Consider the following 57,671-nt stretch of genomic DNA (forward strand, 5'->3'; position numbering starts at 1 on the left):
CGTAAGCACCGTCGGTGCCGATGGTGATCGAGCCAACGCCCGCGATGACGGCGGTTTGACCGGCAACATAACTCGCGCCGTTGACGGTGAAGCTGGCAACGGTCAGGACATTGTCCACATCGCTGTCATTGGTCAGCACGTTGCCGGTAGCAACCGTGTCTTCCTTGGCACTACCAGTGTCAGCCTGCAAGACGCTGGCATCGTCGACAGGGTCGATCTTCACGTCGAGGGTGCTGCTGGAGCCGGTGTTGGTGGTGTAGCCGATTTGCGGCACATCACCATTGAAGTCTTTAACCGGCGTGAAGACGTAAGCACCGTCGGTGCCGATGGTGATCGAGCCAACGCCCGCGATGACGGCGGTTTGACCGGCAACATAACTCGCGCCGTTGACGGTGAAGCTGGCAACGGTCAGGACATTGTCCACATCGCTGTCATTGGTCAGCACGTTGCCGGTAGCAACCGTGTCTTCCTTGGCACTACCAGTGTCAGCCTGCAAGACGCTGGCATCGTCGACAGGGTCGATCTTCACGTCAAGGGTGCTGCTGGAGCCGGTGTTGGTGGTGTAGCCGATTTGCGGCACATCACCATTGAAGTCTTTAACCGGCGTGAAAGCGTAAGCGCCGTCGGTGCCGATGGTGATCGAGCCAACGCCCGAGATGACGGCGGTTTGGCCCGCTTGGTAGTTAGTGCCGTTGACGGTGAAGCTGGCGACGGTCAGGACGTTATCGACGTCGCTGTCGTTGGTCAGCACATTGCCGATGGCGACGGTGTCTTCCTTGGCGCTGCCGGTGTCGGCTTGCAAAACGCTGGCGTCGTCGACCGGGTCGATCTTCACGTCCAAGGTACTGCTGGAACCGGTGTTAGTGGTGTAGCCGATTTGCGGTACATCACCGTTGAAGTCTTTAACCGGGGTGAAGGCGTAAGCGCCGTCGGTGCCGATGGTGATCGAGCCCACGCCTGCAATGACGGCGGTTTGGCCGGCAACATAACTCGCGCCGTTGACGGTGAAGCTGGCGACGGTCAGGACGTTGTCCACGTCGCTGTCGTTGGTCAGCACGTTGCCGGTAGCAACCGTGTCTTCCTTGGCACTACCAGTGTCAGCCTGCAAGACGCTGGCATCGTCGACAGGGTCGATCTTCACGTCCAGGGTGCTGCTGGAGCCGGTGTTGGTGGTGTAGCCGATTTGTGGGACGTCGCCGTTGAAGTCTTTAACCGGGGTGAAGGCGTAAGCACCGTCGGTACCGATGGTGATAGAACCCACGCCTGCAATGATGGCCGTCTGGCCAGCGGCGTAAGTAGTCCCACCCACATTAAAGCTGGCAACGGTCAGGACGTTATCGACGTCGCTGTCGTTGGTTAGCACATTGCCGGTGGCGAGGGTGTCTTCCTTGGCGCTGCCGGTATCGGCCTGCAGGACACTGGCGTCGTCAACCGGGTCGATCTTCACGTCCAGGGTGCTGCTGGAACCGGTGTTGGTGGTGTAGCCGATTTGTGGGACGTCGCCGTTGAAGTCTTTGTCTGGGGTGAAGGCGTAAGCGCCGTCGGTGCCGATGGTGATCGAACCCACGCCAGCAATAACAGCGGTCTGGCCCGCTTGATAGTTAGTGCCGTTGACGGTGAAGCTGGCAACGGTCAGGACGTTGTCCACGTCGCTGTCATTGGTCAGCACGTTGCCGGTAGCAACCGTGTCTTCCTTGGCGCTGCCGGTATCGGCTTGCAAGACGCTGGCGTCGTCGACCGGGTCGATCTTCACGTCCAAGGTACTGCTGGAACCAGTGTTGGTGGTGTAGCCGATTTGCGGCACATCACCATTGAAGTCTTTAACCGGCGTAAAGGCGTAAGCACCGTCGGTGCCGATGGTGATTGTGCCCACACCAGCAATAACAGCGGTTTGGCCTGCTTGGTAGTTAGTGCCGTTGACGGTGAAGCTGGCGACGGTCAGGACGTTATCCACGTCGCTGTCGTTGGTCAGCACATTGCCGGTGGCGAGGGTGTCTTCCTTGGCGCTGCCGGTATCGGCCTGCAGGACACTGGCGTCGTCAACCGGGTCGATCTTCACGTCCAGGGTGCTGCTGGAGCCGGTGTTGGTGGTGTAGCCGATTTGTGGGACGTCGCCGTTGAAGTCTTTGACTGGGGTGAAGGCGTAAGCGCCGTCGGTGCCGATGGTGATCGAACCCACGCCAGCAATAACAGCGGTCTGGCCCGCTTGGTAGTTAGTGCCGTTGACGGTGAAGCTGGCGACGGTCAGGACGTTATCCACGTCGCTGTCATTGGTCAGCACATTGCCGGTGGCGACGGTGTCTTCTTTCGCGCTGCCGGTGTCGGCTTGCAAGACGCTGGCGTCGTCGACAGGGTCGATCTTCACGTCCAAGGTGCTGCTGGAGCCGGTGTTGGTGGTGTAGCCGATTTGCGGCACATCGCCGTTGAAGTCTTTAACCGGCGTGAAAGCGTAAGCACCGTCGGTAGCGATGGTGATAGAACCCACGCCTGCAATCATGGCCGTCTGGCCAGCGGCGTAAGTAGTCCCACCCACATTGAAGCTGGCAACGGTCAGGACGTTATCGACGTCGCTGTCGTTGGTCAGCACGTTGCCGGTGGCAACGGTGTCTTCTTTCGCGCTGCCGGTGTCGGTTTGCAAGACGCTGGCATCGTCGACCGGGTCGATCTTCACGTCGAGGGTGCTGCTGGAACCGGTGTTGGTGGTGTAGCCGATTTGCGGCACATCACCGTTGAAATCTTTGACAGGGGTGAAGGCGTAAGCGCCGTCGGCACCGATGGTGATCGAACCCACACCAGCAATGACGGCGGTTTGGCCGGCGGTGTAGGTGGTCCCACCCACATTGAAGGAGGCAACGGTCAGGACGTTATCGACGTCGCTGTCATTGGTCAGCACGTTGCCGGTAGCAACCGTGTCTTCCTTGGCGCTGCCGGTGTCAGCCTGCAAAACGCTGGCGTCGTCGACCGGGTCGATCTTCACGTCCAGGGTGCTGCTGGAACCGGTGTTGGTGGTGTAGCCGATTTGCGGCACATCACCATTGAAGTCTTTGACTGGGGTGAAGGCGTAAGCGCCGTCGGCACCGATGGTGATCGAACCCACACCCGTGATGATGGCGGTTTGGCCGGCGGTGTAAGTGGTCCCACCCACATTGAAGGAGGCAACGGTCAGCACGTTATCCACGTCGCTGTCGTTGGTCAGCACATTGCCAGTGGCAACGGTGTCTTCTTTCGCGCTGCCGGTGTCGGCCTGAAGGACGCTGGCGTCGTCGACCGGGTCGATCTTTACGTCCAAGGTACTGCTGGAACCAGTGTTGGTGGTGTAGCCAATCTGCGGCACATCACCGTTGAAGTCTTTAACCGGCGTAAAGGCGTAAGCGCCATCAGCACCAATGGTGATCGAGCCAACGCCCGCGATAACGGCCGTCTGGCCCGCAGTGTAAGTGGTGCCGTTGACATTAAACGTGGCAACGCTCAGCACGTTGTCCACATCGACGTCATTGGCAAGTACATTGCCGGTAGCAACGCCGTCTTCCCGTGCACTGCCGTTGTCCGCTTGCAGGACACTCGGATCGTCCACTGCGTCGACCTTGACCACCAGCGTGCTGCTCGAGCCAGTATTGGTGGTGTAGCCAATCTGCGGCACGTCGCCGTTGAAGTCCTTGACCGGCGTGAACGTGTAAGCGCCATCAGCCGCGATGGTGATGGAGCCGACGCCAGCAATGACAGCCGTTTGACCGGCGATGAACGTCGCACCGCCGACGTTGAACGTAGCGACCGACAAAACATTGTCGATATCGCTGTCGTTTGTCAGCACGTTGCCGGTGGCAACGCCATCTTCGGCAATGGTGCTGCTATCCGCCTGCAAAACACTTGGGTCATCCACCGCGTTAACGGTGGTGGTGGCTGCCTGCGGGTTGATTGCCAGGTTTTCGTAATTGCCGCCCGTCGCACTGGTGATGGTCGCGCTGACACTAAGGTCTTTGCCATCAGCCAGATTGGCTGGGGTATCGACGCTCACGGTGCCGGTGGTCTTGCCGGCTTCGATGGTGATGGTGGTGTTGTTGGACAGCGTGATGGTGACGTCGGTCTGCGCGGCGTTGTTCACGGTGGCGGTGTAGACGATTTTGCCACCTTCATCCACCGAAGCCGTCGCGGTGAGCGTAACGGTGGTGGTGTCGATGGTGTCATTGACCTGAGTGACGGCCGGCGTCGGGTCGGTGGTGATGATCAGGTTGCCGCCGCCGGAGGTGCCGGCGATGGTGGCCGAGATCGACGAGGCATCCAGGTAAGGCGTGTCATTGCCGGCGAAGGTGACGTTCAGGGCGCCCGAGGTCTGGCCGGCCGCGACTACCACAGCGAGGCCATTGGACAGCGTGACGGTCAGGTCACTGGTGGGGGCCTGAGTGACGAACACGGTGTAAACCACTACGCCACCGGCTTCGGTGATGGTCGGCGTGGCGGTCAGGGTAATGGTGACGTTGCGCGGGTCGACGCCGTTGTTATCAGCACCGGTCAGGGTGTTAGCCGCCGCATCTGCAGCATTTAAACCGTTGGTCGGATAACCGATGGTTGGGTCGACCACACCGGCCGTCGCTTCCAGCACGACAAAGCTATGGCCGCCGCCGACGGCGCCGTCTGCACCGGCTGCGGTCGGGCCTGCCGCGGTGGCTTCAAGATCCTGGGTCGGGTCAGCGCCGGCGGCGATGGCTTGCTGCAGTTCGGCGACGGACGGTGCTGCTTGAGCGGTGGCGGCGCTGAGGTCGGTGGTCGAGTCAGGTGCATTGGCGCTCCACTGGGTGTCGCGGCCCAGGTCAATGACGCGGCCATCGGTCAGTTCCAGCGAAACGGCGCCCGCCGGGCCAGTGTCGACCAGCTCGCCGGCGAACAGACGATCACCTTCTACCAGCAGGCGGCGGATCCCTTCTGGGGATACTGCGAACACTTGACCGACAATGCTTTTGACGACCGCAACGCTGCTCATAAAAGACTCTCCGTGTATTGCCATTCAGGGGGTATCCACCCAGGAGACCGGCCCTGTCGCTGGTGCCGATTCAATAAGCTGGAGTACTTAATTTCTTCGAAAACTTACTGGCGTCAATTTTTTGATGGCGCGCCAGAAAAATTACTTTTCCGTCAAGGTATTGACCTATTGGGCGTCATCCTAAACAATCCGCCCGGTAATGTCACATTGATATTTAAGCGGCTTCGCGACTTTCTGTTTGCGCCCTCCGGCGCCCAATAAAAACGGGCATTTCGAGTTGCCACTCCCATGCAATATTTCAAGTTTGTTGCGGCTTTCAGGCAACCAATCCCCGGGGAAAAATCAGAATGCGTTTGCACTTATTCACAGCTGTGCCGTTTGTTCTCGCGGCAAGTTTCGTACAGGCTCAAACACTGCAAGAAGCCATGCAGAAGGCTGTGGATGTTCACCCGGAGATTCAGGCCGCCGTCAACGCACGTATCGCTGCCGACTATCAGGTCCGGGCAGCCCAGGGCGGTTACCTGCCTAAAATCGATTTGCTGGGCGGTTATGGCCGTGAAAGCTCCGACAACACGTCGACCCGCGCCGCCAGCAACAGCCATGACTGGAAAACCCTGAATCGCGGCGAGTCGAGCATTCGCCTCCAGCAAAACCTGTTCCAGGGTTTCGGGACGCAGAATGAAGTCGGGCGCCAGCAGGCCACCGCCAACTCTCGCGGTTATGCCCTGCTCAATACCACCGAGCGCACCGCGCTGACCGTTGCCCAGGTTTATCTGGATGTCCTGACTCGTCGCGAGATGGTGCAGTTGGCAGAAGACAACCTGAAGAGCCACGAGCGCATCTTCGACCAGATCAAATTGCGCACCAGCCGCGGGGTCGGCCGGATGGCCGATATGGACCAGGCCGAAGCCCGTCTGGCCCAGGCGCGCAATAACCTGCTGACCGAGCAGACCAACCTTGAAGACGCCAAAGCCAACTATGTAAGCGCCGTGGGCCAAGAGCCCGATGAACTGGAACGGCCGCAGGGCTTCGTCGCCCTGATGCCTGCCAGCCTCGATGAGGCACGCCGGCAGATGGTGGAAAGCAGCCCGGTGCTGCGCTCGGCCGAATCGGACATCGCTGCCGCTGAAAAGCAGTACGAATCCGCCAAGTCGACGTTCTATCCACGCTTCGACGCAGAGCTGCAGCGTTCGGCCAACAACAATGTCGGCGGCGAAGAAGGCCACGACAACGGTTACTCCGCGATGCTGCGCATGCAGTTCAACCTGTACTCGGGCGGCAGCAACAAGGCCGACCTGCAGTCCAAGGCCTCCCAGGCGTCCCAGGCGCTGGATATCCGCAACAATGCCCTGCGTGAGTTGAACCAGGAGTTGAGCCTGGCGTGGAACGCCTACAACAACGCCACCTCGCAATTGCCGATCGCCCAGGAATACGTGGACCGCAGCACCCGCGTGCGCACGTCATACCAGCAGCAGTTCAGCCTGGGTGAGCGTACACTGCTCGACTTGCTCGACAGCGAGAACGAACTGTTCACCGCATCGCAGCGCCTGGCGCAGATCAAAAACCTGCAGTTGTACACGCAATACCGTATCAAAGCGGATATGGGCCAACTGCTGCGAAGCCAGGGCGTCGTTGCGCCGCTGGCATCGGTTGTGCAAAACGAAGTCAAAACGAAGGTGAACCTGCCAGGGATGAACTGATTCTTGACGGAGTTGAACCGTTCAACTGCATTAAGAGAGAGTCAGCTTGGATTCTGAAATAGGTGTGGCGCAACTCAACCATGACCCGCGCAGTCAGCATGACGACCCCTTGCTGGACGGGTTGCTGACGCTCTGTTCCCTGCATTACAAGCCCGCCAGCCGGGCGATGCTGACCACCGGCCTGCCACTGGCCGGACAGCGCCTGGGCCCGGATCTGCTGCCTCGCGCAGCGGCCCGGGCGGGTTTGCAGGGGCGTTTGCTGCAGCGCAAGCTTGAGCAGATCCCAACCATTGCACTGCCGGCGTTGCTGTTGTTGAAGGAAGGCCGCAGTGCAGTGCTGTTGGGCTGGGAAGGTGACACCGCGCGCTTGTTGCTCAGCGAAAGCGAAGGCGGCGAAGTCCAGGTCAGCCGTGAGGCACTGAGTCAAGATTACAGCGGTCGGGTTTTCTTCGCCCAGCCGCAACATAAATTTGACGTTACCAGCGGCACGCTGATCCCCCGCGCGCGCTCCTGGTTCAAAGACACGCTCAAACGCTCGCGTTGGTTATATGCCGACGCTATCGCCGCCAGCCTGGTGATCAACCTGATCGCCCTGGCCGCGCCATTATTCGTGATGAACGTGTACGACCGCGTGGTGCCGAACCAGGCCACCGCCACCCTATGGGTGCTGGCCATCGGTATCTGTGGCGCTTACCTGTTCGACCTGCTGCTTAAAAGCATGCGCAGCCTGTGCCTGGACCTTGCGGGCAAGAAAACCGACCTGATCATTTCTGCGACGCTGTTCGAGCGCATCGTGGGCATGGCGATGAAAATGCGCCCGGCGCGGGTCGGCAGCTATGCGCAGAACATCCATGAATTCCAGGGAATGCGCGATTTCCTGACTTCGCTGACCCTCACCAGCCTCATTGACCTGCCCTTCACGCTGATCATCCTTGGGGTGATCGCGCTGCTGGGCGGCCATCTGGTGTGGATCCCCATTGTCGCTTTCCCGCTGGCGCTGGGTATCGGCCACTTTCTGCAAAAACCACTCACCGCGACCCTGGAACGCACCATGGCGCTGAGTGCAGAACGCCAGTCGAGCCTGATCGAAACCCTCGCCGGGCTGGATGCGGTGAAGGTCAACAACGCTGAAAGCGAACGCCAATACCAGTGGGAACAGACCATCGGCACCCTCAGCCGCCTGGAGCTGCGGGTCAAAGTGCTGTCCGGCCTGGCGATGAATATCACACTGCTGATCCAGCAAGTGGCCGGCGTGGCGATGATCATTTTCGGCGTGTATCAGATCATCGATGGCACCCTCAGCATGGGCGGCCTGGTGGCGTGCTACATGCTCAGCGGCCGTGCCCTCGGCCCGTTGGCGCAGCTCTCGGGCCTGCTGACGCGCTACCAGCAAGCCAAGGTGACGATGGTGTCGGTGGACCAGATGATGGAGCTGCCGCAGGAACGCAACTTCGAAGAGCGCCCCCTCAGCCGTAAAACGCTGCAAGGCGCGATGACGTTCCGTGAGGTCGACTTCACTTACCCGAACCAGCAGACGCTGGCGCTGCGCGGTATCAACCTGAGCGTAAAACCCGGTGAAAAAATCGGCATCATCGGCCGCAGCGGCTCGGGCAAAAGCTCCCTGGCCAAACTGCTGGTGGGTTTGTATCAACCTGACTCCGGCTCGCTGCTGGTGGATGGCGTGGATATTCGCCAGATCGATGTCAGCGAGTTGCGCCACAACATCGGCTACGTGGCCCAGGACATCCAATTGCTGGCCGGCACCTTGCGCGACAACCTGGTCTGCGGTGCACGCTATGTGGATGACGAGATGGTGCTGCAAGCGGCAGAGTTGGCCGGCGTGCATGAATTCGCCAGGCTTCACCCGCAAGGCTACGAGCTGCAGGTGGGCGAGCGCGGGCAAAACCTTTCAGGCGGTCAGCGCCAGAACGTCGCCCTGGCCCGTGCGTTGCTGTTGAACCCACCGATCCTGTTGCTGGACGAACCGACCAGCGCCATGGACAACACCGGTGAAGAGCGCCTGAAACAGCGCCTGCAGTCGGTGATCGAAAACAAGACGGTGATTCTGGTGACCCACCGTGCTTCGCTGCTGAGCCTGGTGGACCGCCTGCTGGTGATCGACCGTGGCCAGATACTCGCAGACGGCCCAAAAGCGGCCGTGATGGAAGCACTGAAGAAGGGGCAGATCAGTGTCGCTTAACTCCGGTTCGGGCCGCTTTAAACGCGGCATCTTCAATTACTTCAAAGGCACCGACTCCCTCGACGACCAGCCATTGCCCGAAGTGGAAAAGGCGCTGGTGGACGATGCACCGCGAATCGTACGCCTGACCATCTGGGGCGTGATCGGCTTCTTCGTGTTCCTGGTGTTGTGGGCGCACTTCGCGATTATCGACGAGGTAACCAAGGGCGAAGGCAAAGCGATCCCCTCCTCGCGCATTCAGAAAATTCAGAACCTGGAAGGCGGCATCGTCGCGCAGATCTATGTGCACGAAGGCCAGATTGTCGAAGCCGGCGCGCCGCTGGTGCGCCTGGACGACACGCGATTTGCCTCCAACGTCGGCGAAACCGAAGCCGACCGCGTGGCCATGGAACTGCGCGTCGAACGCCTGAGCGCGGAAGTCGACAACCGCCCGCTGAATATCTCCGATAACGCGCGCAAGACCGCGCCGAACCAGGCCTCGAACGAAGAGTCGCTGTACCTGAGCCGACGCCAGCAACTGGCGGACGAGATTGGCGGGTTGCAACAACAGTTGCTGCAACGTCAGCAGGAGTTGCGTGAATTCAGCTCCAAGCAGGAGCAGTACCGTAACAGCCTGGGCCTGCTGCGCCAGGAGATCGGCATGTCCGAACCGCTGGTCCAGCAAGGCGCGATATCGCCGGTAGAAGTACTGCGCCTCAAGCGCTCCGAGGTGGAAACCCGAGGCATGCTCGACGGCACCACCCTGGCGATCCCGCGCGCCCAGGCGGCGATCAACGAAGTGCAGCGCAAAATCGACGAAACCCGCGGCAAATTCCGCAGCGAAGCCCTGGCCCAATTGAACGAAGCCCGCACCAACCTGAGCAAGGCCCAGGCCACCTCAAAGGGCCTGGAAGACCGCGTCAGCCGCACCATGGTCACCTCCCCGGTGCGCGGTATCGTCAAGCAGATGCTGGTCAACACCGTCGGCGGCGTGATCCAGCCCGGCAGCGACATCGCCGAAGTGGTGCCGCTGGACGACACGCTGCTGGTGGAAGCGCGAATCCGTCCGCAAGACATCGCCTTCCTGCATCCTGGCCAGGAAGCCGTGATCAAATTCACCGCCTATGACTACACCATCTACGGCGGGCTCAAAGGCAAACTCGAAACCATCGGCGCCGACACCGTGATGGACGAAGAAAAGAAGAACACCTTCTACGTCATCAAACTGCGCACCGACCGCAGCCACTTGGGCACCGATGAGAAGCCGCTGCTGATCATCCCGGGCATGGTAGCGTCGGTAGACATCATCACCGGCAAGAAAAGCATCCTGAGCTACCTGCTCAAGCCGATCATCAAATCGCGGGCAGAGGCATTGCACGAGCGCTGATATTTTCACGAGCAGTGAAGGGAAATGCAGGGAGATGTGCGAAAACTTGGGTTTTCGCAAAAATAGTCAGATTTCAGGGGTTTACAGAACCTCGGCAGTCGCTATAATCGTCGCCCTAACACGCCGGTATAGCTCAGTTGGTAGAGCAACTGACTTGTAATCAGTAGGTCCCGGGTTCGACTCCTGGTGCCGGCACCATACAAAACAAGGGCTTGCAGCGATGCAGGCCCTTGTTGTTTCTGCAATACGTACAATCACACGTACATTAGGCAACGGGCCGCATTCAACCCGCTATGCTTTCGACCATTTATCCACAGCCATTTCCCGACATGCGGTCAGGGACAGGAAAGTGACGACGATGCTCTCCGGAAAGATCAAAGTGACGTTTGAAGTTCCTGACGAGAGTGAAGCAGAAGACGGCGTTCGTCCTTTCATTTCGCTTGATACAATGGACCTTGTGGACGCGGCCATCGAGTCGGGTCTTCCAGACCACTCCCCTCTGGTCGGCCTCATACATGAAGCAGTGGAAGACCTGGACTTTCAGGAGTTGCTAGAAGCACACCTGTTGTCATGGGTGCCAGAGGACCGCCCAGCTGCGGCAGATGCCATCGCGGATTGGTTGGAATATCTGGCCAGGTTGATCCGTAAACAGAATGATCATTTGTCGCTGGACTTGAAGCCAAGACCGTCTCAGGGCCCTCGCTACTGAGCGACCACTGTCGCTCCTTCTCCTCCCACCTCACCCCGCCTTCCACACCGAACTAGCGTTCGGTGATCCCTCGTGCCTGTTCGTCAGCGCAACTCAAGGTTTACCGCACCCTCCATCTTTGTATAGCTAACTGCTTCACATGTAGACAATTGCTATACAAGCGGCTATTATCCGCTTCACGGGTCGGACACACGCCCGTGCGCTGCGCTTAACACCCGCGGCACCACTATCCCATTAGAGGAATGCACCATGAATCTTCAGACCAGCCGATTCACCACTCAATAAACGCGGGAGGTACACCCACGACTTCACAGGTTAAACAGGACTAAATCATGACTACACATAGCATGCCGTCTCTATCAGCTACCCCAGATAAAACCAAACCCGTCCCTATCAACATGAGGGTCGATTTTAAAAAACGAGACTTGATCGATGTGGCCGCAGCCATGTCGGGAAGCGATCGGACCAGCTTTATCCTGGACGCTGCTTGTAAAAAAGCAGAGGAAGTAATCCTGGATCAACGTCTGTTCATCCTTGCCGACAATGATTTCGACGCCTTTGAGCAAGCCTTACAGAACAATCCCGTAAGGAGTAACACATGGCTACAGAAATTGTTGAACAGGCCGACCCGCTGGAGCTAAGCCAGCCGGAGAAGCTTAATGAGCACCACAATGTCGACCAGTTCGACTGTGGCGAAGACTCGATAAATGAGTTTTTGAAGAAAAAGGCAATCAAGGCCCAGCTGGCCAAGACCGCTACCGTTCTTGTCACCTGCCTGAAAGGCTCCAACGTGGTCGTGGGTTATTACACGCTCTCGAACGGGACCATAATGCGGGCAGACGTTGTTCCCAGGAAGGCACAGCGCAACTCCCCAGACCAGCACCCCATTACCATTCTGGGCCGCATGGGAGTTTGTAAGACGCTCCAAGGCCAAGGCTTGTCGCTGGATCTCATTCAAGATGCCGTGTTGCGATCTCTCGCCGCATCTGAAGCGGTCGCGTCAACCGCACTCGTTGTGCACCCGCTGAATGAGCAGCTCGTGGGGCTCTACGAAAAGGCTGGGTTCCTTCGTAGTCCCCAGCTATCACCGATAGCGATGATGCTCCCTCTCGTCTGACTCTTCATTTTCAGACAGCACCCTGGCCGCAGGCATCTGCGGCCAGATACGCCACTGCGTTGATAGCGACCGCTACCAGTTCATGATCGCCAGCTCGCCTGTTTTTTCGGACACACCCTTCCGTGGGTTGGCCGTGCTATATCGGATATCCATCACCTCCATGCGGAACCCTTCAAAAACCAGGCGGATATCCGGGTGATCATTGATGCTTACCATCACCTTGCCTTCGCAGGCGCGCATGAACTCCGCCATAAGTTCGTACTGATCAAAGTCAAACTCGACGCCGTAACCCTCTGTTTTCCAGTAGGGAGGGTCCATATAGTGAAAGGTGTGGGGCCGATCGTACTTTTGGGCGCACTTCAGCCACGGAAGGTTCTCGACGTACGTGCCTGACAGGCGCTGCCAGGCTTGCGACAGGTTTTCCTCGATCCGCAACAGATTGATAGGCCGGCCGGTGGTGGCAGTGCCGAATGTTTGCCCCGTGGCCTTGGCCCCAAACGCGTGGTGCTGGAGATAGAAGAACCTGGCTGCCTTCTGGATGTCCGTGAGTGTTTCCGGTACTGCCAATTTCTGCCACTCGAATATCTGCCGCGAGCTGAGCGCCCACTTGAACTGGCGCACGAACTCTTCCAGGTGGTGCTGCACGACTCGATAGAGATTCACCAAGTCGCCATTGAGGTCGTTAAGAACCTCAACTTTTGCCGGCTCCTCCCGCTTGAAATACTGCGCCGCTCCGCCGGCGAACACTTCGACGTAGCACTCGTGATCAGGGAACAGCGCCAACAGGCGTTTTGATAGCCGGCGCTTGCCGCCCATCCATGGAACGATTGGGTTTGTCATTTGCAATCCTTTGCAATGGGTTTTCGTGGTGGGTATTTATTTGCAGCTGATCGTCCACAGCTGATCAAGCCGCGTTGTATAGCATAACTTCAGTAAAAGCTTGATCGTGGGGCTCGTTTGGTTTCGAGTGATGGCCAATCGAAATCAATACCGTCCGTCCAATACTTATGCATTTGTGCATATTTTGGCTTGGTGCGATAGCTGTGTTTATGTACAGTGGTTTCGCGAACATTCTGTTTGCACATCAAGTGTTTGCTTGCCCACGCTATCGATAGCCACTGGAAGGCATTCTTAAGGGAACTAAACATCAAGGAGAAACACATGTCACCACCAGATATTACTCTGCCTCCCATTATCGTGACCCCTGATCCACCATTGCCCAATCCACCAGGGCCTCTGCCAGGGGGTGGGGTCATTGCTAAACCACTGCCATGGGACGGCAAGTTCGCTTCTGGCCCTGAAGTTTATGCATTTTTCAATCAGGAACGAATTACGAGCGATCGGTACACAATGTCTGTGATTGTAACCGTCGCTAGCGCTCAACGAAGTATGGAGCAATCCTATACGGCCTACTTGCCCCAATTGCCGGCTGATGTTGAAGCAGAGATCGCGGCAGGTGTAGGACCTAACCCTCTCTCCGAACTTGAGAAGGCCAACAAGGAGAAATCCGTTGTAGACGGCCTGATTGCGCAGAACACCGCAGAATTGGCTACCGCTAACGCAGCTGCTACCGCTTTTTTTGGTAGAAATGTGCTCGCGGTTGAGATGAAAAAAAGTGCGGTTTATTTTGCAAATATCTTTCAATCACCTAAAAACCCAAACAGGCCCCTTGATACTTATAAAAACTGGGAGGCGTCAGCTACGGCGGCGTATTCAGCAAAAATACTTGAGGAAAAAATACGAATTCTTACAGAAAAGTCCGCATTACTGACCCAGAATGTTGCTACGGCCCAGGCAGCAGAAGACGTACGTCTCGCGGCGGAGGCCGAAGCCAAGCGCATTGCCGATGAAGCGGCAGCCGCTGAAGCCGCCAGAATCGCCGCTGAGGTCGAAGCCAAGCGTGTTGCCGATGAAGCGGCTGCAGTTGAGGCAGCCAGGGTCGCTGCTGAGGCCGAGGCCAAGCGCATTGCCGATGAAGCGGCAGCCGCTGAAGCCGCCAGAATCGCCGCTGAGATTGAAGCAAAACGCGTGGCTGATGAGGCTGCCGCTGCTGAAGCGGCGAGAGTCGCGGCAGAGGCTGAAGCTAAGCGGATCGCGGATGAAGCGGCAGCAGCGGAGGCAGCCAGGATCGCCGCCGAAGCAGCTGAGCAAGCCCGCTTAGCTGCAGAGGCTATTCGCGTTGCCAATACGTTTCGTGCTCCAGGCCCAGCGTCAGCGGCTGCACCGTTTGTTATAACCTCGGCGGGAACCATAGCTGTCATTGAAGCGGCGGCAGTGACCTTGCAAACAGCTATCCGCTCTGCAATTGCCGCCTTGACCAGTTTGGCAGCTGGCACCGCCTCAGGTCTTCTGGTTGGGGTTTCTGCTTTAATCTATTCGCCCAAACTGGCTAATGGGGAGTTGCCTGAACGTTATACGTTTAGTACCCCTGTGTCGGATCTTACCCCTGAGCTAAGCCAAGATTTGCCAGCCATTGCCGCCGCCGGCGGTACCGTTGATTTGCCTGTTCGGCTTAGCTCGAAAACAGCTGCAGATGGGCAGTCAGAAGTCATTGTGGTAAAGACTGATGGTGTGACGATTCCTTCGAAAGTCAGGGTGGTGGCTGCTACTTATAACGCCGAACAGAACCTGTACAGTGTGACGACAGGAGACGCCCCACCAAGGACTTTGACTTGGACACCGATTGTCGACCCTGGTAACAGCTCGACCACCCTACCTGCCGAACAACCTGCTCCACCGGTCTACACTGGAGCTAGTGTAACGCCGGTTGAAGGAAGGATTGACACTTTCCCAGGGGTTGCAGACGCTGGTTTTGATGACTTCGTCACCGTGTTCCCGGCAGACTCGGGTCTGCCTCCAATCTATGTGATGTTCAGGGACCGGCGAGAGGATCCAGGCGTGGCGACAGGTGTTGGCCAACCTGTGTCGGGGACTTGGTTAGGCGCTGCATCACAAGGTGAGGGTGCACCCATCCCGTCGCAGATTGCCGATCAACTTAGAGGGAAGGAATTTAAGAACTTCAGAGAGTTTCGAGAAACCTTCTGGAAAGCCGTAGCTAGTGACCCAGAACTTGCGAAACAATTTATTTTGACAAACAGAGACCGCATGATCACTGGTAAAGCTGCAAAGTCCAGAAAAGCTGATGCTGTGGGTAAACGATCATCTTTTGAACTTCATCATATTGACGAAGTTGCGAAAGGCGGAGATATTTACAATATCGAAAACATTCGTGTTTTGACACCTAAGCGTCACATAGATATCCATAAGGAAGTAAAATAATGGAACTTAAAAGCAGTATTTCAGAATATACAGAAGCTGAGTTTTTGGAGTTCATGAAGGAGATATTTAAAGAAAATACCGCCAAGACCGATGATCAGCTAGATATACTTTTGGAGCATTTCGAAAGAATCACCGAACATCCTGAAAGCACAGACCTTATTTATTATGCAGCGACGGACGCAGAAAGCACGCCCGAGGCAATAACTAATAAGGTTAAAGAATGGCGGGCCGCCAATGGCAAGCCAGGCTTCAAAACAGCTTAATCAAAGCTAACCAAGCCTAGTCGCCAAAAAAAGGCGACTGGGCTTTTCGCTATTTGCAAACCTTTGACATTTTATTTGCCGCACCGTCAGCCACGAGTGTATAAGCGCAAAACCGTTACTTTACGTCGAGGCGCTGTGATCGATACCAGTCGTTTTTTTTGACTCAAGAGCAACGCGATGGTTTTGGGCGTTACGTCGAGTCCCCCAGAAGGGATGAGCTAGAGCGCTATTTTCACCTGAGCGATGACGACTACAAAGTCCTCGTGCCACTGCGTGGCGAATACAACCGTCTCGGTTACGCCGTACAACTGACCAGCCTTCGTTATCTCGGGGCCTTCCCCGATGACTTTTCAGCCATTCCACAGGAGGTACTGCAAATACTCAGTAAACAGTTGGGTGTTAATGATTTGACTTGCGTCCTGCTCTACGCCGAAACACCTCAACGTCCCGCCATGCCGTCGAGATTCAGGACCGCTACGGTCATCGAGTACTTTCTGACGTAAGTGTCGGCTTTCGGTTAACCCGCTGGCTATATGCACTCTGCTAAACAGGGACGGTTCGTCCGGGCGAGTTGTTTAACCGAGCAACAAACTGTTTGCTGACACATAAAGTCCTGTTGCCAGGTGTCACCGTTGGAACGATTTATTACCCAACTGCGCAACCGGGTGGAAGAGCGTCTCTGGCTTACCTTGGGACGTAGCATAACCTCTGACAGATGCAGCAACTTCAAGCGTTGTTGGTCGTGGCTGAAGACACTCGCGCCTCGCGCCTAGATGAATTACGCTCCGGCCCCGTGATGGTCAGCGGCCCCTCTCTAGTCAGAGCGCTGCGGCGGCTGGATGATGTGCGCGGGCTGGGTATCACCTTACCGCCTGCTGCAGATCCGGCAGCATTTCCTTGCAAGTGTTTTTTGTGATGGGTGCGCATTTCAGTCAACTATACGATGTAGTCTTCAGAAGCATTTGACATGTAACTCTCCTTGGCAAAGCGCAGCACAGGTGTACTGCTGGATGATCCGTCAGTCCGCCGCCCTTCTGCGGTACAGCTAAATGTAATCCAAATACTAGATTTCGCCAGCAGCGCGATTTTTTCGGTGGCTGGATCTACCCCGCGCTCTTTCTCAATCTCGAGCTCTTTTAGGTTCACCTTTGCCCAGTATTGGGCAGTTGCTGATACGCACCCTCTGTGGGCTCGTCTGGCTGATGGCTGTCACCATCAGTGGGCATGGCATGGGCTTTTTCCTTGGCCTGGCGTTGCATTTCTGCCTGATGCTGAATCTGACGCCAGCGCGAGATCTGCCGGTCGACTGCCTGGTCATAGTCCAGGGCTGACATTTTGTTTTGCGGGAAGTCTTGAACGGCATCCCACGCAGCCTGATCTAACCGCAGGACAATCTCATCATCATTATTAACTACAATAAAGTACAAATTGACGGTACTACAGCCTCGGTAATGAATATCGAGCCTTTGATTGACAAGCTAACTTCATTTGGATGCAACGTATTCAGTGTGGATGGACATAATACAAAAGAGATCATTGACACTATAACTTCCATCAAGCAAAAAAATACTGAAGGTCCTTCTGTGCTGATCGCTCATACGATTAAAGGGCACGGCATCAGCTTTTGCGCAAAAGATCTCAGCTGGCACTATAGAGTTCCGACCAAATTGGAATTGGATTTTGTAAAACAAGAATTGGATTTTCACTGAACATTATAAATTTAGGAGACGCACAGATGAGGGATTTGAGAGATATCATCAATAACTATATTATTTTAAACGCCGAAATCGCGGATATTTACGTTGTGGCCGTAGACTCGGCTATCTCTTCAAATCTTCACGTGTTCAAGAGCCGACTGGGGCATCGTTTTATCGACGTAGGAGTGGCTGAACAAAACGCCTTCGATGTCGCTTCTGGACTTGCCCGAGAAGGGGCAACGGTATTTGTGTTTGGAATTTCTACCTTTTTATTGTACCGAGCGTATGAACAGTTTCGCTCAATAATTTGCGAAAACAAGCTCAAGGTTATATTTGTTGGCCTTTGGTGTGGCCTCTATTACTCCGACCAAGGATATACACACTTACAAATAGACGACATTAACGTCACCCGATCACTACCGAACCTAAACATATATTCGCCTTACAGCGCTCCCAGTGCGGAGTGCTGCCTTGAAGATGCGCTTGAGTATATGGGCCCGTCATATTTAAGAATTGAGAATCCGCTCCCCGATGGCGATTATCTCGACGACTATATGGCCTTTGACCATTCCACACTCAACGGCTCCAAGGCGCTAGCGATACTCGCGACAGGCCAGTCGGTGAAACGAAGTTTATTAGCCTCAAAAAATATTAATTCGACTCTAAAACTTGATATCCCAGTATATCCATTGAGCAACTTGGACGTTAAGCGCTTGCAGTCACAAACTCAAGCGTATTTGGGCAGTTACCAACACCTGCTGATCGTAGAAGAGCACTTGGCTTTCTGCGGAGTAGGGGCCTATATAGGTTTTCTGTCAGCCGCGAGACAGTCCGGCAGCCGAATACATTGCTTGGGGGTTGGTGATCCGATTGTCCGAAACCAAACCTATGACCGGGCTTTAGAATTTCACACACTTAATACACCTGGCATTATAAAAAAATGTTTTGAGATATTGGAGGTTTAACCGATGAAAATTTATATTAACGAAGGTAGTTTCGGATTTGATATGTCGCCGTTGGAAAAAATAGACCTGATCTCCAATTCGGAATTTTCTGGAATTGGTTTTTGGTTCGAAAAGCTTGATCTTTGGTTTCATCAGGCAAATGCAGACCCTCAGGAGTTCAAATCTCTATTGCAGACAAAAAATGTCGACGTAATTGAGATTAACTTCTTAAGATGTCTTTTTACTCATGACTATGAGAATCCTAAATTGCAACATGAAATTTCGAGAGGTATTTATTATGCGAAGCTATTCGGGGCGCCCTTTCTCACAGCTGCGACATTTGGAGAAGATCTTCAACCGTCTCTTTACCGAGAGAACATCAGTAAGTTAGCAGAAAAGCTAGAGCAAGAGGGGCTTTCCCTAGCAATCGAATTCCTACCTTGGACGGAGACCCCCTCAATCACAAAGTTACAGGAGTTAATTGCCGTTGTTGACAGAGATAATGTAGGCATCCTTTTAGATACCTATCATTTCTTTATGGGGGACCCGGACTTGGACGCGCTTAAGAGGATACCACCGGAAAAAATCTTTCTAATCCATGGCAATGACCTACTTAGAGATACCGATCTTTTTTCGAAGCTGTCATTGATCGAAATAACCCGCGGCTATCGAGTAGCACCTGGACTGGGCGACTTTCCTCTTAATCAGTTTTTTAAAACTCTTCGGGAAATGGGTGTAAACGCTCCAGTCAGTCTGGAGGTATTGAACAAGGACTCAACATCACAGTACCACATTGAATCCGTGCTTAATTCTTATACTTCAACATTGCACCAGATAGGAGCGTAAGTCATGCATTCAGAACACTTTACCGCAGTGGTAACGGGTGCGGGAGGTACAATTGGCACATGCATATCCTCTCATTTGGCAGGTCTGGGTTATAATTTAGTAATCATTGATACTCACAAAAACAATCTGGATGCTCTTCAATCGAAGATTCAAAGAGAATACCCTGAAAGTCAAGTCCTTGCACTAACCGTTAACATCACTTCACCCCAAGAAGTGATACAAGCGTCACGGGTGGTCCAAAATAGATTTTATGGTATTGACGTACTGATCAATAACGCGGGTATTTCTCCAAAGCTATCCAATGGCATGCGAATACCGGCCCTGAGTATCGATGATGACGAGTGGGACCTCGTAATGGAAACCAATTTAAAAAGTGTTTTTTTGATGTGTAAATATTTCTTCGATGTGCTCAAACGCGATAAAGGGAAAATTGTAAATATTGCCTCCATGATGGGGGTCACTGGCTCTGGCGTTGACACTAACCAAATATTTCCCTATAGCGTATCAGCAGCACACTACAGTGCATCAAAAGCTGGCGTGATAAATTTGACAAAATCATTGGCGCGAGAATTCAGCGAATCGAATGTCCCGGTCTACGCTATTGCTCCCGGTGCGGTTTCTGGTGGGATGGGCAAATTCGACGAAAGCTTCATCAAAAACCTGAAGGAGCAAATACCCAGTCATCAGCTTGGCACCCCTGAAGAAATTGTGAACACTCTCAATTTTTTGCTTACCTCCGGCATGAGCTTGACCGGGCAGACCTTGCACGTTAATCATGGATGGTTCATGGGAGGGTAGTCATGTCAGCGCAAAAAATTTACTCGGGAAAATACATCGAAATCTCTCACTGTCGAGACTGTGAAATTCTTGGCTATATGATAATTTCGTTTAAACGGACCGTATCTAAACTCGGGGAGCTCAGCTCGGCTGAAGGTACAGAATTGATGAATGGTTTAGCGTTTGCGGAACGGGCCTTACAAAGTGCTTTCTCTCCTGAAAAGATATATATAATGCGTATTTCTGAGCTAAATCCTGAACTGCATTTTCATGTTTTTCCAAGATACGCGTCTGTGACCAAATTATATTTGGTGGAACACAATGAACCTACTATTGATGGTCCTTCTTTTTTCAGCTGGGCTCGGAAGCGGTTTAGCCGTTCAGTGAACGAGCCTAGCCAAGAGATGTTGGATGCTCAGTCAATACTCACGGAAACCCTTGGCGCTTACTTTTCACGGCCTTTGTAATCATATGCAATCACCCTAAAGCGGGGAATTATTGGAGCGATATGAGCCTTGCTACCTCATAAAATACGGGCTGTATTAGGATAATCGTAGAGGTATATTTTTTTTGAAAAAGCCATAATTTTTTGCAAAACAGACAGTTATTTTTCTATTCGACTCCTGGTGCCGCACCATACAAAACGAAGCCTCTGCAGAAATGCAGGGGCTTTGTTGTTTCTGGGATATTCATTCTCAATCGCCCCTTCTCCCTTTACCTTCATGCCTGTTGACCCACCTCTTTTCGCGCCAAAACTCCAGATTTCATCCTTTATGCTAAATTATGTACTGGCAATAATTATGGCGTATTCATAAAAAGGGATAATTGCATGAGCAGCATTTTTCAGCGCCCTGAATTGGCTGAATCAATGGCAAACCAGCTTCTCAATCCTGGCGTATTAGATGAAGGTCTGCGCTCGGGTCTTTTTCTGTCTGGCCTGCGCCGTACGGGTAAAACGACCTTCCTGCGTAACGACCTCATCCCAGCCCTGGAGGCAGCAGGCGCATTGGTGATTTATGTCGACCTCTGGAGCGACACGCTGGCCAACCCGGCAACGCTGGTGCACAACGCCATCCACAAGACCCTGAAAGAACTGCAAACTCCGGGCTCATCAATCCTGCAGACGCTCAAGCGAGTCAGCAATGTCGATCTGGGCGCAGCAGGATTCAAGTTCGGTTTCAAACTCGACAGCATCGGCGACGCCGACGGCCCTACATTGGCGCAAGCACTCACAGAGGTCGTCGACCAGGCAAAGGCCGATCTCGTGCTCATCATCGACGAGGTGCAACATGCCATTTCCTCCGACGATGGCAACCGACTGCTACTGGCCCTCAAGGCTGTTCGTGATGCAATCAACCCACGCCCGAATACGCCGGGCTACTTCCTCTTTATCGGCACAGGCTCCCACAGGGCTCAGGTAAGCGAGCTGACCGCCAAACGCAACCAAGCGTTCTCCGGCGCGACATCGGCCGCGTATCCGCTGCTAAAGGGTGATTACGTTGAATTCCTGCTCAACCGACTGGCAATGACGGTGAAAAAGGAAAAGCTCCCCTCCCTTGAAGCCGCCGTCGAAGCCTTCAATACCCTGGGCAATCGACCTGAGGAAATGCTCAAGGCATTGCGTCAACTACTCCAGCAGGACGGTGACCCTGATCTTTTCCTCCCCGTGATTGCCAGTACCTTACGCTCGGCAGCGGCAAGCATTGAGCTTGAAAAAGTCGAACAGCTGGGCAGCCTGGCTCAGGCGATTTTCAACAAAATCGCAGCTGCCGAAGGCGATGCTCGAGGGATTTTCTCTACCGATGCAGCTGCAGAATACTCAAAGACGGTAGGTCGCGAAGTGCGGGTTGAAGAGATTCAACCGGTGGTGATTGCACTCGTGGCGGAGAACATCATCATGCGGCGAGGGCATGGAATTTATGCGATTACGGATCAGTTTGTTCAGGAGATTTGGCTGGAGGAGCGGGCGTTGATTGAGGGGAGTTAGCAGCGACTGGACAAAGCGCTTTGCCCGCTCCCAGCAGTTTTCGGTATAACCAACATCCCCCCGCGTTGCGAACGGACTCCCATGAATGCTCTAAAACTCATCGCTCTCCTGGTGATTTTCCCGCTGCTGTTGACCGCCCTGGGTAACTGGGAGCGTCAACGCGCTGAGGAAACGACCAAGGCAATGGCCGATTACCGCAGCAATGTGAGCATCGCCAGGCAGCAGCTGCGAACGCTCGCGGCCAAAAACCCTACGGCGAGTATCGACCTGGCCACTGGCAAGATCAGCGTGGAGTTGGCTCTCTCGCGGCTGGACAAGGTCGAAGCCGAGTTGCCCACTGCAGAGCATGTGAACCGTGCCATGCGCGTGTTGGCGCCTTGGGTGATGGGCTTCGGTTTGCTCGCGGCGGCGATCGGCCTGGCGGCGTTGGCCGGGACGCACTGGGCGGGGCGGCGGGCGTTGCAGTCGCGAGAAACGTTATTACGCGTGTTCTCCCAAGGCAGTCGGTTGTTGCCCTATGGGCTGGTGAGCCATGCGGTAGCGATGGCGGCGGCGGTCGCGCTGGCCTTGTGTTACGAGGGCCTGGGGATGTGGCATGTCGGCCGGCTGGGCAGTGGCGAAGTGAAGCTGATGGCGGTGCTGGGGGTGATTGCGGCGTTCTGCCTGTATTCGATCTGGTTGTTGCTCAAGCAACTGCGCCACATGCTGGGCATGTTCACGCCCGCGCCCATGGAGATATTCGCGCGCGAGGTGATGCCTGAGCAGGCTCCGGGGTTGTGGCGCCAGGTGAATGAATTGGCCGTCAAACTCGGTGCATTGCCGCCGGATCACATTGTGGCGAGCCTGGCCCAGGGCTTTTACGTGACGTCCAGTGACGCCACGTTGCTGCCGACGCACACCTCGGTGCGCGGGCGTACGCTGCATGTGCCGTTGCCGTATCTGGGGCTGTTGAATCCGGCGGAAATCAGTGCGGTGATCGGCCATGAACTGGCGCACTTCGCGGGGCAGGATACGGAATACAGCCTGCGCTTTCTGCCGATCTACGATGGGGTCAATCGCAGCCTGGAGGCACTGCACGACACCCTGCTGGCCAGCGATCTGATCCAGGGCTGGCTGATGCGTCCGTCGTTCCTGTTCGGGGTATTTTTCATACAGCGCTTCGACCACGCGGTAAACCACTGGAGCCGCGAACGCGAGTTGCTGGCCGATGCCGCCGGCGCCCGGCTGGCAGGCAATGCGGCGGCGGCCTCGGCGCTGTTGCGGGTGTCGGTGTTGCAACCGCACATTGAAGACGCGTTGATCAGCCAATGCGAGACGGCCTCGGCAATGGACCTGACCGACGCTGTGCTGGTCGCGTTGCGCGCGCAAGGGTTGCAACTGCCACCCGAGGCGCTGGACATTCAACAGCCGCACCCGACCGATTCCCACCCCTGCAACGGCGAACGCCTGCAGGCTCTGAACGTTTCGCTGGAAGAGGCCAAACGCAACGCCACCCGCGCGGTGGATGTCGAAGCGGCGAAGGCGCAGCTCGAGGCTTTCTTCAGCTCGGCAGCGGCCCTCAGCGAACAGCTGTCCGAGGACTTGATCAAGGCAGTGACCGCCGAAGACGAGGCACAAACTGAACTGCTGAAAACATTGGCCGCTTCCGCTCAAGGTGAGCACGCCCTGCATGAGGGCGGCCGGCGGCGCGCGCTGGTCACAGCGGTATTGGCGGTGCCGTTTGCGGTGCTTGGGCTGGTGATCATGAGCCTGCCATGGCTCGCCCCGGCGCGCGTGAAAGGCACGCCGCTGTCGACCTTCGGTGCCGGCGCGGCCATCGCCAGCATCGCGTTGATGTTTGTGTGGCTGGGCGTGCGTCGTTACAAGCGTGCTCCGCAGATCGCGCTGCGCCTCACGCCGGAGCATTTTGTATTTGCCAACCTGGCGCAGCCGCTGCCGATCGAGCATATCGCTAATGTCTCGCTGCAACCGATCCAGGGCATCTGGCTAACGCTTGAACTCACGGACGAAGCACCGCTGCCCGAGCTGCGCAAAACGGCGTTTGGCGTGCCGGGTGTGCGGCTCAACAAGAAGAAGCGCCTGGTGGTGCTGCAGATGGCGCAGTTGTGCATCGATAACCGAAAGATCGAGCCTTACGAAGGGCTGACGCTGATCACCGACTACGTGAACGCGTCGCTGGCGCGCAGTATTTTGCAAAGCCGTCAGGACTGATCGGCACGCATAAAAAAACCCCGAACCAGTCGGGGTTTTTTATGGCCTGAAGTCAGGCGCAACGCGCGATCAATCAGAACACGTTGATCGGGTAGTCGGCGAACAGACGCAGTTCGTTACCACCTACGTTGTAGTTGCTGGCGTTGTTGGAGACGCGCAGCCAGGACGCACGAGCGCGCAGGCTCAGGTCTTTGGCTGGGCCGCTCTGAACGACGTATTTGAACTGGTTGAAGATTTCACGCTCGGTGCCATCGCCACGGTTGGTACCGTCGTCGATGTTGGTACCGCGCACGTAGGCCACGTTGTAGGTCAGGCCAGGCACGCCGAAGGTGGTGAAGTCCAGGCCGTAGCCGACCTGCCAGGAACGTTCGTCCTTGCCGTTGAAGTCGGACCAGTAGGAGTTGGCCAGCAGGATGGTGTTGCCGCCGTCGCCGATGCCGGTGTCCGGAGTGTTATCGCGGTAGCCGCCATACAGGTAGCCGGTATCGCCAGTGCTGCGCTGATGGGCCACGGTGAAACTGTGCGGGCCGACAGCCCAGGTAGCGCCCAGGCTCCAGATTTTGTTATCACGGGCATCGGCATCGCCGCGCTGTTCGGCGAAGCTCTTGTCCAGTTTGGTTTTGTAGCCGTTGAAGTCAAAGGTCAGCGACTGTTTTTCTGGCAGGGCCAGCACGTAGTTGACGTTGACGTATTGCTTCTTCAGCACGTCTTCCATATCGGACGCGTACAGAGCGGCGGACAGGCTTTCGGTGAATTTATAGCTACCACCGAGGTAGTTGATGCTCTTTAGGTTACCGCTGTCGGTGCCTTCAGCACTCTTGCGCGCTTCCTTGGTGAAGTGACCGGCGTCCAGTTGCAGGCCTTCGATCTCTTTGGAAACGATCGAGGTGCCGGTGTAGGTTTCGGACAACAGACGGGAGTTGTCGTAGGCCAGAACCGGTACGTTAGGAAACTGATCACCGTACTTGAGCACGGTGTTGGATACCCGGAACTTCACGGCAGCGCCGCCTTTGGCCAGGTCGTCGGCGGCTGAGCCACTGTCACCCTGCTTGAAAAAGTCAATACCGCCAGCGCCGCTGCGGCCTTTACCACCGTCCAAGCGAATAGCGTACTGACCGATCACGTCCACACCGACACCGACGGTGCCCTGGGTGAAGCCGGATTCGAATTTGCCGATGAAGCCCTGGCCCCACTCGGCTTTGTCTTGCTTGCCGTTTTTGTAGTCACGGCTGATGTAGGCGTTACGTGCAGCGATATTCAGGTGGCTGTCTTCGACAAAACCCTTGGATTGGTCCTGGTCGTTGGCCATTGCTGTCGATGCGCTCAAAATCCCCAGAGCGATCAGACTCATCCGTTGCTTCAACATATTCTTGTATTCCTTATTACGGGTTGAGTACGCGCTGCAACACCAGGCTCCATGTCACTTTTCTGGTGTCGACTTTCCAAAAAAAGAAGGCCCGCGGATGTGTGAACATCGCGCGAGCCTTTTTTTATTGGAAGAGTCATGGCGGTTAGCCACAGGCGTTGGGCGCAATCCTAGTCGCGCGCTGAATGATGTGTCAATTTCGTGAATCGTCTGTATTTAGGCGAAATAATTCTAAGCAGCCGCTGATGGCGTGTTTAAAAACGACACTTAGTTGCGCATCAGTTCGCACAACGCGTGCACTTCATCCTCACTGAACAACCCCTGCGGGTAGCGTTCACTCAATACACTGCGCGGGTCGGGCTGCCCGACGTGCCGCGTGCTGTTTTCCTTCAACCAGAGCGCCAGTGCATGGATGGCGTCACCGTCGACCCGCGAGGGGTGAAGCGGGCGTCCGTACATAGGATTGATTTCGGCGTTCATTTCAGCGCTCTCTCCGACTGCGTGAGCGGCTAACTTACTCAAGGTTTATGACAGAACTGCGCAGTCATCACCTTGGGCCACTGCTATGGCAACACCGATACAAGAGCTATGCCAAGACGCTCTGTTCACCGGTGCCCGCGCATAAAAAAGCCCGCAACCTTGCGGGGCCGCGGGCTTGCCTTGCACGCTGAAAACGCGTAGCGACAGGCCGTCGTCAGTGCGCTGTTACAACTGCACTCAACTTTTGTGCGCAGCGGGCTGCTGTTGGGTCAGGCAGTGGATGTTGCCGCCACCCAGTAACAGTTCACGGCCGGGCACCATCACCACTTCATGCTGCGGGAACAGGTTCTGCAAAATATTCCTGGCGTCGTGGTCGAGCGGGTCGTCGAAGCTCGGCGCAATGATGCCGCCGTTGACGATCAGGAAGTTAACGTAGGAACCCGCCAGCCGCACGGTCGGATTGCGCTCCTGGGAGCCATCCACCGGGTCGACACCGGCGCACTCTGCTTCGGTGGCGTACAACGGCCCCGGAATCGGCATCTTATGCACTGTGAACGAGCGGCCCTGGGCGTCCGTGCTGTTTTGCAGCACATCCATGGCCGCGTGGCAGCGTGCATAGTTGGGGTCCTGCGGGTCATCGGTCCAGGCCAACAGCACTTCGCCGGGCCGCACGTAGCAGCAGAAGTTATCCACATGGCCGTCGGTTTCATCGTTAAACAAACCGTCCGGCAGCCAGATGATCTTATCCACAGCCAGGTTGGCGCTCAGCACCGCTTCGATCTGCGCGCGGTCGAGGTGCGGGTTGCGATTGCGATTAAGCAGGCATTCCTCTGTGGTGATCAGCGTGCCTTCGCCATCGACGTGGATCGAGCCGCCCTCCAGCACAAAACCTTCGGTACGGTAGCGGGGCGCGCGCTCGATCTCCAGGATCTTGCCGCCTACTTGCGCGTCACGGTTCCACGGCGCGTACAGGCCACCGTCGAAACCGCCCCAGGCATTGAAGTCCCAGTTCACCCCGCGCACTTCGCCACTGTTGTTGATCACGAAGGTCGGGCCGGTATCGCGCACCCAGGCGTCATCGCTGGACATTTCCACCACGCGAATGTTTGGCACATCCAGGCGCGACCGGGCGTTTTCGTACTGGCCGGCGGATACACACACGGTCACCGGTTCGAACCGCGCAATGGCCTTGGCCACGGCCACATGAGCGGCCTGCGCCGGCTTGCCGCCCAGGCGCCAGTTGTCCGGGCGCTCGGGCCAGATCATCCAGGTCTGGGTCTGCGGCGCCCATTCGGCGGGCATGTGAAAGCCATCGGCGCGAGGGGTGCTGTGCAAAGTGGTCATGGCGATCAGTGCTCCGAAGGGTGTGGGTCGACTTTATAACGGATAAAAATCGGCTTTAAAAGCAAATCAAGGGCAGAAATAAGAGCCTTCTCGTTTTATCCTCGATAAGAATCGACTATTTACAACTGTTCATCGAGCACCTTCGACAGCATATCGACGAAGAAATCCACACTATGCCGAGAGGTGACCATCGGTGGTTTGATCTTGAGGATGTTCAGATAGTCGCCGGTAGGCTGCATGAAAATGCCCAACTCACGTAAACGGTCACACAGCAATTTGGTTTCCTCGGTCGCCGGTTCCAGGGTTTGCCGGTCGCGCACTAACTCCAGGCCCAGATAGAAACCGGAACCGTGCACGGCCCCGACCAACGGGTGACGCTCGATCAGGGCTTCCAGACGAGCTTTGAAATGTCCGCCCACGACTTGGGCGTTTTCCCACAGTTTTTCTTCTTCCATCACATCCAGCACCGCCATGCCGATCCGGCAGCTGACGGGGCTGCCGCCTGAGGATGAGAAGAAATAACCTTCGGCCTCCAGCGCTTCAGCGATTTCGCGGCGGGTAATCACCGCACCCAGTGGCTGGCCGTTGCCCATGCCTTTGGCCATGGTGATGATATCGGGCACTACGCCCTGCTCCTCAAAGCCCCAGAAAAAACGCCCCATGCGGCCATAACCGACTTGCACTTCATCGGCGATGCACACGCCGCCTCGGGCGCGTACCAGGCCATACACTTGCTGCAAGTAACCCGGCGGCAGCGAGATGCCACCGGCATTGCCATATACCGGCTCGCAGATGAACCCTGCCAACTGGCGTTTGCTGGCGGCGATTTTCGCCAGGTTATGTTCCACGCTTCTTACGTAGTCCGGCGCACTGTCCTGCCCGCGGAACTCACCGCGATAGGTATTGGGCGCGGTCACCGGGTGCACCCAGTCCGGGCGGCTGCTCAGGGCCTGAGGGTTGTCGGCAATCGACGTGGACACCGCGTCTGCCGCCACCGACCAGCCGTGATAGGCCTCCAGCACGCTGAGCATGTCGCGCCCGCCGCTGAAGGCCCAGGCCAGGCGGATAGCCAGGTCGTTGGCCTCGGTGCCGCTGTTGACCAGAAACACACGGTCCATGCCCTCCGGCGCCAGGGCCAGCAAGCGTTCGGAAAACTCCGTGACCGCCGCGTAGTGAAAGCGCGAGTTGGTGTTGAGCAACGACCATTGCCGCGCCGCTACCGCGGCCATGCGTGGATGCCCATGGCCCAGCACCGCCACGTTGTTGAGCATGTCCAGGTAGGAACGCCCGTGCATGTCGATCAGGTGGTTGCGCCAGCCGCGCTCGATGCGCGGCGGGTCGGTGTAATAGTGCTTCTGCGAGCGGGCGAAACTGGCGTCCCGGCGGGCCAGCAGGGTCTGGGCGTCCAGTTCAGGCTCGGCGTCGCAGGCCAGCCCCAGCACAGCGCCGGGCGACGGGCACAGGGTTTGCCAGGCCTGCGCGCGCGAGGGGGTGCAAAACAGCGGCGGTTCGAGGTCGGCAAGGCACAATTGCACGATCAGCGGCGCCACCACCTCACCCAACCGTTGCCCCTCGACCAACAATGCACCGGATTTGAGCGAGGTGCTCACACCCCACACACGCACGCTCAACTCGACGCCCTGCAGGCGCACCCGCCCGTCGGCCTCGTGGTGCAGCGTACCGGCAAAGGGCGCTTCCACCCCTGTGCCATGCGGCACGTGCAGCTCCACGTGCAGAGCAAAGGTATCCGCCTCGGTGGCGGTGTCAGGACGGGTACGCGACAACCGATATTGCCCATATCGACTGGCCGCCAACCCATGCAGCGTGGCCGCTTCGTCCAGCAACCTGCGATCGACGCCGGGCGTCTCCCAATTGCCGGCCTCGAAGTGTGGGCTGAGCACGCCCAGGTCGATCAACGCGAATTCGCGGCCGACCAGCTCCGGTAACAGCGGGGCGAAGTCCTGGCTGGCGATCGGTGTCGGCGTTTCGCCAACGCTGCCCAAAATCGCCGCTTCCATCAGCTCGAACGGCACCGAGGTGGCCACGTGGAAGATTTCCAACTCGTGTTCGGCATTTTTCAGCAAGTAGCTGTTATCCGGGTCCAAATGTTGCTGCTGCTCACTGCTCAGTACCAATACCGCCGCCCGTGCGACGATCAACGGCCACAGCGCCTGCAACTCCTCGCGTTGCAAAGGGGTCACGGCATGGCAGGCCTGAATCGCCGGCAAAATCGCAAAAGGGTCGCCCTCGGCGTGGTGCAGCAAGGCCGCGCAGGTCACCGACAGGTCAGCGATGCGCCAAGTGTGAACCAGGTCGCCAAAGTCGATTACCCCCTGGATCTGCCACTGACGCTGGGCATCACGCTGCCACAGCACGTTGTCATCGGTGATATCCATATGAACGGCTTGCCACGGCAGGCGCTCGACCAGGGGCCGAATACGGGCTTGAACCTGCGCGCTCACGCGCTCCAACGCCTCGCGATGCGCAAGGTCTTGCAGGCTGGCCAACAGGTGGGCGATCAGCTCCAGAGCATGGCGCGGGTCCCACTGCAGGGTGCGCTCAAGGCCCCCATGCTCGAACGGCGCGAGCGCCAGGCTCATGCGGCCGCACAGGTCACCGAAGCCGGCCATCACCTCGCGACCCAGGTGGGGCCTGTGGGTCAATGGCTGGCCGTCGAGATAGTCCAGCAGGCGCAAGTGCAGGGTTTGTCCGCCGATTGACAGGGTGAGCAATTCATCGCCGGCCAGGGTCTTGATCACCTTGGGCACGCGCACATCGGCGTGGGTCTGCAAATGACTGAGCGCCGCGTGCTGAGCCTGCAGCTCCAGCGCCGCGTAGTCACCTCGACAGATTTTCAGAACAAACCGACCCTGGGGGGTGTCGACTCTGTAATTGAGGTCTTGCTGGCTGCCGAGCGACTGCAAAGTGCCAGCAAGGCCATAGTGCTGCGCCAGGAGTTGAGTTGCTTGATCGGGGCCTACTTGCGGGCAAGGTAGACTGGCGCGATGGATCAACGTGGCGAGCAGCATGATGGCGATCTCTGTTTTTATCAGGCACCTATATCGCCATTGTTCATTGGGTTAAGCAACCCCCGGTGCCAACTGCACTTGCGCTGCCCGACGCCACAACTCAAGCTATGCCCCACTCGCTCGATGTCCGTCTAAGGAAAAGGCTCCCCGACATGCGTATTCTCATCACCGGCGGTGCCGGTTTTATTGGCTCTGCCCTTATCCGTCACCTTATCCAAAACACCGAGCATGAAGTGCTCAACCTCGACAAACTCACGTATGCCGGCAACCTGGAGTCGCTGACCAGCATCGCGTCCAACAGCCGCTACGAGTTCGTCCAGGCCGATATCATCGACCAGGCCACCGTCAGCACCGTGCTGGCGCGCTTCGAGCCCCAGGCCATCATGCACCTGGCCGCCGAGTCCCACGTCGACCGTTCGATTGATGGCCCGTCGGATTTTATCCAGACCAACATCGTCGGCACCTACAGCCTGCTCGAAGCTACCCGCGCCTATTGGCATAAGCTGGCCGAACCTGCCAAAAGCGCTTTCCGCTTCCATCATATTTCCACCGATGAAGTGTATGGCGACCTGCACGGGGTGGACGATCTGTTCACCGAGACCACGCCCTACGCACCCAGCTCGCCCTACTCCGCCAGCAAGGCCGCTTCCGACCATCTGGTGCGCGCCTGGCAGCGTACCTATGGCCTGCCTGTGCTGCTGACCAACTGCTCGAACAACTACGGGCCGTTCCATTTCCCCGAAAAGCTGATCCCGTTGGTGATTCTCAACGCCCTCGCGGGTAAGCCATTACCGGTCTATGGTGATGGTTTGCAGGTGCGCGACTGGCTGTTCGTCGAAGACCACGCCCGCGCCCTGCTGAAAGTGGTCACCGAAGGCGTGGTTGGCGAGACCTACAATATCGGCGGGCACAACGAGCAAAAGAACATCGACGTGGTACGCGGTATCTGCACCCTGCTGGAAGAGCTGGCACCACAGCGGCCCGCAGGCGTCGCGCAATTCAGCGACCTGATCACCTTCGTCAAGGATCGTCCAGGTCACGACCAACGCTACGCGATCGACGCCAGCAAGATCGAGCGCGAGCTGGGCTGGGTTCCGGAAGAAACCTTCGAAAGCGGCCTGCGCAAAACCGTGCAGTGGTACCTCGATAACCTGGAATGGTGCCGCAGGGTCCAGGACGGCAGTTATCAGGGCGAACGTTTGGGCAACACCGACATGAAGGATCTGATTGCATGATGAAGGGAATCGTATTGGCCGGTGGCTCCGGCACGCGTTTGCACCCCATTACCCTGGGCGTGTCCAAACAACTGTTGCCGGTGTACGACAAGCCGATGATCTACTACCCGATCTCAGTGCTGATGCTGGCGGGGATCAAGGACATCCTGGTGATTTCCACACCGGTGGACTTGCCGCAATACCGCAACCTGCTGGGCGATGGCAGCCAGTTCGGCGTGCGATTCAGCTACGCGGAGCAGCCGTCGCCTGATGGCTTGGCCCAAGCGTTCATCATCGGCGAAGAGTTTATCGGCGATGATCCGGTCTGTTTGATCCTGGGCGACAATATCTTCCACGGTCAGCATTTCGGCGATCAATTGCGCACCGCCGCCAATCGCCCGTCCGGCGCCACGGTATTCGGTTACTGGGTCAAGGATCCCGAACGTTTCGGTGTGATCGATTTCGACAAGGAAGGCCGTGCGCTGTCCATCGAAGAAAAACCCGCCAAGCCCAAATCCAGCTACGCCGTGACCGGCCTGTACTTCTACGACAACGATGTGATCAAGATCGCCAAGGCGGTCAAGCCTTCGCCTCGTGGTGAACTGGAGATCACCGACGTCAACAATGCCTACCTCAAGCGTGGCGACCTGCATGTTGAACGCTTTGGCCGTGGTTTTGCCTGGCTCGACACCGGCACACACGACAGCTTGCTTGAGGCCTCGACGTACGTGCAGACCATCGAACATCGCCAAGGGTTGAAAGTGGCATGCCTTGAAGAAATCGCCTACGAAAATGGCTGGATCGATCGGGATTATTTGCTTGAGCGCGCCAAATATTTCGGCAAGACCGGCTATGGTCAATATTTGTTCACCCTCGCCAAGGAAACTACATGAAGGTAACCGCCACTGAGCTGCCCGGTGTATTGGTCATCGAGCCAAAGGTTTTTGGCGACGAACGCGGCTTTTTCTACGAGAGTTTCAACGCGCGAGCATTTGCCGACGCCACCGGACTGCAGCAGCAGTTTGTGCAGGACAATCACTCACGCTCGCAGAAAGGGGTGTTACGCGGCCTCCACTATCAGGTGCAACACGCCCAAGGCAAGCTGGTCCGAGTGACGGCTGGCGAGGTACTGGACGTGGCAGTGGATATACGCCGCAGTTCGCCGAATTTCGGCAAGTGGGCCAGTGTGCGCCTGTCGGCCGATAACAATCGTCAACTATGGATACCTCCTGGATTCGCTCATGGTTTTGTGGTGCTCAGCGACTATGCGGAGTTTCTCTACAAGACCACGGACTACTACACGCCGGAGGCCGAGCGATGCATTCGCTGGGACGACAGTGAACTCAACATCGATTGGCAATTGAGCAGCCCGCCGACCCTGTCCACCAAGGACCAGAACGGCGCGCGGTTTAATGAGGCCGAAGTGTTTCCATGAGCAGCGCCTTGAAAATCCTTATCACCGGCCAACACGGTCAAGTCTCCCAGGCGCTGCAGCAGCAGCTCCCCCCGCTCGGCGAGCTGATCGTGCTGGGTCGCGATCAATTGGATCTGACCAACGCCGACCAGATTCGCCGGCAGGTCCGTGCCCATCGTCCCGACCTGATCATCAATGCCGCCGCCCACACGGCGGTCGACCAGGCCGAAAGCGAGCCGGAGGTGGCCTTCGCGATCAATGCCACCGCCCCCGGCATCCTGGCTGAAGAGGCCAAGGCCCTGGGCGCGCCGCTGATCCACTACTCCACCGACTACGTGTTCGACGGCAGCAAGGCGGCGCCGTACACCGAAGCGGACACGCCGCACCCGTTGGGCGTGTATGGCCAGAGCAAGCTCGCCGGCGAGCAGGCGATTACGGCAGTGGGAGGCGAGCACCTGATCCTTCGCACCAGTTGGGTCTACTCCAACCACGGCAAGAACTTCCTGCTGACCATGCAGCGCCTGTTGCAGGAGAAGCCGCAGATGCGCATCGTCGCCGACCAGATTGGCGCGCCGACCTGGGCCGGTACCATCGCAGGCAGCACCCGCGCCCTGATCGAACGTTGGCAGGCCGGGGGTGCCGGAGCATGGGGGGTCTACCACCTGACCGCCCAGGGTGAAACGTCGTGGTTCGGCTTTGCCGAGGCCATCGGCGAGTACCTGCGGGCCACCGGCAAAGCCTGCGCCGAGCTGGAAGCCATCCCTTCCAGTGCTTACCCGACGCCCGCCAAACGCCCGTTGAACTCGCGCCTCGACTGCAGCCGTCTGCAACGCGAATGGCACGTCAGCCAGCCGCACTGGCTGGACGCACTGCGCGAGTGTCTTGCACAGCCGCACTAGGCATAATGCGCCCGTACCCACAGGCGCATGACTCCCATGACTCCACCCCTTCCGCGAAGACCCCGCTGGCGCAGCCTCGCGCTGCTGGCGTTGTGCCTGGCACCGCTGCTATGGCCGCTGGAGCACCTGGCCGAGCGCTACTATCGCAGTGAACTGGCCGGGCAGAACCGCCAGACCCTCGACCTGTACGTCGCCAACCTGCTGGGCACCCTGCACCGCTACGAAGTGCTGCCGCAGATCCTCGGCGACCTGCCCGCCTTGCGCAGCGCACTGGCGGCGCCGCAGGTCAGCACCAATCTGGCCAACGCCAATCAATTGCTCAGGGACGTCGCCGCGCAGGCCGGTGTGGAGGTGATGTACCTGATGGACACCACCGGCAAGACCCTTGCCGCGTCCAATTGGGACAAACAGGACAGCTTTGTCGGACGCAATTTCTCGTTCCGGCCGTATTTCAGCGAAGCCATGGCCGGGCGCCTGGGACGCTTTTTCGGGCTGGGCACCACCTCCGCCAAACGTGGGTATTTTTTCGCCGCAGCGGTGCGCGATGGGGAAAAAATCATCGGTGTGCTGGTGGTCAAGGTCGACCTGGACCACACCGAAAGCCTGTGGGGCAACACCCCGGAACAACTGCTGGTCACCGACCACAACGGTGTGGTGATCCTGACCTCACGCCCGCAATGGCGATTTCGCGCCACGCGGCCGCTTACCCCCGAAGAACGCCAGGCCATCATCGCCATCCAACCCTACCCGACGCGCGACCCACAGCCGCTGAACCTGAGCAGCAGCGCCTGGCTGCGGCAGTCCACGGCCATCGCCGAAACCGGCTGGAATGTAGAAATTCTCGCGCCGAAATCCTTGATCAGTCGCCCGGTGCGCACCGTGGTGGCCGTGGGCGGCGCGGCGCTGCTGGCGTTGATGCTGTTGCTGGGGTTGTTGATGCAGCGCCGCCGACATTATCTAGAACGCATCGCTTTCGAAGCCAAGGCCCGCCGCGAACTGGAAATGCGTGTGGCCGAACGGACCAGCGACCTGGAAGGCCTTAACCGGCGCCTGAAACAGGAGGTGCTGGAACGCGAGCACGCCCAGCAGGAACTGGTACGCGCCCAGGATGACCTGGTGCAGGCCGGCAAGTTGTCTGCGCTGGGAACCATGTCGGCGAGTATCAGCCATGAACTCAACCAGCCCCTGGCCGCAATCCGCAGCTACGCCGAGAACGCCGAAATCCTGCTCGATCATCAGCGCACAGACGACGCGCGCGGCAACCTCAAGCTGATCAGCGAGCTGACCGGGCGCATGGCCTCGATCATCGCCCATCTGCGCGCCTTCGCCCGCCGCGACCGCCACGCGCCTGAAAGCGTAGCCCTGCAACCCGCGCTCGACGATGCCCTGGCGCTGCTGGCCAAACGTCGCCGCTCGATGGAGGTGGAGCTGATCCGCGATCTACCGGAAGCCACGCTATGGGTGCAGGCCGGCGAGACTCGCCTGCGCCAGGTACTGGGCAATCTGCTGGCAAATGCCTTGGACGCACTGACCGAAAAAGGCCCGCCGCGCAAACTCTGGCTGAGTGCCGAAACCACCGCCCAGGGCGTCAACCTGTACATTCGCGACAACGGCCCGGGCTTTTGCATGGAAGCCCTGGGCCGCGCCAGCGAGCCGTTCTACACCACCAAGACGCGCACCCAGGGCCTGGGGCTGGGCCTGGCCATCTGTGAAACGCTGATGCGCGCCTTTGGTGGCGAACTGTTGTTTGCCAACCACAAGGAAGGCGGCGCGCTGTTAACCTTGAAATTGCGCGCCGGCTCGCCGGGCGTCAGTCTGCAACCGTCCGAGGACCGCAGTGTATGAGTATCGATAACCAGATTCAGGTGGTGCTGATCGACGACGATCCGCACTTGCGTCAGGCCCTGTGCCAGACCCTGGACCTGGCCGGGCTGAAAGTCCTGCCACTGGGCGAAGCCACCGGCCTCACCGCACAGCTGTCGCGAGACTGGCCGGGAGTGGTGGTCAGCGATATCCGTATGCCCGGTATTGACGGCCTGGAGCTTTTGACCGAACTGCACGGCCAGGACCCGGACCTGCCGGTGCTGTTGATCACCGGCCACGGTGATGTGCCGCTGGCCGTGCAAGCCATGCGCGCCGGCGCTTACGACTTCCTCGAAAAACCCTTCGCCAGCGACGCCTTGCTCGACAGCGTGCGCCGCGCCCTGGCCCTGCGTCGACTGGTGCTGGACAACCGCAGCCTGCGCCTGGCCCTCAGCGACCGCCAGCAACTGAGCACACGCCTGGTGGGGCATTCGCCGCAGATGCTGCGCCTGCGCGAGCAGATCGGCGCCTTGGCCGCGACCAGGGCCGATGTGCTGATCCTGGGCGAGACCGGCGCCGGTAAAGAAGTGGTGGCGCGCGCGCTGCACGATCTGTCGAGCCGACGCAGCGGGCCGTTCGTGGCGATCAACGCCGGGGCGCTGGCCGAATCGGTGGTCGAAAGCGAACTGTTCGGCCATGAACCCGGCGCGTTCACCGGCGCACAGAAACGCCGCATCGGCAAATTCGAGTTCGCCAATGGCGGCACGTTGTTTCTGGATGAAATCGAAAGCATGAGCCTGGATGTGCAGGTCAAGCTCCTGCGCCTGTTGCAGGAGCGCGTAGTCGAGCGCCTGGGTGGCAACCAGTTGATCCCGCTGGACATCCGCATCATTGCCGCCACCAAGGAAGACCTGCGCCAGGCCGCTGACCAGGGCCGCTTCCGCGCCGACCTGTATTACCGTCTCAACGTCGCGCCGCTGCGCATTCCACCGTTGCGCGAACGCGGCGAGGATGCGCTGATGCTGTTCCAGCACTTCGCCGACGAAGCCAGCAGCCGCCACGGCCTGCCGCTGCATGAATTGCAACCGGGCCAGCGCGCATTGCTGTTGCGCCACAGCTGGCCGGGTAACGTGCGGGAACTGCAGAACGCCGCCGAACGCTTTGCACTGGGCCTGGAACTGGCCCTGGACAGCTCGGCCGACAACCCCACCGGCAGCGTGCTGACATCTACACCGGGCGGCTTGAGCGAACAGGTCGAACAGTTCGAAAAAAGCCTGATCGCCGCCGAACTCGCCCGCCCTCACAGCTCCCTGCGCAGCCTTGCCGAAGCCTTGGGCGTACCGCGCAAGACCTTGCACGACAAACTGCGCAAGCACGGGCTGAACTTCGCCGACAGCACTCATCAGGGTGCCGACGACGAATGACCCTTCCCATCCGCCAAGAGGCCGCCATGAGCCGCGACAGCCGTTACCTGGAATCCATCCTTCACCACGACATTCCCCTGACCCGGGAAATGGGGCTCAAGGTGCTCGACTGGCAACACGGCCAGTTACAGCTGCACCTGCCCTTGCAAGCCAATATCAACCACAAGAGCACCATGTTTGGCGGCAGCCTTTACTGCGGCGCGGTGCTGGCAGGCTGGGGCTGGCTGCACCTGCAGCTGCGCGAAGAAGGCATCGAGGACGGGCATATCGTGATTCAGGAGGGGCAGATCAGCTATCCGCTGCCGGTGACACGGGACGCCACGGTGATTTGCCAGGCGCCCGAGGACAAGGTGTGGAAGCGCTTTTGCACGACCTACCAGCGCTATGGTCGGGCGCGGTTGACGTTGGACACGTGGATCGTGAATGAGGGAAGTGACGAACGAGCGGTCGCCTTCACCGGCCAATACGTTCTGCACCGCTAGAAACCCATATACAAAACAACTCTGGGAGCGGGCCAGCTCCCCCAGTCAGATTCCTTAAGGTGTTAAGAACGCGCCAAGCTCAGCAAACGCTCACGCCACGCCGCCTTGGCCGGCAGCGCCAAAAAGAACGGATTGAGCAGCGATTCACGCGCCGGATAACTGAACGGCGCACCGCTCAACTCCAGTACTTCGCCACCGGCGCCTTCCAGCACGCCCTGTGCGGCAGCGGTGTCCCATTGCGATGTCGGCGCCAGGCGTGGATAGCAATCGGCACTGCCTTCAGCCAGCAGGCAAAACTTCAGCGAGCTGCCGATATTGGCCAGCTTCAACTCACCCAACCCCTCACTGAGCCCTTTGAGCAGACGCTCTTGCTCAGGGCTGCTGTGTCGACGACTGGCCACCACCGTAAAGGACTCACCCAGCCCCGGCGCTTCGCGTACCTGAATCTGTCGAGGGGCTTCGTTGACGTCCGACCGCCACGCTCCCAGGCCAGCGCCACCGAAGTAGCAACGACCACTGGTGGGCATCGAGACCACGCCAAACACTACGCGCCCTTCTTCGATCAGCGCGATATTGACGGTGAATTCTTCGCTACCGGCGATGAACTCCTTGGTGCCGTCCAGCGGGTCCACCAGCCACCAGCGCTGCCAGGCGGCACGCACGCTCTGGTGGATATCGGCATCTTCCTCGGAGAGCACCGGGATGCTCGGGTCCAGGGCCGTAAGGCCATCGAGAATCAGATGATGGGCCGCCAGGTCCGCTGCTGTGACCGGCGAATCGTCGGCCTTGGAGGTCACGGCCACATCGGCGCGCCAGTACGGGAGGATTACTTCTCCGGCCTGCCGGGCCAATTCAATCACAGGGGCAATAAACGGGTGGCCCAGAAACAGTTCGCTCATGCGGTGAAGGCTCCGCGCTGGGTCAACAGGTCACGAACCAGGTACAGCGCGGCCAGGGCGCGGCCTTCGCTGAATTGCTCGTTCTGCGCCAGGCTCGACAGCTCCCGCAGGTTGACCTTGTCCACCCGCATCGGCTCGGGCTCATCGCCTTCCAGGCGCTCTTCATACAAATCGGTGGCCAGCACCACTTGGATTTTCTGGCTCATATAGCCCGGCGACAGCGACAGCTCGGTAATGTGCTCCAACTGTCGCGCACCGTAGCCGGCCTCCTCCTTGAGTTCCCGGTCCGCGGCGGCCAGTACGTCCTCGCCGGGCTCGATCAGGCCCTTGGGCAGTGACACTTCATATTCGTCCGTGCCGCCGCAGTATTCCTCCACCAGCAGCGCATGGTCGTCATCGATCATCGCCACGATCATCACTGCGCCGTAACCCGCACCCCGCCCCACCAGGCGCTCGTAGGTCCGTTCAACGCCATTGGAGAAGCGCAACTGCACTTCCTCCACGCGGAACAAACGGCTACTGGCGACTATTTCGCGGGCGAGAACAGTGGGTTTCTGGCGCATAAGCGGCTCCTTGGCGTGATCGGGTTACTATACCGTGGCTTTTCTGATTGTCTGCGTCGGATATCTTTACTTACGTGAGAACGCCCCATGCCCTCTTTGCCCTGGCACGCCATCGACACCGTCCTGCTGGACATGGACGGCACCCTGCTCGACCTGCATTACGACAACCATTTCTGGATGGAACACCTGCCTCAGCGTTACGCCGAGTTGCATGGCGTCAGCCGCGCCATGGCCGAGATGGAACTGCAGCCCCTGTTCGAGCGTAACGCCGGACAGTTGCAATGGTATTGCCTGGACTTCTGGAGCGCGGAACTCAACCTGCCGGTACGCGAACTCAAGCTGGAGACCGCGCACTTGATCGCCCTGCGCCCGGATGCCGACACGTTTTTGCAGGCCATCAAACAGGCCGGCAAGCGGGTCATCCTGATCACCAACGCTCACCGCGATTCGCTGTCGTTGAAGTTGGAACGCATCGAGCTGACGCCCTATTTCGAACGGTTGATCAGCTCCCACGACTACGGTTTCGCCAAGGAAAACCCGCAATTCTGGGACGCTTTGCAAGCGGATATCGATTTCGACCCGGCCCGCAGCCTGTTTATCGACGACACCCTGCCGATTCTGCGCAGCGCGGGGGCGTTCGGCGTGGGGCATTTGCTGGCGGTGAAAGAACCGGATAGCAAGAAGGGGCCAAAGGACACGGGCGAGTTTGCAGCGGTGGGCGACTACCGCGATCTCATCGTCGGGCTCTGAACCAATGTGGGGGGGGGCAAGCCTCCTCCCACATTTCCAACCCTGTATTACTCAGGAATACGCAGCGTCTGCCCTGGGTAGATTTTGTCCACATCTTTGAGCATTGGCTTATTGGCCTCGAAGATTTTGTTGTACTGGTTGGCGTTGCCATACACCGCCAGGGAAATCGCGCTCAGGGTATCGCCCTTTTTCACTACGACGAAACGGGCAGCGGCAACAGTCGGGCCGGTTACGGTGATCTGGTCATCCACACTGGCCACACCTTGAATGTTACCCAGCGCCAGCAGGATCTTCTCTTTCTCTTCCTGGGTGGCCACTTCACCGGTGACGGTCACTTTGTCACCCTCCACCGTGGTCTGCACGTTCGGATTACCCAGACCCACCTTGGCTACGTGTTCCTTCAACTGCTCACTGGCGTTGGCATTGCCCGGCGTCAACAGGTCGATCAACTTCTCGCCGGCTTCCTTAACAAAGCTTAAAAGACTCATGGTGCGCTCTCCTTGGGATTTGAGTTCCAGATGCCCAAGACTAGACCAGTCATACACAAATGCGTTCCAGCCCGACCAAAGACCCAAACGCGCTAGAATCCCCCCGCCATTGGAATAAGCCCTGGAGCGAAGATGGACATCAAACAGCTGAAATTCCTCATCGCCCTCGACGAGACCCGTCACTTCGGCCAGGCCGCGGCACGTTGCCATATCACCCAGCCCACCTTATCCATGCGCCTGCGCAGCCTGGAAGAGGAGCTGGACTTGCCGCTGGTCAATCGCGGCCAGCGTTTCGAAGGCTTTACGGCCCCCGGCGAACGGGTCCTGGCATGGGCACGCACCGTGCTGGCGGCGTACGACGGTTTGCAGGCCGAAGCGGCGGCGTGTCGTGGCAATCTGGTAGGGACGTTGCGCCTGGGGGTTGTGCCGCTGTCGAGCTTCGATCCTTTGGCACTGATGCAGCAACTGCACAAAGAACACCCGAGCCTGCGCTTTGAGCTGTCGGCACTCAGCTCCGAGCAGATCCTTGAGCAACTGGCCAGCAATCGCCTGGACCTGGGTGTTTCTTATCTGGAGCGTCTGGACACCGAACGCTTCGACTCCCTGGCCTTGGGCGAGACCCGTATGGGCCTGCTGTACGACCAGCGTTTCTTCAGCTTCGGCGACACACCCTTGAGCTGGGAAGCGCTGATCGAACTGCCGCTGGGCATGCTCACCAGCGGCATGCATTTTCGCCAATCCATCGACCACAACTTCCACAGCCGCGGCCTGCACCCGCAACCGCTGCTGCAGACCGATGCCGTCCATCAGTTATTACAAGCAGTACATGGCGGCTTGTGCTGCGCGGTGATGCCGTTGGAAGGCGGGCTGGACGCGCTGACCGAACACCTGCGCCTGCAACCGATCGAGGATGCCCATACCCTGGCCCGCCTGGGGCTGATCATGCGCCGCAGCGCGCCGCGTTCGGCGCTGGCCGAGGCGTGTTTCGCGCTGTATCAGAAATCGCTGGCCTCGCCTTGATCGACGTCATCTATCGCTAGATCAGTACTGGCAATTAGACGCGACGCTTTGTCGCGCCTAGTCTAACCACTGATCAATCCGTCGGTGGTATCGCCCCATGAACGCCCAGCGCCCAACCTGCGCGGCGCCTGCAGCAGATGCGCCCGCGTCGGCCAGCCAGAGCTATCAATACTGCACGCTTGACCGCACAAACGTGGACAGCACCGCGCTGGCCGAAGAAGTGGCGCTGGCGATCGCCTATAACGACATCAGCCAGGCCGTGATGCTGGTGACCCCGACCGATATGGAAGACTTTATCGTCGGTTTCAGCCTGGGCAGCGGCATCATCGCTGACATCAGTGACATGTATGACCTGAAACTCAGTGGCTCGGGCTCGGCCCAGTACGCCCACGTGCAGATTTCCAATCGCGCGTTCTGGAACCTCAAGCAACAGCGCCGCCAGTTGGCGGGCACCAGCGGCTGCGGCCTGTGCGGCGTAGAAGCCGTGGAACAAGCCCTGCCGGATCTGCCAGTGCTGCCCGGCGCGCCTCTGCCGCCCGATGAGTGGCTCGATGGCCTGCGTCACCGCATCAGCGCTTTCCAGCCCCTGGGCCAGCACAGCGGTGCGGTGCACGCGGCGGTCTTTATGAATAACCGGGGCGAATTGTTGCTGGGCCGCGAAGATATCGGCCGGCACAACGCCCTGGACAAGTTGATCGGCGCGTTGATCCGCCAACAGATCCCAACCGACGGTGGCGTGGCGATTGTCACCAGCCGTTGCAGCCTCGAACTGATTCAGAAAGTCCTGCGCGCGGGCATCCAGACCCTGGTCAGCCTGTCGGCGCCCACCGGCCTGGCCCTGCAATGGGCCCGCCGACACAACCTCAATCTCATCCACCTGCCGCAGAAAAGTGCGCCGCGGGTTTACAGCCCTGCGATGGAGAACCAGCCATGAGCAATCATCATCAAGCCGACCAAACCCCGACCCCGCGCTACAAGCCATACAAAGGCCCGGCCGGCGGCTGGGGCGCGCTGATCAGCGTCGCCCATGCCTGGCTGACCAGCGACAACGCGTTGAAAAACCTGCGCATGATGCTCAAGACCAACCAGAACGGCGGCTTCGACTGCCCAGGCTGCGCCTGGGGCGACTCGCCGGAAAGCGGCATGGTCAAGTTTTGCGAAAACGGCGCCAAGGCGGTCAACTGGGAAGCCACCAAGCGCCGCGTGGATGGTGCATTCTTCGCCAAACACAGCGTCACCGCCTTGCTGGAGCAGAGCGACTACTGGCTGGAATATCAGGGCCGCCTGACCGAGCCGATGCGCTACGACCCCGCAAGCGACCGTTACAAACCCATCAGTTGGGAAGCGGCCTTCGATCTGATCGGCAAGCATCTCAATGCCCTGCCCAGCCCGGACATGGCTGAGTTCTATACCTCCGGACGCGCCAGCAACGAAGCCGCGTACCTGTATCAACTCTTTGTACGCGCCTACGGCACCAACAACTTCCCGGACTGCTCGAACATGTGCCACGAAGCCAGCGGCGTGGCCCTGGCGCAGAGCGTGGGGGTCGGCAAAGGCACGGTGACCTTTGATGACTTTGAACATGCCGACGCGATCTTCGTCTGGGGCCAGAACCCTGGCACCAACCATCCGCGCATGCTCGAACCCTTGCGCGAGGCGGTAAAGCGCGGCGCCCAGGTGGTGTGCATCAACCCACTCAAGGAGCGCGGCCTGGAACGCTTCCAGCATCCGCAGCATCCGCTGGAAATGCTCACCAACGGCGACAAGCCGACCAATACCGCGTATTTCCGCCCGGCATTGGGCGGCGACATGGCCATCCTGCGCGGCATGGCCAAGTTCCTGCTGTTGTGGGAACGCCAGGCCCAGGCCGAAGGCAAGGAAGCCGTGTTCGACCACGACTTCCTCAATGAACATACCGCCAACGTGCTGGATTACCTGGCCAGGATCGACGACACCTCATGGGATGAGATCGTCGAGCAATCCGGCCTGTCCCTGGTGGAAATCGAGCAGGCGGCGCGCATGTACGCCAAAGGCAAGAACGTGATCATGTGCTGGGCGATGGGTATCACCCAGCACCGCCACTCGGTGCCGACCATTCAGGAAATCGCCAACCTGATGCTGCTGCGCGGCAATATCGGCCGTCCGGGCGCAGGCCTGTGCCCGGTACGTGGTCACAGCAACGTGCAGGGCGACCGCACCATGGGCATCAATGAGCGCCCGCCGGTCGCGTTCCTTGATGCGCTGGAGCGCCGCTTCCAGTTCCAGGTGCCGCGCACCAACGGCCACAACGTGGTCGAAGCGATCCACGCCATGCTGGAGGGCCGCTCCAAGGTGTTTATCGGCCTGGGCGGCAACTTCGCCCAAGCCACGCCGGACAGCACGCGCACCTTCCAAGCGCTGCGCAACTGCGACCTGACCGTGCAGATCAGCACCAAGCTCAACCGCAGCCATCTGATGCACGGCAAAGAAGCGCTGATCCTGCCGTGCCTGGGCCGTACCGACATCGATATCCAGGCCGAAGGCCCGCAAGCGGTGACGGTGGAAGACTCGTTCAGCATGGTCCACGGCTCCAATGGTCAATTGCAGCCGCTGTCGAGCCTGATGAAATCCGAGCCGGCGATTCTGGCCGGCATCGCCGCCGCGACCCTGGGCAGCCAGCCGGTCGATTGGAACTGGCTGGTAGCGGACTACCGACGCATCCGCGACCTGATCGCCGACACCATCCCCGGCTTCAAGGACTTCAACGAGAAGATCAAAAACCCGGGCGGTTTCTATCTGGGTAACTCCGCAGGTGCGCGCCGCTGGAACACCCCATCGGGCCGCGCCAGCTTCCGCCCGAACGTGCTGCCCAAGGATCTGATCCACGAACGCACCCACGCCACAGGGCGCGTGCCGGATTTGATCATGCAGTCGATGCGTTCCCACGATCAGTACAACACCACCATTTATGGCTTGGACGACCGTTACCGTGGGGTCAAGGGGCAGCGTGACGTGTTGTTCGTCAACGAAGCCGACATTATCCGACTGGGCTTCAAGCCAGGACAGAAGGCCGACATTGTGTCGTTGTGGGAGGATGGACGCGAGCGCCGGGTGAAGGGCTTCACTTTGCTGGCATTTGATATTCCAGCGGGGCAGGCAGCGGCTTATTACCCGGAAGTGAACCCGCTGGTGCCGCTCGAAAGCACAGGCGACGGCAGCCATACGCCAACGTCGAAGTTTGTGGCGATCCGCCTGGAAGCGGCGAGCGAGAGCGGTTTGATCCTGTCGCGGTCGGCTTGACCGATCATTTCGGACACAAAAAAAGGCCGCTTTTATATAAAAGCGGCCGTTCCGAAGTAGCTAATGACTCGTAAAAATCACTTAAGTTCCATAGTTAAAACAGTAACTTAGAGAATTGTGTACAACTCGTGTTACTGGTCGGATTTCTATTGTCACAATGTCAATACAGCCTCAGGATCGCGCCGTCATCCCCTTGAGGTTTCCCGAATGAAGTTCTCCTCGATTCTCTTGTTGTCCCTTGGCCTGGTCAGTGGCGCAGCCATGGCCGGTGGCACCACCGAAGCCGGTGTGGGCGGCGCATTGGGCGGGGTTCTAGGTTCTGTCGTCGGCCAGCAGCTGGGCGGCAACACCGGTTCGACGATCGGCGCAGCCCTCGGCGGCGCGGGCGGCAGCGCGGTCGGCGCCGACAAACGCAGCCGTGGCGAAGCAGCCATTGGCGGCGCACTGGGCGCAGCCGGCGGTAACGTTGTGGGCCGCAGCGTCGGCGGCAGCACAGGTGCACTGGTCGGCTCCGCAGCCGGCGGTGGCGCGGGTGGTGCATTGGGCAACTATATGGGCAACAAGAGCGACGACGATGACCGTGGTTATCGTGGTCGCGACGACCGTCGCTATTATCGTGACGATCACCCAGGCCGCGGTCACGCCTACGGGCATCGCAAGAACAAACATCACTACCGTCACCGCTAAGCTCTAAAGAACACCTCAACACCCCTGTGGGAGGGGCTTGCCACCTCCCACATCGGCTTGTTCGGTCAGGCCACCAACCTCTGCAATGCCTCGCGTAGCACTCCCGGAATCGTCACCGGCTGGTTTGTCCCCCGGTCCACGAACACATGCACAAAACGCCCCGCCGCACAGGCTTCCTGCTCGCCTGCCTTGAATACCGCCAACTCGTATTGCACTGAGCTGTTGCCCAACTTGCCCACGCGCAGGCCGATATCAATGCGCTCCGGGAAAGCAATCGACGCAAAGTAATCGCACGCCGAACTGACCACAAACCCGACCACTTCCCCGTCATGGATATTCAGCCCGCCCTGTTCAATCAGGTAGGTATTCACCGCCGTGTCAAAAAAGCTGTAGTAGGTGACGTTGTTCACATGGCCGTACACATCGTTGTCGTGCCAGCGCGTGATGATCGACTGGAAGTGAGGGTAATCGGCGCGTTGCGGCACTGAGTCAGGCATGGATACCTCTCATGAAAGGGAAGTTACAGGTCATGCAAATGAGCCTCGGCCCATTCGCGTACGTCGGCGTAGGGGTAGTCTTCCAGCGCAGCGAAACCCGGAATGCCCCGCGCCTTTAACTTGGTAAACAACGGTACGCTGATACCTCCCAGGAAACGCGTCAGCCGTTCAGCGCCGGGCAGTTGGCCGGTATGTTCATGATGCCTGTGGATAAAATCACCGCACAGCCCCATGAAGTTTTTATCCACAAGCGGCGGCAGACCCGGCGGTGCCGGCAGATGCGCGACATGCCCGTGGCACACCGAGCAATGCCCGCAGCGTTGCGGCGCGTTTTCATCACCAAAATAATGGGCCAGCCGCTGGCCCAGACAGTGCTCGGTGGCGAACAGATCGAGCATGGCGTGAATCCGCGCCACCTCCGTCACCTCGTGCTGCATGAAGCCTGTGTATAACTCGGCGCTCAACCGCTGTGGGTCAAAATCGGTATTCAGCAGGCTGTAGACCTCCGTCATCTGCTTGCTTTCCAGCTCGATCAGCCCCTGTTCCTGGAAGTAATCCAGCGCCTTCACCACCCGGCTGCGCTCGGCGTTGTGCTGCTGGTAAAGCGCATCGAAATCCACCGTGGCCCAGGTTTTCGCGCGCTTGCACACTTGGATGATCGCCGCGACAAACTGTTGCCGCTCACCGGCGAAGCGCGCCAATAAAGCCTCGGGGTCGACCAGATACTTGAAGCGGTATTCCGCGTAAAACGCGTAGCGCGGCGCGATCACGCCCTTGAGCTCCAGTTGCACCAGCAGCGTCTTGAGCGGTAGCTCGCGGATATTGCTGTGATCCGACAGCGACCTCAGCAGGAACTCCCACTGCCCCTCGCTACGCGCCGCCTGCAAGTCTTCGAGCACGCGGCGAATACCCTCCTGCTCAGGCGTGTCGCCGTAGACGAAGTTCTCCAGCACATTGAGGCTGTCGCGGTTGGCCAGCACCAGGCAGTCCGAAGGCTGGCCATCACGCCCGGCGCGGCCGATTTCCTGGCTGTAGTTCTCGATGGACTTGGGCAGGTCGAAGTGCACAACATTACGGATATCGCTTTTATCGATGCCCATCCCGAACGCGATGGTGGCCACAATGCAATTGGAGCGCCCGTCCATGAAGCGCTGCTGGATACCTTCGCGTTTATCGTGGGGCAAGCCGGCATGATAGGCCTCGGCCTGGATGCCGTTACGGTTCAGATGCTCGGCAATCTGCTCGGCGGTTTTCTGCAGGGTGACGTAGACGATGCTCGGCTGGTTGGCCCGCTCGCTCATCCACTGCACAAGACGGCGGCGCTTGTCTGCACCGTTGACCGGTTCGACCAGCAAATTAAGGTTCGGTCGATAGAAGCCCGTGGTGACCACGTCGTCCGGCGCAATGGCGAACTTGGCCTGCATATCGGCGATCACCTTGGGCGTCGCTGTCGCCGTCAACAGCAACGCTTGTGGGATCTTGAACTGGCGTTGGTAATCCGGCAGCTTCAGATAGTCCGGACGGAAGTTGTGGCCCCATTCGGAAATACAGTGCGCCTCATCCACCACCAGCAACGAGATCTGCACACTTTGCAGGAAGTTGCGAAAGCGTTCGTTCTTCAAGCGCTCCACGGAAATCATCAGGATTTTCAGTTCGCCGGAACGCGCCCGGGCCATCACATCATTGGCATCCTCTCGGCTTTGCGCCGAATCGATACTGCCTGCTGAAATACCGTGGCGTTGCAGGAAGCCCAACTGATCCTGCATCAGCGCCAACAGCGGCGACACCACCAGCGTCAGGTGCGGCAGCAGTACCGCCGACAATTGATAACACAGGGACTTGCCCGACCCCGTAGGGAAAATGGCCGCAGCCGAACGGCCGGCCAGTACGGCGTTGACCGTTTCTTCCTGACCCAAACGAAACTGTGGATAACCAAAGACCTGCTGGAGGGTGTCGTGCATAGGCTGTCACTCCATTGACCGCTGAAGGTGGCTTAAAAACGTAGCCCAGTCAGTTCAGCGAATCGAGAAAGGTCACATGGAAAAAAGAGACAGGATGATACACAGGGTGCAGCAATGGCCTTGGGCCAAGTTCGACGAGTTCGACGAGTTCGACTGTGGCTGTAGGAACACTCCAACCCAAAGGTGGGAGGGGCTATCGGGAGCCCCTCCCACATTTTCAAAACTGCACTGCAGCTGAATCAGCGATTCCGCACCCGCTCGATCGCCGTGTCATACACCGGGTTGGCCTTCTGTTCCTTGGCTAGCTGGTAATGACGCAACGCATCCGCAAACTGCCCCGCCGCTTCGTAGATCCGCGCAATGTTGTAGTAGGCACCGGCACGCACGGTCGCTGCATTCGCGCCAGTGGCCAAGGCGACGGCCTTACGATTGGCCCAGATCGACTCGGCGGTGTTACCGGCCTTCTGATAAGCCAGGCCAAGGTTGCCGTAGGCTTTGCCGAAGCCGTTGTCCAGATCGATCGCCTGACGGAACAACTCGATGGCCTGATCCAGATTGCCGGCTTGGTAGGCCGCTTCACCTTGCACGTTCAGACGTTTCGCGTCCGCTTGTGCGGAGGAGCTGACGGCCACGGCGGTCACGGCAACGCTGTCATCCAGCAACGGTTTGACTTCGTTGAGCACATCCTTGGCGTCCACCTTTACACCGCTGAAGGTATTGATGTCCTGGAAGTCGCCGCTGCCGGTCATGCGGAATACCGTCCACAGGTTGCCGCTACGGTTTTTCGGCACGTAGTAAGTGCGCACCAGCGACTGGCCCATGTACACGAACACTTTGGCTTCGCTGTTCGACAACTGGCGTGAACTCGGATTGGCGATATTGGTGAAGTCATGCACCGCATATACATAACTTTCGCCGTAGTGTTTTTTCTGCAGGGTGATGGTTTCCGGGCCATAGCTGTCGACGTCGTCCACGTCCAACTCGGCGTCAGTCCCCTGCTTGTTTTCGAAATAAATGTTATTGCCCGGGAAAATCATGTGGGAGTCGAGATCTTCCGGGGTCTTGCCCCACGTCAGCACGACGCGCAGCCCGTCAAGGTTTTCCATGACCGGGCTGATGGCATAGGTCATGCCTGCGCAAGGGCACTTGACCACCAGGTTGGAATAGCCCGGCTTCTTGATGATCAACAGGTTGCTCGCATCATCGGCGGCTTCGCTGGTCAGGGTCACTTGGCCCTGGGCGTTGGTGCGGCCCACCACGTTCTGCGCACCATTGCGCTGCAGCAATACTTCGGCATCGGCGATTTTCTGATCCTTGACCACCGCGCTGAGCACTTCAATCGGCAACTGCTCGGCCTGAACGGAAAAAGCCACCGCACACAATGACATCGCCGAAGCGACACGAAACAAACTCATGCTTAACTCCCTTTAAATGATGGGCGGAATCGCCCTACAAGATTTTGCGTTGAAACATACGCTGAATTCAGCCTCATAGCGGAGTATTTATACAAAATGTGACGTGGTTTTTATCCCGCCTTTCCGCTGACGCATTGAGCTACAATCAAGCCTTGCCACCCAGGAGGACGCTGTAATGAGCGAACTGACGTTTGAGCAAAAACAGGATCACTACCACAAGATCCGTCGCTCCAATTACCTGGCCAGCCTGCGCCTGGAAGGGTTCGAGACCCAACCGGCCGATGTCGACAAACCCCTGCCGACCCGCGAAGCCGTGCTTGCCAAGTACCGCAACACTCCACGCTGATGCTCGACAAATACGGGGTGGGCCAGGACCCGTACTGCTACCCCGGTAGCAGCGTCCTGCGCAACCGCCTCGATTTGCTCGACGAACAACGCCTGCACCAGGCCGAGCGGGAACTATCCGAAATCGCGGTAGGCAGCCTCCCGCTCTTCCCGCCGCCCTACGACCTCGAACGCCTGCAGTACATCCACCGGACGCTGTTCGGCGACATCTACGACTGGGCCGGTGAACTGCGCAGCGTCAACATCCGAAAAGGCGACACCCTGTTCTGCACCCCGGAACGCATCCAACCGGAAGCGGCGAAGATCATTCGGCACATGGAAGATGCAAACTGGTTTGTGGGCGCGAGCCAAGCCGAACTGGTGACGCAGGTTGCCGAGGCGTATGGCGACCTCAACGTGATCCACCCGTTCCGCGAAGGCAACGGCCGGGCGCAGCGGATTTTGTTCGAGCAAATCATCGTCAATGCAGGGTTTTCAGTGAACTGGTGGCTGGTCAAACACGCGGCGTGGATACCGGCGAATATTGATGCGGTGGCGTGTGATTATCGGGGGTTGGAGGCGATTTTTGAGCGGTGTATCAGCAGGCCTGTAAGGCAGTGATCGTTCCTCACGCGCTGCGTGGGTCCTCGGCACGGGTGACGCAGAGCGTCACGGGATGCATTCCCACGCGGGAGCGTGGGAACGATCTGAAACAGCCTTTGCCTGTATTGCACCATTGCACCGCACCCACCTATAGTTCGCCCCTCGCTGCAAAATCAGCGATCGGGTTTGGTCACCGATTACAGAGATCGCATACGCACCCTCAGATGTCGTAGGCACTTACGTGCCCATACGCTTCATGGCGGCTGTGTTTGGGACGCCTTCGGGCGTGCCGGGTGATCCCTGCCGGTTGACCAACCTGGACACAGTCCGCCGCCCACCAACGCATCCGCGCAGCTACGGACCTGCTGGAAACCTTCTCCTGCCTGACCTTCGAACACGCCAACCTCAAAGACATCTCCCACATCACCAACGCCTTGTACCTGCTCGTCCAGGACGGCTGTGATTTGTTGGAAGCGGCGCAACATGTACAGCTGCAACCCGAACAACCGCAAATCTAAGCAACACGCTTTGAGCGAGCTTGCTCGCGAAAATCGTCAACGATGGCGCGGCAAACCAGAAGAAACGCGGCGTCCTTGAGTTTTTCGCGAGCAAGCTCGCTCCTACAAACCACAAATTCCGGAAACGGTTGTAGGAAACCTCCAAACACAGCGACATCCCCTTCCCAAACTGCTCCAAACACCCGCTTGACCCTCTACAGAAGTTACCCGTAGCTGAATGAAAATAGCGCGGTCTCAACTTTCTCGGCAGAAACCTGTGAACATCGAAAGGACTCAACACATCGGCCACTATGGCGTCATCTTCACAGTGATTCGCTTCACTGTAGTGCCTGACAATCGGCATGCTTTGGCCAATCTATGCCTGCTTGAAACAAAAACGGCAGCGCGACAAGTGCGCGATCAGATAAGTGGGCTGTACGAAAAAATGCTGGCCAGAGACTTGCCAAGCAAAATGGCGGTCGCGATTTCCCATCCTTTGAGACGGAATCAGGCCGATCGGTTAAACGACCAAAACGTGCTCATCAAAAACATAATCTCCGGAGCGGTTAAAGCATCGGGGATTGCCATTTCAACCGTAACCGCGGGCTTCGTTGGAGATTCGATTTCCGGCAAGCTTCGTAGATATCACGCTGGAGACATCATCATCGGTCTGGATGCCAGTGTGAGAGGAGGCATAGGACCTCAGCGGTCAACACTCTCAATGCATGTCTACTCAGACGAGTCTTAGTGACATGGCCCTTTACCTTCAATCCGCTTCCTTTCTCATTATCTATTTGGTGCTGCACTACCAAATCACAGACCCCATGCTCAGAAAGCACTTCGCAGTCACATTTATTACAATAGGCCTTATTTTGACGTTCCTACTACCCTATGTAGCGGTGATCCTCAGAATGCCCCTGCTACCTGTCTTTGTATTCTTAATAGGCTTGGCGCTCTTCATCACTCGAAACAAATACCGCCTCCAACGCAACCAGCCCCTTCATCCACTCCTGCGTGCCCCCACCATGAACCTCGCCCCGAACCTCCCCGAAGACCCCGTGATGCAGCAACTCCTGCAGCTGCTGCACGAAGAAATCGGCCTGCCGAAACACAAGACCATCCGCCTGCAAACCTCACTTAATTTCGACCTGGGCTGTGACGGCAGTGAAGCCAAGCAGCTCATGGAAAAACTGGAGCAGGAGTTCGCCCTCGACCTGGGCGACTACGACACTTATCGCTACTTCAACCCGCCGGTCTTTGACGTGTTCCTCAAGCGTCGCAGCAAAGGGCATGGCGACAAGGTCCCACTGACTATCGGTATGCTCTATTTGGCCATCAAAACTCACAGCTGGGACACGCAGACCCTGGAAAATCTGAGCTGAGCGCTAAAACACTTAGCCTTCCGACACGGATATCCGCTTCAGCCTGACGCCGCCCATAAAAAAGCCGCCCACAAAGGGGCGGCTTTTTCACAGCGGCCGAATCTTACAACTTCGGACCCGCAGCCTTGATCGCATCGCTCACTTCGAACTTCTTGAAGTTCTCGATGAACAGACCAGCCAGGGCCTTCGCTGCTTCATCGTAAGCGGCCTTGTCAGCCCAGGTGTTACGTGGGTTCAACAAGCCGGTCTCAACGCCCGGTACGGCCAGTGGCACGTCGAGGTTGATGGTGTCGAGGTGTTCGGTTTCAGCACCGATCAATGCGCCGCTCTGAATCGCTGCGATCACGCCGCGCGTGGTCGGGATGTTGAAGCGTTTGCCGACACCGTAGCCGCCGCCGGTCCAACCGGTATTGACCAGGTAGACCTTCGAGCCGAAACCACGAATGCGCTTGATCAACAGCTCTGCGTATTCACCGGCCGGGCGTGGGAAGAACGGTGCGCCGAAGCAGGTGGAGAAGGTCGACTTGATGCCGCTGCCCGAACCCATTTCGGTCGAGCCCACCAGTGCGGTGTAGCCGGACAGGAAGTGATAGGCCGCTTGCTCTTCGCTGAGGATCGACACCGGCGGCAGTACGCCAGTCAGGTCGCAGGTCAGGAAGATCACCGCGTTAGGCTCGCCGCCCAGGTTTTTCTCGGAACGCTTGGCAACGTGCTCCAGCGGATAGGCGGCGCGGCTGTTCTGGGTCAGGCTCACATTGGTGTAGTCGGCGTGCCTGGCCTCGTCGATCACCACGTTTTCCAGCACCGCGCCGTGCTTGATGGCTTTCCAGATAACCGGTTCGTTCTTCTCGGACAGGTCTATGCACTTGGCATAGCAACCGCCTTCGATGTTGAACACAACGCCTTCGCCCCAGCCGTGCTCGTCGTCGCCGATCAGGTAACGGCTTTCGTCGGCGGACAAGGTGGTCTTGCCGGTACCCGACAGACCGAAGAACAGGGTCACGTCGCCTGCTTCGCCGATGTTGGCGGCGCAGTGCATTGGCAGCACATCGGCGGCCGGCAGCAGGAAGTTCTGCACCGAGAACATGGCTTTCTTCATTTCACCGGCGTAACGCATACCGGCGATCAGCACTTTTTTCTGGGCGAAGTTGAGGATCACGCAACCGTCGGAGTTGGTGCCGTCACGCTCCGGCACACACTCGAAGTTGGCCACGTTGAGCACTTGCCATTCGTCACGGCCAGCAGGGTTGTACTGGGCCGGGTTGATGAACAGGCAACGACCGAACAGGTTCTGCCAGGCAGTCTGGGTGGTCATTTTCACGGGCAGGTAGTGGTCTGCCGAAGCACCTACATGAACGTGGGAAACGAAATGCTCTTGCGCATTGTTGAACGCTTCGACACGCGCCCACAGGGCGTCGAACTTGTCGGCCGGGAACTTGCGATTGATCGGGCCCCAGGCAATGGCGTCCTGGGTGGAAGGCTCTTCAACAATGAAACGATCGACTGGCGAACGGCCGGTGCGGTGACCGGTTTCTACAACCAGCGCACCCGTATCGGCAAGCACGCCTTCACCGCGCTGCAGGGCTTCTTTAACCAGATCGTCAACACTCAGATCGGTGTATACGGCGTTGTTGGCTTGCGTCATGAGGTTCCCCGTCGGCCTATGGCCGAGTGCTCCAAACGTTTTGTAGTAGAAAGTTGCGCACTACTACCGCGAAAAAAGTGGGCCGGATTATGCCAGAAAAGCCCAAAAAGAGTAGGGCCCTCCCGTCAGAACAGCGCTAATACGGCAATCGACAGGTGATTTACCTGTGCTTAAACGTTTTAGTGTCGGGTACCGGAAGGGGTGTCGACGCCTGCGCCAGCGAACAATTGGGCGACATCAGCGGCATCGAACAGATAGCGCTGGTTGCAGAATTGGCAGTCGATCTCGATATTGCCGCCGTGTTCCACCACCAGATTCTGCGCATCTTCCAGTCCCAGGCTGACCAAGGCGTTCGCCGAACGCTCGCGGGAGCAGCTGCAACGGAAGCGCAGGCCCTGCGCGTCAAACAGCCGCACGGCTTCCTCGTGGTACAGACGATGGAGAATGGTTTCGTTGTCCAGGCCCAGCAGCTCTTCGGCTTTCAGGGTGTCGGCCAGGGCGATGGTATGGCGCCAGCTTTCCGCACGATCGTCCTCGTCCTTGATGCGATCGGCCGGCAATTGCTGCAACAGCATGCCCCGGGCGCGTTTACCGTCGGCGTTGAGCCAGAACTTGGTGCCCACCTGCTGGGACATTACGAAATAGTTGGTGAAACATTCCGACAATGTCTTGCCATCGAGGTCGACGATGCCCTGGTAGCGCTGGCCCTGAGTCGGATCGACGGTGAGCGCCAATACGCCGTTGGGCATCAGATCCGACAAGGTTGCGTCCGCGGCGATCAGGGCGGCGTCGTAGCGGGCCAGGCCGCGAATGTCGCGCTCGCTGGAACATTCGATCATCAACAGCGGAATCGGGCCTTCGGAACGCGCCTGCAGGATCAGCAAACCATCGAACTTCATGGTGCCCACCAGCAAAGCCGCCGCGGCCATCAGTTCGCCCAGCAGTTGCGCGACCGGTTCTGGATAAGCGTGCTTGGCGAGGACTTCGGCATAGCTGAGCTCCAGCGACACCAGTTCGCCGCGCGCGTCGCTGTCGTCGAAGATGAAGCGTTGGGTGAAGTCGTTATGCGGCAAATCAGTCATAGGTCTGGGTATCTGAAGTGATGACAAAATGGTTACAAAGTTTATAAAATTAAACGCTTTGGCACCAAATTGGTGCGATTTCACAGAGCGAAGAGGGACAGTTTATGAACAATCCGGGTTTGTTCCAAGCCAAGTGGAACCTCGGGGGGTGGGCGCTGTGCAATCTGATCGCCGTCGGGCTGCTGTGTTTCTGGCTGTGGCCCACGGGGCAGATGCTCTGCGTGGCTTTCGACGAATGGCTGTTCCATCTGCTCAATGATCCACTGGCCAGCAGCTCAGCCTGGCTGCATCTATGGGCCGTGGCAAGCCTGCGCCCGTTCGATGCAGTGGTCGGTGTGATTCTGCTGGCCCTGCTCATTCGCGGCGACTGGGTATTCAAGGCGTTGCAGGTACGCCAGGCGTTTTTCGGTTTCATCGGCATTCTGCTGCTGTTGCTATTTATCCGCATGCTGTTTTCCAAGCTCGCGGCGCAGATGGGTTGGCAGCACAGTAGCCCGTCGATGGTGATCAGCGGCGCCATTCAGATGAGCGATTATTTCCCCGGCCTGGAAAAAACCTGGGAATTGAAGGACCGCTCAAGCCAAAGTTTTCCGGGTGATCATGCCTCAGTGCTGCTGATCTGGGGGATGTTCATGAGCGTATTTGCCAAGCGCGTCGGCCAGATACTGGTCATTTGGGGCTTGGCGTTGTTGTTCATGATGCCGCGCCTGGTCGCCGGCGCGCACTGGGGCCAGGACGACTATATCGGCGGTGTGCTGCTGGCACTGCTGGCATTAGGCTGGGGGTACTACACGCCGTTTGCGGCGAAGGTGTCGGGGGTGTTGATGCGGGTGACAGCACCGTTGTTCAGGTTGCTTGGTAAACTGCCATTGATTGGTCGATTGAGCGTCATGCGCACAGCCTCTTAACGCCGCAGGCCTAATGTGGAGGGCTTGCTCCCCCCACATTGACCGCGTCTTAACGAGGGTTGTACGCAATCAGTCATCACTGCCGCTGCCGCGAAACTTGAACAAATCGCGGCGCTGTTTCTTGCTCGGCTTGCCATCAGTGGTCATCCCGGTGGCACCCGCCTTGCGCATGGCTGCCGCATTTTCGCGCTTGGCAATGCTCGCTTCGGTTTCGGTGTACAGCGCCTGTGCTTCGGGTGCGCCACGGCGCACGATGGAAAGTGCCTGGACCACGACGGTCTTCTCGTCAAAACCTATCCGAATCTGCAACTCATCACCGACACGTGGCTCTTTGCCCGGTTTACAGCGCTCGCCTCGATGATGCACCTTGCCGCTCTCAATGGCGGCCTTGGCCAAGGCGCGTGTTTTAAAAAAACGCGCCGCCCATAGCCACTTGTCCAAACGGACCTTTTCTTCCTCTTCCTGCTTTTGAGCCACTTGAATTCCTCGCTTTGAAAAATGTCGCAACTTTACCGTTGAAACCCTTCGACGCATAAATCCCAAGGCTCACCTAAGATACGCCAGGTAGCACCCCGTTTTCGCGAGGATACGCCGTGACCGACTTCCCCATTTCACTCACCTCGCCGGGCCAACGGTGCGTGGGCTGCCAGCAGAGCGAGCCCCTCGGGTTCGATTTCGCGTTCGCCTACCAACCTATCGTAGACCTGCGGGACCATTCGATCTTCGCCAACGAAGCGCTGGTGCGCGGCGTCAATGGCGAAGGCGCACTGTCGGTGCTGCAGCAGGTCAACGAAAGCAATCGCTATCGCTTCGACCAGCGCTGCCGCACCCAAGCCATTGCAGGCGCTGCGGCGCTGGGGATGCACACTCACCTGTCGATCAACTTCATGCCCAATGCCGTGTATCGCCCGGAGCTGTGTATTCGCAGCACGCTGGAGGCTGCACGCGCGCACAATTTTCCGCTGGACCGGCTGATTTTCGAAACACTGGAGAGCGAGCACGTAGATAACTATCGCCATTTGACCAATATTCTGCGTGAATACCGCCAATTCGGCTTCAAGACCGCCATCGACGATTTCGGCGCGGGCTATTCGGGGCTGAATCTGCTGGCCGATTTCCAACCTGACTTGATCAAGCTTGATATGGCGCTCATTCGCGATGTCGACAAGGATCGCGTCCGCCAGGTAATCGTTCGGGGGATTGTCACAATCTGTGAGCAGTTGGGCGTTACTGTCATCGCCGAAGGTATCGAAAGTGCCGGGGAGCGAGACTTCCTGTCCGACTGTGGAATATTTCTGATGCAAGGCTATTGGTTCGCCAGGCCCGCATTCAATGCTTTGGCCGAGATTCCTTCCCAGGCCTGGGCGAATTGACCGGTTACCCATATTGAAGACATTTGACCATTTGACCGTTGTGGGTCTGCGTGAGTGGGTGGCCCTTCCCGACCTGGGAGTGGCAGGGCTGCGCGCGAAGATCGATACGGGTGCCAGCACTTCCAGCCTGCACGCCACTGACATCGAGCCATTCGAGCGCGACGGCGAAAAGTGGGTGCGTTTTACCGCACACCTGGGCAGCGTTGTGCAACTGCGCCATCGTCGCTGTGAAGCGCCCCTGGTGACGATGAAAACCATCAAGAGCTCCAACGGCCATGCGCAGGTGCGTTATGTGATCAGCACCACGCTGGCGTTGGGTGATCGGGTATGGCGGGTGGAATTCACCCTGGCCTGCCGCAAAGCCATGCGTTACCGCCTGTTGCTGGGCTCCAAGGCGCTGATCGACGGCCAATTGGTGGTCAATCCCGGCGTCAAGTACGTTCAAGACAAGCCGGTGTTCCCGGTCTCTACTATTTCTGCCCCAGGTGCTGCATGAAGATTGCTGTGCTGTCGCGAAACCCGCGTCTGTATTCCACCCGCCGCCTGGTCGAGGCCGGCACTGAACGTGGCCATGAAATGGTGGTGATCGACACGTTGCGTGCCTACATGAACATTGCCAGCCACAAGCCGCAAATTCACTACCGGGGCAAGCCTCTTGAGGGATTTGACGCGGTCATCCCGCGTATCGGGGCATCGGTGACGTTCTATGGCTGCGCCGTTTTACGGCAGTTTGAAATGATGGGGGTATTCCCGCTGAACGAATCGGTTG

Annotated in this window: 52 protein-coding genes, 1 tRNA gene and 1 pseudogene (1 of these 54 running past the window's edge); 38 read left to right on the plus strand and 16 right to left on the minus strand. The window is 58.2% G+C overall.

Annotated features, from left to right (window positions below; genetic code table 11):
- Positions 1–4,978, minus strand: a 4,978-nt coding sequence (locus G7025_RS20845; RefSeq protein WP_181080985.1) for a retention module-containing protein, incomplete at its 3' end; no start/stop codon positions are given.
- A 347-nt stretch (positions 4,979–5,325) separates the two neighbouring features.
- On the opposite strand from G7025_RS20845, the gene G7025_RS20850 reads away from it, so the two are divergent.
- The 7 genes from G7025_RS20850 (at position 5,326) to G7025_RS20880 (ending at position 12,070) form a co-directional block, all read left to right on the plus strand.
- Positions 5,326–6,678 carry a TolC family outer membrane protein gene (locus G7025_RS20850; RefSeq protein ID WP_181080986.1) on the plus strand — a complete coding sequence of 451 codons (1,353 nt, stop codon included), beginning with the start codon at positions 5,326–5,328 and terminating at the stop codon, positions 6,676–6,678.
- 46 nt (positions 6,679–6,724) lie between these two features.
- Positions 6,725–8,878, plus strand: coding sequence for a type I secretion system permease/ATPase (locus G7025_RS20855; RefSeq protein WP_181080987.1), 2,154 nt, complete (start codon positions 6,725–6,727; stop codon positions 8,876–8,878).
- A complete protein-coding gene (locus tag G7025_RS20860) occupies positions 8,868–10,244 on the plus strand; it encodes an HlyD family type I secretion periplasmic adaptor subunit (protein ID WP_253509984.1) in 1,377 nt (458 codons plus the stop codon). Before G7025_RS20855 ends, G7025_RS20860 begins: the two co-directional genes overlap by 11 nt.
- 122 nt (positions 10,245–10,366) lie before the next feature.
- A tRNA-Thr gene (locus G7025_RS20865) sits at positions 10,367–10,442 on the plus strand.
- Positions 10,443–10,464: 22 nt separating this feature from the next.
- The gene (locus tag G7025_RS20870) at positions 10,465–10,953 is read left to right on the plus strand and encodes a hypothetical protein (RefSeq protein ID WP_181080988.1); all 489 of its coding nucleotides are present in this window, start codon (positions 10,465–10,467) and stop codon (positions 10,951–10,953) included.
- Between the two features lie 332 nt (positions 10,954–11,285).
- Positions 11,286–11,594: a type II toxin-antitoxin system TacA family antitoxin gene (locus G7025_RS20875; protein WP_181080989.1), complete on the plus strand. Its 309-nt coding sequence runs from the start codon at positions 11,286–11,288 to the stop codon at positions 11,592–11,594.
- Positions 11,552–12,070, plus strand: a complete 519-nt coding sequence (locus tag G7025_RS20880; RefSeq protein ID WP_181080990.1) for a GNAT family N-acetyltransferase — start codon at positions 11,552–11,554, stop codon at positions 12,068–12,070. Before G7025_RS20875 ends, G7025_RS20880 begins: the two co-directional genes overlap by 43 nt.
- A 72-nt stretch (positions 12,071–12,142) precedes the next feature.
- Here G7025_RS20880 and G7025_RS20885 read toward each other — a convergent pair whose 3' ends face one another.
- Positions 12,143–12,910, minus strand: a complete 768-nt coding sequence (locus G7025_RS20885) for a DNA adenine methylase (protein WP_181080991.1) — start codon at positions 12,908–12,910, stop codon at positions 12,143–12,145.
- A 321-nt stretch (positions 12,911–13,231) separates the two neighbouring features.
- On the opposite strand from G7025_RS20885, the gene G7025_RS20890 reads away from it, so the two are divergent.
- The 3 genes from G7025_RS20890 (at position 13,232) to G7025_RS27270 (ending at position 16,115) form a co-directional block, all read left to right on the plus strand.
- Positions 13,232–15,349 carry an S-type pyocin domain-containing protein gene (locus tag G7025_RS20890; RefSeq protein ID WP_181080992.1) on the plus strand — a complete coding sequence of 706 codons (2,118 nt, stop codon included), beginning with the start codon at positions 13,232–13,234 and terminating at the stop codon, positions 15,347–15,349.
- Complete coding sequence (locus tag G7025_RS20895) at positions 15,349–15,612, plus strand: bacteriocin immunity protein (protein ID WP_181080993.1); 264 nt, start codon at positions 15,349–15,351, stop codon at positions 15,610–15,612. The genes G7025_RS20890 and G7025_RS20895 overlap by 1 nt, the downstream gene beginning before the upstream one ends.
- A gap of 158 nt (positions 15,613–15,770) precedes the next feature.
- Entirely contained in the window at positions 15,771–16,115 is a 345-nt protein-coding gene (locus tag G7025_RS27270; RefSeq protein ID WP_258197718.1) for a DUF4158 domain-containing protein, read from the plus strand.
- A gap of 639 nt (positions 16,116–16,754) precedes the next feature.
- Here G7025_RS27270 and G7025_RS20905 read toward each other — a convergent pair.
- Complete coding sequence (locus G7025_RS20905) at positions 16,755–17,039, minus strand: hypothetical protein (RefSeq protein ID WP_181080994.1); 285 nt, start codon at positions 17,037–17,039, stop codon at positions 16,755–16,757.
- Between G7025_RS20905 and G7025_RS20910 the strand changes: the two genes are divergently transcribed.
- From G7025_RS20910 to G7025_RS20940, 7 genes are all read left to right on the plus strand, one after another.
- On the plus strand, positions 17,040–17,321 hold the full coding sequence (locus tag G7025_RS20910) for a hypothetical protein (RefSeq protein WP_253511965.1): 282 nt from the start codon (positions 17,040–17,042) through the stop codon (positions 17,319–17,321).
- A gap of 26 nt (positions 17,322–17,347) precedes the next feature.
- Entirely contained in the window at positions 17,348–18,274 is a 927-nt protein-coding gene (locus G7025_RS20915) for a hypothetical protein (protein ID WP_181080995.1), read from the plus strand.
- Positions 18,275–18,277: 3 nt separating this feature from the next.
- Entirely contained in the window at positions 18,278–19,099 is an 822-nt protein-coding gene (locus G7025_RS20920; RefSeq protein ID WP_181080996.1) for a sugar phosphate isomerase/epimerase family protein, read from the plus strand.
- Positions 19,100–19,102: 3 nt separating this feature from the next.
- Entirely contained in the window at positions 19,103–19,897 is a 795-nt protein-coding gene (locus tag G7025_RS20925; protein WP_181080997.1) for an SDR family NAD(P)-dependent oxidoreductase, read from the plus strand.
- A gap of 2 nt (positions 19,898–19,899) precedes the next feature.
- On the plus strand, positions 19,900–20,343 hold the full coding sequence (locus tag G7025_RS20930; RefSeq protein WP_181080998.1) for an HIT family protein: 444 nt from the start codon (positions 19,900–19,902) through the stop codon (positions 20,341–20,343).
- A 362-nt stretch (positions 20,344–20,705) separates the two neighbouring features.
- Entirely contained in the window at positions 20,706–21,863 is a 1,158-nt protein-coding gene (locus G7025_RS20935) for an AAA family ATPase (RefSeq protein WP_181080999.1), read from the plus strand.
- A gap of 81 nt (positions 21,864–21,944) precedes the next feature.
- The gene (locus G7025_RS20940) at positions 21,945–24,074 is read left to right on the plus strand and encodes a M48 family metallopeptidase (RefSeq protein WP_181081000.1); all 2,130 of its coding nucleotides are present in this window, start codon (positions 21,945–21,947) and stop codon (positions 24,072–24,074) included.
- Positions 24,075–24,147: 73 nt separating this feature from the next.
- On the opposite strand, the gene G7025_RS20945 is transcribed toward G7025_RS20940, so the two are convergent.
- The 4 genes from G7025_RS20945 to G7025_RS20960 form a co-directional block, all read right to left on the minus strand.
- Positions 24,148–25,440, minus strand: a complete 1,293-nt coding sequence (locus G7025_RS20945; protein WP_181081001.1) for an OprD family porin — start codon at positions 25,438–25,440, stop codon at positions 24,148–24,150.
- A gap of 267 nt (positions 25,441–25,707) precedes the next feature.
- A complete protein-coding gene (locus tag G7025_RS20950; RefSeq protein ID WP_181081002.1) occupies positions 25,708–25,920 on the minus strand; it encodes a hypothetical protein in 213 nt (70 codons plus the stop codon).
- A 237-nt stretch (positions 25,921–26,157) separates the two neighbouring features.
- Positions 26,158–27,264, minus strand: a complete 1,107-nt coding sequence (gene aguA / locus G7025_RS20955; RefSeq protein WP_181081003.1) for an agmatine deiminase — start codon at positions 27,262–27,264, stop codon at positions 26,158–26,160.
- Positions 27,265–27,383: 119 nt separating this feature from the next.
- A complete protein-coding gene (locus G7025_RS20960; protein WP_181081004.1) occupies positions 27,384–30,293 on the minus strand; it encodes an aminotransferase in 2,910 nt (969 codons plus the stop codon).
- A gap of 152 nt (positions 30,294–30,445) precedes the next feature.
- Between G7025_RS20960 and rfbB the strand changes: the two genes are divergently transcribed.
- From rfbB to G7025_RS20995, 7 genes are read left to right on the plus strand one after another with little or no spacing between them, the layout of a single operon-like run.
- Positions 30,446–31,528, plus strand: a complete 1,083-nt coding sequence (gene rfbB / locus G7025_RS20965; protein ID WP_181081005.1) for a dTDP-glucose 4,6-dehydratase — start codon at positions 30,446–30,448, stop codon at positions 31,526–31,528.
- The gene (gene rfbA / locus G7025_RS20970) at positions 31,525–32,400 is read left to right on the plus strand and encodes a glucose-1-phosphate thymidylyltransferase RfbA (RefSeq protein ID WP_181081006.1); all 876 of its coding nucleotides are present in this window, start codon (positions 31,525–31,527) and stop codon (positions 32,398–32,400) included. The genes rfbB and rfbA overlap by 4 nt, the downstream gene beginning before the upstream one ends.
- Entirely contained in the window at positions 32,397–32,942 is a 546-nt protein-coding gene (gene rfbC / locus G7025_RS20975; protein WP_181081007.1) for a dTDP-4-dehydrorhamnose 3,5-epimerase, read from the plus strand. Before rfbA ends, rfbC begins: the two co-directional genes overlap by 4 nt.
- A complete protein-coding gene (rfbD, locus tag G7025_RS20980) occupies positions 32,939–33,820 on the plus strand; it encodes a dTDP-4-dehydrorhamnose reductase (protein WP_181081008.1) in 882 nt (293 codons plus the stop codon). The genes rfbC and rfbD overlap by 4 nt, the downstream gene beginning before the upstream one ends.
- Positions 33,821–33,856: 36 nt before the next feature.
- Positions 33,857–35,665 carry a sensor histidine kinase gene (locus G7025_RS20985; protein WP_181081009.1) on the plus strand — a complete coding sequence of 603 codons (1,809 nt, stop codon included), beginning with the start codon at positions 33,857–33,859 and terminating at the stop codon, positions 35,663–35,665.
- A complete protein-coding gene (locus G7025_RS20990; RefSeq protein WP_181081010.1) occupies positions 35,662–37,047 on the plus strand; it encodes a sigma-54-dependent transcriptional regulator in 1,386 nt (461 codons plus the stop codon). Before G7025_RS20985 ends, G7025_RS20990 begins: the two co-directional genes overlap by 4 nt.
- 26 nt (positions 37,048–37,073) lie before the next feature.
- Entirely contained in the window at positions 37,074–37,529 is a 456-nt protein-coding gene (locus G7025_RS20995; RefSeq protein WP_181081057.1) for a YiiD C-terminal domain-containing protein, read from the plus strand.
- A gap of 62 nt (positions 37,530–37,591) precedes the next feature.
- Here G7025_RS20995 and cysQ read toward each other — a convergent pair whose 3' ends face one another.
- Both cysQ and nudE read right to left on the minus strand, forming a co-directional pair.
- Positions 37,592–38,428: a 3'(2'),5'-bisphosphate nucleotidase CysQ gene (gene cysQ, locus G7025_RS21000; protein WP_181081011.1), complete on the minus strand. Its 837-nt coding sequence runs from the start codon at positions 38,426–38,428 to the stop codon at positions 37,592–37,594.
- Positions 38,425–38,991 carry an ADP compounds hydrolase NudE gene (gene nudE, locus G7025_RS21005; RefSeq protein WP_181081012.1) on the minus strand — a complete coding sequence of 189 codons (567 nt, stop codon included), beginning with the start codon at positions 38,989–38,991 and terminating at the stop codon, positions 38,425–38,427. The genes cysQ and nudE overlap by 4 nt, the downstream gene beginning before the upstream one ends.
- Before the next feature lie 87 nt (positions 38,992–39,078).
- On the opposite strand from nudE, the gene yrfG reads away from it, so the two are divergent.
- Positions 39,079–39,741 carry a GMP/IMP nucleotidase gene (gene yrfG / locus G7025_RS21010; RefSeq protein ID WP_181081013.1) on the plus strand — a complete coding sequence of 221 codons (663 nt, stop codon included), beginning with the start codon at positions 39,079–39,081 and terminating at the stop codon, positions 39,739–39,741.
- A gap of 47 nt (positions 39,742–39,788) precedes the next feature.
- Here yrfG and lysM read toward each other — a convergent pair whose 3' ends face one another.
- Positions 39,789–40,229, minus strand: a complete 441-nt coding sequence (gene lysM / locus G7025_RS21015) for a peptidoglycan-binding protein LysM (protein ID WP_181081014.1) — start codon at positions 40,227–40,229, stop codon at positions 39,789–39,791.
- A 132-nt stretch (positions 40,230–40,361) separates the two neighbouring features.
- Here lysM and G7025_RS21020 point away from each other — a divergent pair, with 132 nt between their 5' ends.
- The 4 genes from G7025_RS21020 to G7025_RS21035 all read left to right on the plus strand — a co-directional run bounded on the left by G7025_RS21020 (position 40,362) and on the right by G7025_RS21035 (position 45,215).
- Positions 40,362–41,249, plus strand: a complete 888-nt coding sequence (locus tag G7025_RS21020) for a LysR family transcriptional regulator (RefSeq protein ID WP_181081015.1) — start codon at positions 40,362–40,364, stop codon at positions 41,247–41,249.
- Positions 41,250–41,346: 97 nt separating this feature from the next.
- Positions 41,347–42,183: a formate dehydrogenase accessory sulfurtransferase FdhD gene (gene fdhD / locus G7025_RS21025; RefSeq protein WP_181081016.1), complete on the plus strand. Its 837-nt coding sequence runs from the start codon at positions 41,347–41,349 to the stop codon at positions 42,181–42,183.
- Entirely contained in the window at positions 42,180–44,528 is a 2,349-nt protein-coding gene (locus G7025_RS21030) for an FdhF/YdeP family oxidoreductase (protein WP_181081017.1), read from the plus strand. Before fdhD ends, G7025_RS21030 begins: the two co-directional genes overlap by 4 nt.
- 207 nt (positions 44,529–44,735) lie before the next feature.
- On the plus strand, positions 44,736–45,215 hold the full coding sequence (locus G7025_RS21035; protein WP_181081018.1) for a glycine zipper domain-containing protein: 480 nt from the start codon (positions 44,736–44,738) through the stop codon (positions 45,213–45,215).
- Between the two features lie 65 nt (positions 45,216–45,280).
- On the opposite strand, the gene G7025_RS21040 is transcribed toward G7025_RS21035, so the two are convergent.
- The 3 genes from G7025_RS21040 to G7025_RS21050 form a co-directional block, all read right to left on the minus strand.
- Positions 45,281–45,712 (minus strand): acyl-CoA thioesterase, encoded by a 432-nt coding sequence (locus G7025_RS21040; protein ID WP_181081019.1) that lies wholly within the window; start codon positions 45,710–45,712, stop codon positions 45,281–45,283.
- Between the two features lie 23 nt (positions 45,713–45,735).
- On the minus strand, positions 45,736–47,673 hold the full coding sequence (locus G7025_RS21045; protein WP_181081020.1) for a RecQ family ATP-dependent DNA helicase: 1,938 nt from the start codon (positions 47,671–47,673) through the stop codon (positions 45,736–45,738).
- A 239-nt stretch (positions 47,674–47,912) separates the two neighbouring features.
- Positions 47,913–49,088 carry a tetratricopeptide repeat protein gene (locus tag G7025_RS21050; RefSeq protein WP_181081021.1) on the minus strand — a complete coding sequence of 392 codons (1,176 nt, stop codon included), beginning with the start codon at positions 49,086–49,088 and terminating at the stop codon, positions 47,913–47,915.
- Between the two features lie 175 nt (positions 49,089–49,263).
- Between G7025_RS21050 and G7025_RS21055 the strand changes: the two genes are divergently transcribed.
- From G7025_RS21055 to G7025_RS21070, 5 genes and pseudogenes are all read left to right on the plus strand, one after another.
- Positions 49,264–49,434 carry a YhfG family protein gene (locus G7025_RS21055; protein WP_080761377.1) on the plus strand — a complete coding sequence of 57 codons (171 nt, stop codon included), beginning with the start codon at positions 49,264–49,266 and terminating at the stop codon, positions 49,432–49,434.
- Positions 49,434–50,033, plus strand: coding sequence for a putative adenosine monophosphate-protein transferase Fic (locus tag G7025_RS21060; RefSeq protein ID WP_181081022.1), 600 nt, complete (start codon positions 49,434–49,436; stop codon positions 50,031–50,033). The genes G7025_RS21055 and G7025_RS21060 overlap by 1 nt, the downstream gene beginning before the upstream one ends.
- A 311-nt stretch (positions 50,034–50,344) precedes the next feature.
- Positions 50,345–50,533: pseudogene (locus G7025_RS26850) on the plus strand (hypothetical protein); the annotation flags it as partial.
- Between the two features lie 256 nt (positions 50,534–50,789).
- Positions 50,790–51,260 carry a hypothetical protein gene (locus G7025_RS21065; RefSeq protein WP_181081023.1) on the plus strand — a complete coding sequence of 157 codons (471 nt, stop codon included), beginning with the start codon at positions 50,790–50,792 and terminating at the stop codon, positions 51,258–51,260.
- 277 nt (positions 51,261–51,537) lie between these two features.
- A complete protein-coding gene (locus G7025_RS21070) occupies positions 51,538–51,894 on the plus strand; it encodes a DUF1493 family protein (RefSeq protein ID WP_181081024.1) in 357 nt (118 codons plus the stop codon).
- Between the two features lie 103 nt (positions 51,895–51,997).
- Here the strand turns inward: G7025_RS21070 and G7025_RS21075 are convergent, their stop codons facing one another.
- Both G7025_RS21075 and hslO read right to left on the minus strand, forming a co-directional pair.
- Positions 51,998–53,539: a phosphoenolpyruvate carboxykinase gene (locus tag G7025_RS21075; RefSeq protein ID WP_181081025.1), complete on the minus strand. Its 1,542-nt coding sequence runs from the start codon at positions 53,537–53,539 to the stop codon at positions 51,998–52,000.
- Positions 53,540–53,718: 179 nt separating this feature from the next.
- The gene (gene hslO, locus G7025_RS21080) at positions 53,719–54,621 is read right to left on the minus strand and encodes an Hsp33 family molecular chaperone HslO (protein ID WP_181081026.1); all 903 of its coding nucleotides are present in this window, start codon (positions 54,619–54,621) and stop codon (positions 53,719–53,721) included.
- Positions 54,622–54,725: 104 nt separating this feature from the next.
- Between hslO and G7025_RS21085 the strand changes: the two genes are divergently transcribed.
- Positions 54,726–55,529 (plus strand): phosphatase PAP2 family protein, encoded by an 804-nt coding sequence (locus G7025_RS21085; protein WP_181081027.1) that lies wholly within the window; start codon positions 54,726–54,728, stop codon positions 55,527–55,529.
- 69 nt (positions 55,530–55,598) lie between these two features.
- On the opposite strand, the gene G7025_RS21090 is transcribed toward G7025_RS21085, so the two are convergent.
- A complete protein-coding gene (locus tag G7025_RS21090; RefSeq protein ID WP_181081028.1) occupies positions 55,599–56,006 on the minus strand; it encodes an RNA-binding S4 domain-containing protein in 408 nt (135 codons plus the stop codon).
- A 116-nt stretch (positions 56,007–56,122) separates the two neighbouring features.
- Between G7025_RS21090 and rimA the strand changes: the two genes are divergently transcribed.
- The 3 genes in view from rimA to rimK are tightly spaced (at most 13 nt apart) and all read left to right on the plus strand, a layout consistent with a single transcriptional unit that may run on beyond the window.
- On the plus strand, positions 56,123–56,902 hold the full coding sequence (gene rimA / locus G7025_RS21095; protein WP_181081029.1) for a S6 modification regulatory phosphodiesterase RimA: 780 nt from the start codon (positions 56,123–56,125) through the stop codon (positions 56,900–56,902).
- A gap of 13 nt (positions 56,903–56,915) precedes the next feature.
- Positions 56,916–57,398 (plus strand): retropepsin-like aspartic endopeptidase RimB, encoded by a 483-nt coding sequence (rimB, locus tag G7025_RS21100; RefSeq protein WP_005783815.1) that lies wholly within the window; start codon positions 56,916–56,918, stop codon positions 57,396–57,398.
- Positions 57,395–57,671, plus strand: partial view of a 30S ribosomal protein S6--L-glutamate ligase gene (rimK, locus tag G7025_RS21105; protein WP_003171022.1) — the 5' end (the start) only. The gene runs 629 nt beyond the window's last position; 277 of the gene's 906 nt are visible here — the first part of the coding sequence; its start codon is at positions 57,395–57,397; its stop codon lies off the right edge, out of view. The genes rimB and rimK overlap by 4 nt, the downstream gene beginning before the upstream one ends.

This window comes from Pseudomonas lurida (assembly GCF_013522705.1).
GTDB lineage: Bacteria > Pseudomonadota > Gammaproteobacteria > Pseudomonadales > Pseudomonadaceae > Aquipseudomonas > Aquipseudomonas quebecensis.

Excerpts from the sequence above, each read along its gene's own strand:
- G7025_RS20850 (WP_181080986.1), top strand. The coding sequence starts at position 5,326 with ATGCGTTTGCACTTATTCACAGCTGTGCCGTTTGTTCTCGCGGCAAGT.
- G7025_RS20870 (WP_181080988.1), top strand. The coding sequence starts at position 10,465 with ATGCAGGCCCTTGTTGTTTCTGCAATACGTACAATCACACGTACATTA.
- G7025_RS20875 (WP_181080989.1), top strand. The coding sequence starts at position 11,286 with ATGACTACACATAGCATGCCGTCTCTATCAGCTACCCCAGATAAAACC.
- G7025_RS20880 (WP_181080990.1), top strand. The coding sequence starts at position 11,552 with ATGGCTACAGAAATTGTTGAACAGGCCGACCCGCTGGAGCTAAGCCAG.
- G7025_RS20885 (WP_181080991.1), bottom strand. The coding sequence starts at position 12,910 with ATGACAAACCCAATCGTTCCATGGATGGGCGGCAAGCGCCGGCTATCA.
- G7025_RS20890 (WP_181080992.1), top strand. The coding sequence starts at position 13,232 with ATGTCACCACCAGATATTACTCTGCCTCCCATTATCGTGACCCCTGAT.
- G7025_RS20895 (WP_181080993.1), top strand. The coding sequence starts at position 15,349 with ATGGAACTTAAAAGCAGTATTTCAGAATATACAGAAGCTGAGTTTTTG.
- G7025_RS20915 (WP_181080995.1), top strand. The coding sequence starts at position 17,348 with ATGAGGGATTTGAGAGATATCATCAATAACTATATTATTTTAAACGCC.
- G7025_RS20920 (WP_181080996.1), top strand. The coding sequence starts at position 18,278 with ATGAAAATTTATATTAACGAAGGTAGTTTCGGATTTGATATGTCGCCG.
- G7025_RS20925 (WP_181080997.1), top strand. The coding sequence starts at position 19,103 with ATGCATTCAGAACACTTTACCGCAGTGGTAACGGGTGCGGGAGGTACA.
- G7025_RS20930 (WP_181080998.1), top strand. The coding sequence starts at position 19,900 with ATGTCAGCGCAAAAAATTTACTCGGGAAAATACATCGAAATCTCTCAC.
- G7025_RS20935 (WP_181080999.1), top strand. The coding sequence starts at position 20,706 with ATGAGCAGCATTTTTCAGCGCCCTGAATTGGCTGAATCAATGGCAAAC.
- G7025_RS20940 (WP_181081000.1), top strand. The coding sequence starts at position 21,945 with ATGAATGCTCTAAAACTCATCGCTCTCCTGGTGATTTTCCCGCTGCTG.
- G7025_RS20945 (WP_181081001.1), bottom strand. The coding sequence starts at position 25,440 with ATGTTGAAGCAACGGATGAGTCTGATCGCTCTGGGGATTTTGAGCGCA.
- G7025_RS20950 (WP_181081002.1), bottom strand. The coding sequence starts at position 25,920 with ATGAACGCCGAAATCAATCCTATGTACGGACGCCCGCTTCACCCCTCG.
- aguA (WP_181081003.1), bottom strand. The coding sequence starts at position 27,264 with ATGACCACTTTGCACAGCACCCCTCGCGCCGATGGCTTTCACATGCCC.
- G7025_RS20960 (WP_181081004.1), bottom strand. The coding sequence starts at position 30,293 with ATGCTGCTCGCCACGTTGATCCATCGCGCCAGTCTACCTTGCCCGCAA.
- rfbB (WP_181081005.1), top strand. The coding sequence starts at position 30,446 with ATGCGTATTCTCATCACCGGCGGTGCCGGTTTTATTGGCTCTGCCCTT.
- rfbA (WP_181081006.1), top strand. The coding sequence starts at position 31,525 with ATGATGAAGGGAATCGTATTGGCCGGTGGCTCCGGCACGCGTTTGCAC.
- rfbC (WP_181081007.1), top strand. The coding sequence starts at position 32,397 with ATGAAGGTAACCGCCACTGAGCTGCCCGGTGTATTGGTCATCGAGCCA.
- rfbD (WP_181081008.1), top strand. The coding sequence starts at position 32,939 with ATGAGCAGCGCCTTGAAAATCCTTATCACCGGCCAACACGGTCAAGTC.
- G7025_RS20985 (WP_181081009.1), top strand. The coding sequence starts at position 33,857 with ATGACTCCACCCCTTCCGCGAAGACCCCGCTGGCGCAGCCTCGCGCTG.
- G7025_RS20990 (WP_181081010.1), top strand. The coding sequence starts at position 35,662 with ATGAGTATCGATAACCAGATTCAGGTGGTGCTGATCGACGACGATCCG.
- G7025_RS20995 (WP_181081057.1), top strand. The coding sequence starts at position 37,074 with ATGAGCCGCGACAGCCGTTACCTGGAATCCATCCTTCACCACGACATT.
- cysQ (WP_181081011.1), bottom strand. The coding sequence starts at position 38,428 with ATGAGCGAACTGTTTCTGGGCCACCCGTTTATTGCCCCTGTGATTGAA.
- nudE (WP_181081012.1), bottom strand. The coding sequence starts at position 38,991 with ATGCGCCAGAAACCCACTGTTCTCGCCCGCGAAATAGTCGCCAGTAGC.
- yrfG (WP_181081013.1), top strand. The coding sequence starts at position 39,079 with ATGCCCTCTTTGCCCTGGCACGCCATCGACACCGTCCTGCTGGACATG.
- lysM (WP_181081014.1), bottom strand. The coding sequence starts at position 40,229 with ATGAGTCTTTTAAGCTTTGTTAAGGAAGCCGGCGAGAAGTTGATCGAC.
- G7025_RS21020 (WP_181081015.1), top strand. The coding sequence starts at position 40,362 with ATGGACATCAAACAGCTGAAATTCCTCATCGCCCTCGACGAGACCCGT.
- fdhD (WP_181081016.1), top strand. The coding sequence starts at position 41,347 with ATGAACGCCCAGCGCCCAACCTGCGCGGCGCCTGCAGCAGATGCGCCC.
- G7025_RS21030 (WP_181081017.1), top strand. The coding sequence starts at position 42,180 with ATGAGCAATCATCATCAAGCCGACCAAACCCCGACCCCGCGCTACAAG.
- G7025_RS21035 (WP_181081018.1), top strand. The coding sequence starts at position 44,736 with ATGAAGTTCTCCTCGATTCTCTTGTTGTCCCTTGGCCTGGTCAGTGGC.
- G7025_RS21040 (WP_181081019.1), bottom strand. The coding sequence starts at position 45,712 with ATGCCTGACTCAGTGCCGCAACGCGCCGATTACCCTCACTTCCAGTCG.
- G7025_RS21045 (WP_181081020.1), bottom strand. The coding sequence starts at position 47,673 with ATGCACGACACCCTCCAGCAGGTCTTTGGTTATCCACAGTTTCGTTTG.
- G7025_RS21050 (WP_181081021.1), bottom strand. The coding sequence starts at position 49,088 with ATGAGTTTGTTTCGTGTCGCTTCGGCGATGTCATTGTGTGCGGTGGCT.
- G7025_RS21055 (WP_080761377.1), top strand. The coding sequence starts at position 49,264 with ATGAGCGAACTGACGTTTGAGCAAAAACAGGATCACTACCACAAGATC.
- G7025_RS21060 (WP_181081022.1), top strand. The coding sequence starts at position 49,434 with ATGCTCGACAAATACGGGGTGGGCCAGGACCCGTACTGCTACCCCGGT.
- G7025_RS21070 (WP_181081024.1), top strand. The coding sequence starts at position 51,538 with ATGAACCTCGCCCCGAACCTCCCCGAAGACCCCGTGATGCAGCAACTC.
- G7025_RS21075 (WP_181081025.1), bottom strand. The coding sequence starts at position 53,539 with ATGACGCAAGCCAACAACGCCGTATACACCGATCTGAGTGTTGACGAT.
- hslO (WP_181081026.1), bottom strand. The coding sequence starts at position 54,621 with ATGACTGATTTGCCGCATAACGACTTCACCCAACGCTTCATCTTCGAC.
- G7025_RS21085 (WP_181081027.1), top strand. The coding sequence starts at position 54,726 with ATGAACAATCCGGGTTTGTTCCAAGCCAAGTGGAACCTCGGGGGGTGG.